This is a genomic window from Synechococcus sp. 8F6 (assembly GCF_002252665.1).
In the GTDB taxonomy this organism is placed as follows: domain Bacteria; phylum Cyanobacteriota; class Cyanobacteriia; order PCC-6307; family Cyanobiaceae; genus Cyanobium_A.
In genome coordinates this window covers 1-44,984 of sequence record NZ_NQKZ01000015.1, presented here as the reverse complement: position 1 = coordinate 44,984, position 44,984 = coordinate 1, and the positions used below count along the sequence as shown (strand labels likewise).

Below are 44,984 nucleotides of genomic sequence, written 5' to 3'. Positions count from 1 at the left end.
GTGCCAATGAGGCGGCTTCCAGGAAGCCCCAACGGGGCAAAACGCCTGAAATCTGGCGTTCTGAACCGCTGAATCAGCGAAATCCAGCCCGAACAGCAAGTAATCAGATCGCGAGAGGGAGGAACGCGGCGTTTCTGACGGTTTTTCCGCAAACTCTTAGCGTTCCAGAGGTTCATGCGCACCGGCATGTCAGTGATGCGCACTGTTTCGATGTTGCTGCCGATCTTGTGGCGATAGAGGGTGGCGTCGCCCTCCTGGATTACTTCAACGACGCAGTTTTGTGGCTTGCCTTGCTTGACGCTGCAATGGGTGTCGAGTTTGTAGAGCGTCGTTGATGCGGCGGTCTGCGCCAGAGATGGTGCCGATGCAAAGGTGCATGCGGCTGCGGTCACCAGTCCGAGCCTGCTGCAGAGAGTCTTGCGGTTCAACATGAAAAGAAATCCCCAGCGATGGTGGGACGCCTTGTCATCGTGATCACGATCACCATGCTTGTCTGCAGGCTGTTGCGCATGGCTACAAAACGCACATTTGCGGCACTGTGCTGTTGCAATTGAGGAAATAATCGTCGAAAAACGAAATTATTGGTGGCCGATGGGCCGCTCTGCTGTTGTCTTCGGTTTTTCTCTGCCTCGGGGCTTGCGGCTGTACGGGGGGCGGCAGGGTCTGATCCAGCCAGTGGCTGGCAGGGCGGTGATCAGGCTGTCGCGGCTGCCCCTCCGCCTTGCAATTGACAGTTGTTATTGAGAATCGCTTGCAAAAGGCGGCGATCTTGTTTAGGTTGCGAGTCATTCGCAATAAGTCCGCGCGGCGGCCATGAGTTTTCGCTTCCTCTCCGACGACCCCGTCTCTGCAGTGCGCATGCCCGTCGGGCAAACCGTGCTGCTCGATCCAGCCCTGCGCCCCAGTGGCAGCTGCATCGAGGTGCTCGATGGCGTGGCCCGTGTGTACTGCCCCTGTGAGGAGACCGAAGGGATGACCCTCGCCTTTCTGCAGGCAGGGGATCAGCTGTGTGTTGATCGCCTCTGCAGCGAGGGCGTCTGCGTCGAGGCCCTCACGCCCCTCAGCTTCCGCAGCGATGCAACTCCCCGTCAGGGCGAGGGATTTGATGCGGTCAACGAGTGGACCCTGCAGCTGTTGCGCATTCGCCATCTCGGCAGTGCCGAACAGCGCCTGCATGCCCTGCTGGGATTGTTGGTGCGTCGGCTGGGCCGCCGCTGCGGCAGTTGGTGTGATCTGCCCTTCCGGCTCACCCATGAGCGGATCGGTGAACTGATCGGCACCACCCGCGTCACCACCACCCGTTTGATCTCCCGCATTCGCCAGGCCCAGTTGATCGAAGCCCCCGTTGGCGAGCCCGGCATGCGCTTGGCGCCGGTGTTGATCGAAACCGCTCCCCTGGCTGCTGCCTGAGCCCTGCGATGACCAACCGTTCCCCCCACCTCAGCGCCCAGCCATCGGCCAGCCTGGTGGCCAGCCTTTGCCACGAAATGGACCAGCTGCGTTGCCGCGGTGCGCAGGTGATGGCCGATCTGGGCCGTTGCCGTGAGGAGCGACTGCTGCAGCGTCTGACGAGGGAGCTCCAGCAACTGCAGAGCCGCCGCCAGGAGCTGCAGGCCTGTGCCAGCCAGCTGCGCCGCAGCGTTGGACTGCGTGACAGTCTCGCCGTGGCGTTTCTGGAAGAACTGACCCGCCGGCCCCTGCCTTGCTAGGGGGTTACAACGCCAGTGATTCAGGGGCGTGCTTGCCCTGGCTGAGCTCCCCATCGATCACCAGCATGGCGGCGGGGTTGGCCTGGGCGAAGCGGATCCGCCCCAGCAGATGGGCGGCCTCGTTTTCGGAGTCGATCTGTCCCTGCACGATCGGATCGAGGAACACGGTGGTGCGCACATCGCCGGCCCGCTCCGCCATGGCATACAGCTGTTGCAAGGAGCTGGTCACCTCCGCCTCCATCTGGAAGACGGCGGAGAAAACCTCTTCGGCGCCTTGCCAGTGCTGGCGCGGCGGAGCCACAGCTTCGAGCAGCACGGTCTGGCCGCGGGCGACCAGGTAGTCGGCCACCAGTCCGGCGTGGTGTTGCTCGTTGCTCGCCTCGCCCTTGAGGTAGCTGCAGAAGCCCCGCAGCTCCCGCTCGCCAAACCAGATCGCCATGGCCCAATAGGTCGCACTGGCCTGGCGTTCCATCGTCAGGTGCTGCTGCAGGCCCTCCAGTAGGGAGGCCTCCATCGGCTGGGCCATCGCCCGTCCTGCGGGCCCGGTGGCCACGGGGCTGGTGGTGTTGGTGCTGGTGGTGGACTGCACCATGGTGTGGCTCGATTCGCTGTTTGCACCGTAGCCACAGTCGTCCCAAAGGAAACGTGTTGCAAATGGCACAACCGCCGGTAATCCGGCGTCAAATCTGCGCAGAGGCCGTCATTGGCAGGCCTGAACCTTCATAGGCTGATTCAAGAGTTCGACCTCACGACAGAGGTTGTCGCCATGGCCAAGCCCATCGGCCCCAGCAACGACGCCCGTTCGCCCCTTGGCCAGCGCGGCCCCAGCGTGGACAAGAAAAAGGGTTGCAAGCAGAGCAAGTGTTCCCACTGGAAGGGCGGCAAGTGCCGCTGCGGCCGCGACTAATCGCGCGATTAGTCGTGTTGTTCGAGGGTTGGTATCAGTGCAAAAGCCGCAATCAGACCAAAAATCATAATTAAAAGTGCCGGCGCCATGGCTGCTCCCACTCGCTCATCACTGGCGTATTGGAACACCCGCACCGCCAGGGTGTCGAAATCGAACGGGCGCAAGGCCAGAGTGATCGGTAGCTCTTTCACCACGTCCACAAACACCAGCAGCGAGCCCACCAGTAGGGGCCCCCTGAGCAGCGGCAGGTGAATGCGGCGCAGCACCCCCAGCCAATCGCAACCCAGGCTGGTGGCCGTTTCGTCGATGCTCGGAGGGATGCGCTCCAGCGCCGCATCAAGCCCTTGTTTGGACACGGCGATGAAGCGATCGCCATAGCCCCAAAGCAAGAGCAGCACTGGGCTGAACCCCAGGGGGCCCCCCAGGATGATCAGACCAAGCGCCAGCACGCTGCCGGGAATGGCATAGCCCAGCCCGGCCAGGAAACTCAGCTGTCGCACCAAGGGTTGGGGGCTCCAGCGCCGGGAGATGGCCAGTAGCAGAGCCGCCAGGCCGGTGACAGCGGTGGCCAGCAGGGCCAGTCCCAGGCTGCGGCTGGCCAGTTGGCCTAGTTCGGCGATGGATTCGGCTTCCAGACCCTGCCAGCCCTCTTGGATCCAGAGCACTGGAATCGCCACGGCTCCCAGTGGTGGGAGGGCACAGAGGAGTTGAGCGAGCGCTGAGCGCCAGCCCGTCAAGGGCCAGACGTGCCCGCCTCCTCGGCTGCCCTCCAGATTCCAGCGGCGGCTGCGTTGGCGGAGCAGGCGCTCGGTGGCGATCAGCACGGCCACAATCCCCAGCGCCACCAGCGACAGCAGGGCTGCTCCCTGGGGATCCCCATCCACTTGCCAGCGGTCCAGGATTCCAGCCGAGAGGCTGGGCACCCCCAGCAGGCGTACGGCGCCCAACTCATTGACCACCTCCATGGCGCTGAGGGCAACGCCGGCTCCGATCGACGGCAAGGCGATCGGCAGGGCCACCCGAAAGAAGCTGCTCCAAGGGCCCACGCCAAGGCTGCGGCTGGCCTCCAGCAGTCGCCGGCCACTCACCGAGAAACTTTCGGTGCTCAGCAGAAACACGTAGCTGTAATTGGCCAGGGTGAGGAGCACCACCGCCCAGCCCAGGCCGTGAATGCGCATGCCGCGATGGCTGCCCCAATCGATCAGGCTCGCGGCCAGCAGGTAGGCCGGAAACGCCATGGGCACCAGCTGAGCAATGCGCAGCCAGCGGCGGCCCGGGAAGCGGCAGACCGCCGTGAGCCAGCCGATCGCCGTGCCCAAAACCGCACCCAGGAGGCCTTCACCGGAAACCAACAGCAGCGTGCCCTTCACCTGGCTGGCCCCGTCGAATCCGAGCTCCAATGGCGTGTCGCCGCCACCGATCAGGGCATCCTTCAGCAGGGTCAGCAGCGGCAGCAAGGCGAGCCCGCACGCCACCAGGACGCCCACAAGAAGCCCGGTCCGGCTGCTGGAGCCGACCGGGCCATGGGATGTGGCGTCTTGGGTCGTGGAGGGCGTCAACGCTTTGCGCGCTCGTTACTCCCAGCCAGCCTCGGTCATCAGTTGCACCGCCTCGCGGTTGCGCTGACCCAGCTGCTCCATGGACACCGCAGAGGCCTTGAAGGTGCCGAAGGCCTTGAGGGTGGGATTGTTGCCCCAGCCTTTCAGGGGGTACTCGTTGTTGGCGGCGGCATAGCCCTCCCCGGAGGTGGGAGAAGCCAGGAATTCCAGCAGGCGTCGGGCTGCTTCCGGGTTGCGGGAGCTGCGGGTCACCCCTCCTGCGGTCACGTTGACGTGGGTGGGGTTGGGCCACACCACGCGCACCTTTTTGGCGGTGGCGCGGTCGGCTGTGTTGTCGCCGCTGAGCAGGCGGGCCAGGTAGTACTGGTTGGCGATGGAGGCGCCGCACTGCCCCTGGCCGACGGCCCGCACCATGGTGGTGTCGGAGGTGAAGAAGGGTTCTTTCATGTTGGCAACCACGCCTCGGACCCATTGCCGTGTTGCCGTTGCCCCGCGACGCACCAGTTCATCGGCCACAAGCGACTGGCTGTAGACGCTGGCCCGGTTGCGAAGACAGAGCTTGCCCTTGAACTCGGGCTTGGCGAGATCGGCGTAGGTGCGGATCGACTTGGGGTTCACCATTGCTGTGTTGACCATCACCGGGCGGGCGCGACGGGTGAGGGCATACCAGCGCCCCCCGGGATCCCGCAGGTTGGCCGGAACGTCCTTGTTGAGCTCAGGTGAGGAGATCGAGCGGAACAGGTTGTCCTGCTGGGCTCGATAGAGACGGGCCGCATCCACCAGCACGAGCAGGTCGGCCTTGCTCTTGTTGCCTTCGCTCTTGAGGCGCTGAATCAGTTCGTCATCTTTTCCTTCCAGCAAGTTCACCTTGATGCCAGTGCGGCGGGTGAATTCGGCGTAAAGCTGTTTGTCGGTGTTGTAGTGGCGGCCCGAGTAGACATTCACGTCCTGGGGCCGGTTCTGGGCCATGCTGGCCACACCGATGGCGCTAGCCAGGGTGGTGGCTGCCAGCGCTGTGGTGGCCAGGGCTGTGGTGGGGATGGCCGTGAGCTTGAAACGCATAACAACGAATGCCAGGTGGGGTGAATCGGGACGTTCTGGAATCCTGTCGGATGTCGTCGGCTGGTCCCGTAATGAATGCAAGGGGCCGGCGTAGCAATTGCTACGCCGGCTGCGTCATGCCGCGATCAGAAGCGGAACTGGGTTTGGATCACGCCGCCCCAGAGGTCCTGGCTGCCTACCTGGTTGGAGCTGTTGGTGATGTAGAAGAGCCCAGGCGTGATCGAGATGTTGTCGGTCACCTGGAACTTGTAGAACAGCTCCAGCGACAGCGGATCATCGACGCCGGCACCAGCGCTGGGGTTCTGGCCGATGGCGATGCCGGCCGCGTTGCCCTTGGCGAAGGCGTCATCCCACTGCAGGCCCACATACCAGGAGTCGGAATTGGCGGCCGACCCGGTTCCACTGATGTCGGTGAAGCCGTAGCCGGCGCTGATCGAGGGGATGATGCCCGTGTCAAGCGGCTGCCAGTAGCCAGCTACCGAGACGTTGTTGGAGGTTTGACCCGAGCTCAGGCTGCTGTAGGCCGAGCCGTTGGCGTTGATGGTGCGGGTGCCGAAGGTGCCGTTGCGATAGGCCACCGCTGCACCCCAGTTGCTGCCCTTGTAGCCAATCTGGGCCGTGGTGTTCAGGCTGCCGTCGCTGTCGAAGATCCCCTCATTGGAGATTTCGCCGTCTTGAGCGATGAAGTTCAGCGAGGCATTCCAGAAACCTTTGCCCTTGGCCACGTTCTGCTTCCAGACGGCACCAAAACCCTGACCCGTGGCTTTGTTGTAGACCCCAGGACTGCCGGCCGTGGTGAAGAAGTCGAGCAGTTGGGAGCGGTAAGCCGTGGGGATGAAGGCCAGGATCTCTGTGTTGCGCACCAGGGCTCCTGCTGTGAGGGTGAACTCCTTGCCCACCGGGAACTGGTAGAAGAGGCGGTCGATCGTGACCGTGTCGAGACCGCCAACGCCGCCGGTGCCAGCATTGGTGCTGGAGGCCTTGTCCAGCTTGAACAGGCTGTCGCCGGCGTTGAAGGGGCTGGCTGCGCTGAAGTTGGCTGAGCGCAGCCGGGTTTTCAGCAGATCTTTGCCGGTGAAGCTGGTGTCGAGATTGAGGCGGATGTCGTAGTTGAAGGTGGTGCGATCTTGGTTAACTGTGGTTCTCCCGTCGTAGTCGGGCACACCTCCCAGGATGAAGTTCACCTCACCTTTAAGCTTGGTGGTGGTGGAAAACTGCTGAGCTTCCAGTTCGCCCACCTGGGCTTCGAGGCCATCAACGCGGCCCTTGAGTACGGCGAGTTCTTTCTTGAACTCGTCCATCAGGCGTTGGAGCTCGTCGGTCACCTCAGTGACGCGGTCGAGGCAGGCGTTGAGCAGGGCCGCCGCTTCGTAGCGGGTCATGGCCTGGCCACCCTTGTAGGTGCCGTTGGGATAGCCGGCCACGCAGCCATACTTCTCCACCAGGTTGGTCAGGGCCTGATAGGCCCAGTCGGTGGGCCGTATATCGGAAAACTGGTTGACGCTGGTGACCTGGTTTTTGGATCGCCAGGCCTTGAGCTCGTCGATTTCTTGCTGCTCCATGTAGTCGTTGATGGCCTCGCGGCCATTCAGCGACGCCAGTTCACCCGCGGCTGCGGTTTCAGGGGCGATGACGGCAGGCAGCACCAAGCCAAGGGCGGCAGGTGCCAGCAGCATGCGCTGGAACGGATTCATGAACTCCTCACAACAGAAGTAGGTGGATTCCCAATGAATGGGAATCAACTGCGCCTACTTCTATTGGATGAAAGGAGCTTGATCGCCCCGTTCTGATTCAAGTCAGGGTATCAAATGTCACGTGAGCTGGTGTGGAGTGCCGTTGTTGGTGAGCATTGCCTTTTTAGCCCTTCGCGTACTTGCATCATGGGATTGCGCTGTTGGAACGCAGACGCCCTGCCATGGATGTGTTGTGCAGATCAACGTCGGTCAATCGGTGCTGTTGTCCACAGACACGTCGGGCAGCTGGCTGCAACTTTCCATCACCAGTGGTTTTGGCCGGTTGTCCGATTCAGAACTCACATTGGCCTTTGTTGGCCCTGGCGATGTGCAGTTGATTCGGATCCCCGCCGGTTGCGCAGGCTGTCTGGAGGCGCTGACGGATCTCTCGGTGGTCTGGCGTGATCTGCCAGATGGTCTCGGGTTCGGCGACGATTTGATCAGCGATTGGATGCTGAGGCTGTTACGGCTACGCAGTCAACCCCAGGCAGATCGGCGTCTACAGGTTCTATTTCAGGCGCTGATCTGGCACCACGGGCGCAGGATTGGCCAAGGGTATTGGCTGCCGTTTTGCCTATCCCATGGGCGATTGGCCGAGTTGATCGGTTCAACGCGCCCAACAGCAACGCGAGCGCTGCAACAACTGCGCCAATATGGGCATTTGCGGGATCACCCCGATCAGCCTGGCTGGTTGTTTCAACCCGATTTTCTGACGCTGGTCTAGCGGCTGCGCCGGACACGCACGGGCACCAGCACCGGCTGCATCAACCCACCGCCGCCGTTGTCGTCATCGGAGACGGTGGTGAGCCAGAAGGCCAGGCCGAACAGAGCGAGGACGCCCGTGAAGAGGATGATTTCGGCCATGGCGTTCGGATTGGCTCGAGTAATCGTAGCCAGGCTGGCAAGGGGGTGCTGTAGCGATGGTGTCTGGTTTCGGGGCGGTTTCTACACCAGCGGAGCCAGGGCGAGCAGCCCGCCGCCAAGGGTGAGGCCTGCGGCCAGGGCCAGGCCCCAGGCGGGCTTGCTCTTGCGCAGCACAGCAAAAGTAGTGCCTACAACGGCGGTGGAGGCCAGGGCCGCCCCGATCCACCAGCCGAGCAGCTCGGAGGCGCTGCCGCCGGCTTCCTGGCCGTGCAGCATGGCGTGGACGGCCACGCCAACCGCCAGCACCACGGTCAGTACCCCCTGGCCGTCCAACTGGTGGCTGCGCTGGCGTGCCAGCAGGGCGAGCCCTAGCCCCGACACCGTGAGGGCGGCCAGCACTTCCGCAGCGGGCAGGCTGCCGCCGAAGGCGCCGAACAGGGATCCGACCACCGCTGCAGCCAGGGAGACCAGCAGCAGAGAGGGGCCCGCCAGGGCGGCGGCACCACCCACGCCCACCAGTAGCAACAGGTGGTCGACGCCCAGCAGGGGGTGGCTGGCTCCGGCGACCAGACCGCCAGAGGCGAGGCCATGGCCCCCCGCGGGTAGGGCGGAAAGCAGGCTCAAGGCCAGGCCGGCAGCGGCGGCGGGAGCCAGTTGGCGGAGGGAGGAGGGGGGCATGGCGATGGCGAAGGCCTCAGATTCAGTATCCCGCTCAGGCGAGGCCCTTGCCGGAATCTTTGGCAACGCACACCTGGAGCTGGCGGCGCAGCGCGTCGTGGTTGAGGTTTTTGCCGATCAGCACGATCTGGTTTTTGCGGGTGGCGTCGGGCCAGTCGGAGTCGTCGATCGAGAAGCGCTTGCCGGCCAGGTGGAACACATGCCGCCGCTCGCTCTCGTTGAACCAGAGGATGCCCTTGGCCCGAAACACTTCCGCCGGCAATTGGTTGTCGAGGAAGTTCTGGAATTTGCGCAGGGCAAAGGGGCCTTCCGCCGCAAACGACAGGGAGGTGAAGCCCTCGATCGCGGCGTGGTCGGGATGGTCGGCGTGGCTGTGATCGTGATCGTGGTTGTGCGCGTGGCTGTGAGCGTGTTCGTGCTCGTGTTCGCAGTGGCCGTGCTCGTGGTCGCAGGCGCTGTGGTCTTCTTGCGCCGTGCGTTGCTGCTCGGCAACGATTTTGTCGCTCTCGAACAGGCCCACGCTCAGCAATAGCGGCAGGGGCACCTCACCGTTCACCGACCGCAGGATGCGGGCGTCGGTTTTGATGCTGCGCAGCTGCTCTTCCAGGGCGTTCAGCCGCTCTTCGGCCACCAGGTCGCACTTGTTGAGCAGCAGCATGTCGCTGTACACGATCTGGGCCCGGGCCACCTCGCCCTCCAGCAGCTCGTCGCTGAAGTTCTCCGCATCCACCAGGGTGATGATCGAGTCGAGCCGGGTGGCATCGCGCAGGTCGCTGCCCAGGAAGGTCATGGCCACCGGCAGCGGGTCAGCCAGGCCGGTGGTCTCCACCACCAGGTAGTCGACCGGCTCGGGGCGATCCAGGATCCGATACACCGCTTCGAGCAACTCGCCGTTGATCGAGCAGCAGATGCAGCCGTTGCTCAGCTCCACCATGTCGTCGCCAGTGGCGACGATCAGGTCGTTGTCGATGCCGATTTCCCCGAATTCATTCACCAGCACCGCCGTTTTCAGGCCCTGCTGGTTGCTGAGGATGTGGTTCAGCAAGGTGGTTTTCCCAGCTCCCAGAAAGCCGGTGAGGATCGTTACCGGCAAGCCCGTGGGACTGGCCGTGGGGGCGGGGCTGGCGCTGGCGGTCATCGAATCGGGAGCTGCCGAGAGAATTGGACCTTAGGAAGGGCAGGATCGCCCCTGGCTCAGAACTGGAAGCTGGTTTTGATCAGGGCACCGACCTGATTACCGCCCCCCTGATTTCCGCCCGGGTTGTTGAGGTAGAAGATCGCCGGGGTCACTGAGATGGCATCGGTCACCTGCCACTGGTACCACCATTCCCAGGCCCAGACGCCCTTCTCCGTGTCGGCCCCGTTGCGGGTGGCTGTGGCAAAGGCCGGCTGGCCCACACCCATGCCAAAGCTGTTGCCTTCCGCCAGCACATCGCTCCATTGCAGGCCCACCATCCACGACTGGCTGGTGCGCAGATTCGTGCCTGAGCTGCGGTTGAGGCCGTAGCCGGCGCTGATCGACGGGATCCAGCCACCCTCGGCCGGCTGCCAGAAGCCGCTGATGCCGAAGGCATTGGTGCTGGCCCCGAACCCTTCAATCTCGGCGGTGATAAAGGGTGTGGCGCCGGGCACACCCACGCCGCCATTGAGATAGGAGTAAATCGCCGCAAGGCCCCAGTTCTCCTGGCCATAGCCCAGCTGCACGGTGCTGGTGCCGGCTGAGGTGCTGGTGAACAGGCCCTGGCTGGAATCGGCTGCGTTGGCGGCGACGTAATTAACGCTCACGCTCAAGCCGTTGTCTTGCCACCAGAGACCCAAGCCGGGGCCGAGGTTTTTGTTGTAAGCCAGGGGTGCACCGTTGAGGGTGAGGGCGTTGAGGATCGTGTCGCTGGGATAGGCGCTGGGCCAGAGGGCGAGCATGTCTTCCTGGCCCACCCGGCCGCCGAAGGTGGCGGTGAACTGGCTGCCGATTGGGAATTGGTAGAAGAGCTTGTCGATGCCCAGCACATCGGGGCCACCCTCCTCTTGGAATGCGATCTCCAAGGTGGAGAGCCCGCCACCGAAGGCATTGCGTTCTCCATCGAAGTTGCCGGCCCGCAGCACCGTGCGCAGCAGATCCTTGCCGGTGAAGCTGGTGTCGAGGTTGAGCTGCACGTCGTAGTTGAACGTGACCTGCTCACCGGCGGGGTTGTTGCTCACCCCACCCACCACAAAGGTGGCCAGGCCAGAAAGTTTGGTGGTGGTGGAAAATTGGGTGGCCTCGAGTTCGCCCGCTTTGGCTTCCAGGCCATCGACGCGGCCCTTGAGCACGGCCAGTTCCTTCTCGAACTCGGCCATCAGGCGCTTGAGATCGTCGGTGACGTCCGTGATGCGATCGAGGCAGGCGTTGAGCAGGGCGGCGGCCTCGAAGCGGGTCATGGAACGGCCTCCGCGGAACGTGCCATCGGGGTAGCCGGCTACGCAGCCATAGCGCTCGATCAAGTTGCTGAGGGCCTGGTACGCCCAGTCGGTGGGGCGCAGATCGGAGAACTGGCCAATGCTGGTGACCTGCTCCTGGCTGCGCGCGTAATGGTTGACGCGCTCAAGGTTGAGCTCGGTTGCTGCAGCCGCGACGGGTGTCAGCAGGCCCAGGACTGCCGTTGCAGTCAGACCTTGTCGGATCGATGCCATTTGCTTGGTCACCAAGGGTTGCGGATTGCAGCCCAGCAGAGTTGCCCGAGGATGATAACGATTCTCATTCCTGCCTGATTCCGGCCTTGCTTCAGCGAATCGCCTGCCAGCTTTCGATCAGAGCCTCTTGGCTGGCTCGGTCGCAGCGACCTCCGAGGCCATTCACGATCAGGCAGGTGTTGGCGCTGAGGGTGGCCACCAGGCTGGTGGCGGAGCCATCGCCTGCCAGAGCCAGGCCGTCGGCCACCAAGGGCTCGGCCAATAGGGGAACGCCGCTGAGGGCGCTGATGCGTTGCAGCGCTTTGCTGGGCGGCAGTTGTTCGCTGAACAGCATCGGAACCTGCTCCTGTTTGAGCTGCTTCACCACGGCCTGGAAGGCCTGGGGCCGGAGGTTGTCGCTGCTGCTCATCGAGTCGACCAGGGGCAGCTCCTGGAGCCCGTAGGCCCGCCCCAGGCTGGCGAAGGCGCGGTGCCCGCTGGCCTGGGGCCGGGGGGCGGGGATTGTGTCCAGCTGCTGGCGGTTCCAGCGGTCGAGCTGGCCGAGCACGGCCGTCATCGCCCGTGCCCGGGCGGCGATGCGGGGGCGGGCCGCAGGTTTGAGCTGCTCGAGCTGCTGGGCCACCAGCTGCACCATGGCGCTGGCCTGGCTGGGGTCGTGCCACACATGGGGATCCCGATCGCCGTGATCGTGCCCTCCTTCCTCATGGTGGTCGCCGTGGCTGTCCTGCAGCGCTTTGAGCTCGGGGCTCCCCGGGACGGCCCGCTCGGCCACCGCCACCGCCTTGCTCTGGCCGGCTAAGGAGGGGGTGAGGCCATACCCATTGATCAGCACCAGCTGGGCCTGGCTGAGTTCGCGGCTCTGCTGTGGTGTCAGTCGGAACTGGTGGGGGTCGTCACTCGGTTGCAGCAGGCAGCTCACCCGCAGGTCGTCTGCGGCCAGGCGCTGGGTGATGTCACAGAGCACGCCATCGCCGGCAATCACTTCGGCAGGCGGAGGGGCTCCGCAGCCGGCAAGGGCGAGGGCCATGTCAGCTCCAGCCCCAGCCGCTGTTGCCCCCGCCAAAGCTGGGCGTGCAGTGCGTGGATGCACGGGCGCTTCTTGAGGCTTGATCGGCATGACGTGGCAGCGCTGACCGGCCGCAACAGCAAACTTGAACGTAATGGTTCTCAGTGCGGCCGGGTCGGGGCGTCTCGTTAGCGTTGGGGACCCTGTGGCGATTCGGTGTCCCTAGAGGTGAGCCAGCTGCAGGTGCGCCGCGGCGGCGAGCTGGCCCTCGATGGGGTGAGCTTTGCCCTCGAGCGCGGCACCCTCACGGCCCTGGTGGGCCCCAATGGAGCCGGTAAGAGCACCCTGCTGCAGGCCCTGGAGGGGCAACTGCCGATCGCGGCCGGCACCATTCGGCTGGACGGAGCGGCTCTGACGCCCGCCCTGGTGCGGCAGCAGTTGGCCCTGATGCCCCAGCGCGGCGAAATCGCCTGGCATTTCCCGATCACCGTGCGCGAGCTGGTGGCCCTGGGGCGGATGGCGGCCCAGCGGCCCGGCTGTTGCGATGTGGAGGCGGCCCTGCAGCGGGTGGGCCTGGCGGGCTTGGCAGGCCGGCGCCTGGATCAGCTATCGGGTGGCCAGCAGCAGCGGGCTCTGCTGGCCCGCACGCTGGTGCAGCCAGCCCGGGTGCTGTTGCTCGATGAGCCCTGCGCCGCCATCGATCCCCCCTCCCGCACGGAGCTGCTGAAGGTGATGGGGCAGCTGCGCGATGCCGGCCTCACCCTGCTGGTGAGCAGTCACGACTGGGGCCTCGACCTCGACGCCTACGACCGGGTGCTGGTGCTCGATCGCGGCCTGCTCGCCGACGGCACCCCCCAGCAGGTGCGCCATGCCCTGGGCGATCTGCAGGTGGGCAACCACTGCTGCGGCTGAGCCACCCAGCTGCGGTTAGGCCAGTGCTGCGGCTAGGCGCTCTGGCGTTCCTGGCAGGCGCGGCAGAGCCCAAAGAATTCCAGGGTATGGAACAGCAGCTGGAAGCCGGCGGCCTGCTCGCCCTTCAGCGACACGTTGTGCATGGGGCACTGCTCCAACACCACGCTGGTGCCGCAATCGACGCAGGTGAGGTGGTGCTCATCGCGCTCGGTGGGTGCGAACAGGGCCTCGCCGCTGGGCAGGTGGCGACAGCGAATCAGGCCCCGCTGCTGCAACTGGCGCAGGTGCCGGTACACCGTCGCCAGGCCCATCGGTTGGGGACCCTGGCGCAGCAGGGCGTGCAGGTCCTGGCCGGAGAGCTCCCGGCTGGCCTGGCGCAATGCGGTCAACAAGAGCTGCTGGCGGTCGCTTGGGGCGGCAACCTGGGTGGACATGGCCGGACAGGCTGCGGCGGAGTGCGCTGATCCTATGGAGACTCTCTGGTGGCTGCTGCCTCTGTTGCTGGCCCTGGTGATCGGCGCCCTCTGTCCCCTGGCCGGCACCCTGCTGTTGGTGCAGCGGCGGCTGTTTCTGGCCAACCTCGTGTCCCACGCGGTGCTGCCGGGCCTGGCCCTGGCGGTGGCCCTGCGGCTCGATCCCGGCCTGGGCGGGGTGATCAGCGGCGTGACCGGCGCCCTGTTGGCGGAGCGCCTGAGCCGCCGGGATCGCCCGGGCCAGGCCGGCGATGAGGCCGTGCTCAACACGGTGCTGGCTGGCTTTCTGGGGCTGGGGGTGCTGTTGATTCCCCTGTTGCACATCCGGGTGGATCTGGAGGCGGTGCTGTTCGGCGACCTGCTGGCGGCCGGGCCGATCGATCTGCTGCGCAGCCTGCTGGCCCTGGCCGCGGTGCTCCTGCTTCTGGCCTGGCGCTACCACCACTACGTGTATCTCGGGGTCGATCCTCTCGGTGCCGCCAGCGCTGGCCTGCCGGTGCAGCGGCTGCGGCTGCTGCTCACCCTGGTGACCGCCTTCACGGTGGTGAGTGCCATGACGGCGGTGGGGGTGGTGCTCGTGATTGCCCTCATGGGCGCCCCGGCCCTGGTGGCCCTCGCTGGGGCCACCAGCCTGCGCCAGGCCCTGGGGCGCTCGGCCCTGGTGGGGTTGGTCCTCAGTGGCGCAGGATTTCTGTTGGCGATCCAGCCGGCGATCAACCTGCCGCCGGGCCCCCTGATCGGCGTGCTCTGCATGGGGCTGTTGCCGATCGCAGCCCTGCAGGCCCAGTGGCTTTCAGCCCGCGGGTAGCCACTGGGCCAGTCGAACCGGCTTAGCCTGCGGGCGCAGCTCCAGCGTGGTCGCCTCGATCAGCACGGGCTGGGCCGCCTCAGTGGCCCGGGCCCTGGAGCGCAGGGTGAGCAGCAGCTGTTGACTGCTGGGATCAAACAGCAACGGGGCACCGGGCTCCACCTCCCAGCCCGTCAGCGGGCGTTGCTGCAGCAGCTGGCCGCGGCGATCCAGGGCCAATAGCTGGGGGTGCGATCCCCGGGCCCAGTCGCTGACCACCAGCCACACCCGCTCGCCGCCCCGGTCGCAGGCACTGGCCAGCACGGCTTCCCCGCCGATCCAGAGTTGCCGCGGCGGCTGGCCGGGTTCCACCAGCTCCAAGGAGCGCCGGTAGTCGGGCCAGTGGCGCACCAGCAGGGCGCGGCCGCTCACGGGGCAGAAGCTGCTGAGTTCCCGGCTCCCCGGCAGCACCTGGCGCCGGCTGGGCTGCCCCGGCAGGTTGTGGAGGGTCAGTCCCTCCAGTTCGGGCACCACCAGCCCTCCCCCCTCCGGCAGCAGCTGCATGGGCCCGGTGGCGCTTTGGGGGATGGCAACCTCTCCCCCCTGCACGCGGCGCAGCACAGTGCTGCCTGGATCCAATGCTGCGGTGGCCGACTGCACCAGCAGATCGCCCCGCTGGTTGCTGCTCAGGTGGGCAAACAGCAGGGGGGCGCTGCTGAGCGGCTGGAGTTGGCCGGGCCGGGGTTCGGAGAGCGTCTGGGGTGCCCGCACCAGATTGCGTTGCTGCAGCGGCAGCAGCCACAGCTGATGGGAGCCCTGGTCGTTGCCGCTGAGCAGGGCCACCCCGGAGCCGTTGCCGAGCGGCATCACCTGGGCCAGCTGGGGCCACACCGGCGTCAGCGGCTGCCAGCTTCCATCGCGCCGTTGCAGCTGCAACTGCTCGCCGCCGGGCACCGGCACCACCGCCAGCAGCCGCGGCCGGGGGTCCCAGCGCCAGCGCTGCCGTGGCAGGGGCAGGTTGCGGCGGTCGACGCCGGCCAGCAGGAGCGTTAGGGGCCCGGGGATCGTTTGACCCGGCCGCAGCAGCAGGCGCAGGGGGTTGCCCTCCCCCAGCCAGCGCCAGGCCAGCGGTGGTTTGAGGGCACTGTCGCGCTCGAGGCTGGCGCGCAGCATCGGCCGGCTGAAGCGCAGATCCAGGGCCGCCGGCCCCGAACTGGCGCTGAAGGCTTGGAGCTCCAGCAGCCGGGGTGGGCGCCGCAGCAGCAGTTGTTGCTGCAGGGCTGCCAGGCCGAGCCCGCCCGCCAACAGCAGCAGCACCCGTTTCGTGGCCTGGTTCATGGCTCCAGCGGCCGGCGGGGCCGGGGGATCGGCCTGATCTGCTCGGCCACCACCACGCTGCGGGTTTGGCCGTTGTGCTCCTCCATCGCCATGGTTCCCTGCACCGCCAGCCATTGATCGGCCCTGGGCTTCTGGCCCGCCGGCCAGCGCATGGGCAGCCCCACCGGCGTGGCATCGGCCAGGCAGCAGCGCACGAGCAGCCGGGCCAGCTGGGGTTGGTCGTTGTCCTGGGGCCACACAAATCCGCTGATGCGCACCGGATCCCCCGCGTAGAGGCTGGGATCGGGCTGGCTGCGCAGCAGCCGCACCCAATCGGTGAGGGTGCGCTGGGCCGGCGGCAGCACGAAGCTCAGCTCCGCCTCCTCGCCCAGCTCGGCCGGGCGGTTGGCGGCCAGATCGCTGAAGGAGGGGTTGGGTGGGATCGCCAGCACCAGCAGGGCGACGGCGATGCTCAGCCCCAAGGCCAGCTGGGTGGCCCGCGGCGTGGACAGCCGCCGACCCGGACCCATGGCCAGGTCGCGGTCGGCCTTCAGCACCAACCCGGCGAACACCAGCAGGGCTACGCCGCTCAGGCCCACCAGCGGGTGGAAGACGCCGTTGAGCAGCAGATCCAGCCGCCCGCTGAGGGTGCTCCCCAGCAGCACCGCTCCCCACAGGGCCAGGGCGAGGGCGCGCATCACAGCAGCACCAGGTTGACCCACTGGCCCAGCACCAGCACGGCCACGGTGGCGGCCGCGGCGGTGATGGCGATGGCCCTGGGCTGGAGCAGCACCCGGAACAGGCCCAGCAGCTTCAGATCCACCACGGGCCCCAGCACCAGAAAGGCCAGCAGGGCCCCGGGGGTGATCTGGGCGGCAAAGCCCAGGGCCAGGAAGGCATCCACGCTGGAGCACACCGACACCACCACCGCCAGCAGCATCAGGCTCAGCACCGACAGGGTCGGGGCTCCCCCCACCGCCAGCAACCAGCTGCGGGGCAGCAGGGTCTGCACCGTGGCGGCGATGACGCAGCCCAGCACCAGCAGCGCCGCCAGATCCAGAAACTCGCGGCTGCCTTGCTGCAGCACCTCCTGCAGCGGCGGGCGGGTCGGCTTGGCCGGCAGCGGCGGCGGGCTTACGGCGCCCACCAGGCCGGTGCGACGCTCCAGCAGTCCCACCTCCGCCAGCGGTTGGCTCAGCCGCCGTTCCTCCAGCAGCACCGGATCGAGCAGGGCCGTTTCGGGCAGCAGCCGCAGCACGCTCGCCAGCAGCAGGGCCAGGAGCAGGGCACCGGCGGGCCGGGCTGCCAGCAGCCAGGGTTGGTTGGGGAAAGCGGCCCAGGTGCTGGCCAGCACGATCGGGTTCAGCACCGGAGCGGCGAATAGAAAGCCCAGGGCCGTGCCCAGGGGGGCACCGCCGGCGAGCAGCCGCCGCGCCACCGGCACGTTGCCGCACTCACAGGCCGGCAGGGCAAAACCCAGGGCGGCGCCAGTGAGCGGACCCAGCAGGGGATCGCGCGGCAGCTTGCGCAGCCAGGCGCCACCGGGGGCGAGCCAGCGGGCCAGGCTGGCGATGCCCACCCCGATCAGCAGAAACGGCAGGGCCTCAATCAGCAGCCCCTGAAAAATGGCCCAGGCGGTGGCCAGTCGCTCCAAGGTTGGCTTGGGGAAGGCCCGCTGACCCTGGCATAGATGCGGCGGATCTGCCTTGCCGGCCGGCTCAGCCGCCTGGAGTGGCCCCGAACCACTCCGGCACCGCCGTGTAGCAGGCGGCGTTTTTCTCGTTTTCGCGGCACTCCACCTTCCAGCAGCAGGTGCGTCCCCCATCCCGGGCCTGCAGCAAGGCGTTGGCCCAGCTCCACACCAGCTGGGCACTGGCTTCCATGCCCACGTTGTCCATCACCCGCAGGTCGAGGGCGCCCTGGTCGTGCAGGGCCTGCCACTGCTCCAGCAGTGGGTCGTCGGCATTCACCAGAAAGGTGTGGTCGAATTGCTCGGCCAGCTGGGCCTGCAGGGAGCTGAGGCTGGAGAAATCCACCACGAAGCCGTGGGCATCGAGGGCGGTGGCTTTAAACCAGCAGGTGAAGCTGCGGCTGTAGCCATGCACGAAGCGGCAGTGGCCCGGGTGGCGCCACTGGCGGTGGCAGCAGGGATACCCACTGAAGGTCTTCGAGCAGGTGAAGGCGGCGGTCATCCCCTGGGACAGCGAGTGGTGCGGGAGAATCGGGATCGATGGATTGGCAGCCCGTGAAGGCATCATTTCAGGCCCCGGATCCCGGATCCACAGCCGCACTGCTCGCGAGCCTGCAGTTCAACGAGGCCGGCCTGATCCCCGCCGTGGCCCAGGACTGGCTCGATGGTGCCGTGCTGATGGTGGCCTGGATGAACCGCGAGGCGATCGAGCGCACCCTGGCCAGCGGTGAGGTGCACTACTGGAGCCGCTCGCGGCAGGAGCTGTGGCACAAGGGCGCCACCAGCGGCCACTTTCAAAGCCTCAAAGGTCTGCGCTACGACTGCGACGCCGATGTGCTGCTGCTCACCATTGAGCAGCGCGGCGATGTGGCCTGCCACACCGGTGCCCGCAGCTGCTTCTACGACGACGGCCCCGCGCCCACAGCCGGAGGCCCAGCGGCTGCGCCGCCGCCGGCCGATGTGTGCACCGAGCTGATGCGTGTGATCGAGGGGCGCCGCGACCATCCCGAGCCCGGCAGCTACACCAACAAGCTCCTGGAGGGGGGCGACAACCGCATCCTTAAAAAGATCGGCGAGGAGAGCGCCGAATTCGTGATGGCCTGCAAGGACGCCAACGCCGCCGAGATCGCCGGTGAAGCGGCCGACATCGTCTTCCACCTGCAGGTGGCCCTGGCCCACCACGGCGTCAGTTGGCGCCAGGTGCAGCAGGTGTTGGCAGCCCGCCGCGGCGCCCCCCGGCGGGGCTGAGGACCGCCTTAGCCTGTGCTGAGCATGGCCGCAGCAATCCAGATCACCAGGCCGGTGAGCACGAAGCCTCCGGTAGCCACGGTGTATTGCCAGATAGCTTGAACCTTTGGTGTGGGCTGGCCTTCCAGCCAGGCTGGGCGGGCCCAGCCGCCGCCGTCTGTCCAGGGGTTTAATCCTCCGGTGGGTGCGCGCCTGGCCATCGCCTCACGCCAGTAGAAGTCGTAGCGGGGGGCTTGCTGGTTGAAGGGCATGGTGCCTACGGCCTGGCCGGGAAGTACCCGCGAGCGCTGAAAAGGCACCAGGCTGTCGCCGAAGTTGTCGCGGTATTCGTCGGAATTCAGTAAGGCGTCAACAAACTTGGGCAGCCCCTGCTCGGCGATCACGATCGACCAGGCGATCTCTTCGGCTTTTCCATGCACCTGGCGGCCGAGCACCCGGCCCACCACCTGCTCCACCACCCGGTAGTTGCTGTTGCACCGGTAGAAATCTCGCTGGAATTTCTCCGAGAGCAGCAGTTGGCGGATGAAGTCGCGGGTGCTGATCTGGCCGGAACGCAACTGGGATTCCAGCACCTCATCCCGATCCACCTTGAAGGCATGGAAAAAGATCTGGCGGTAGGCCTGCTCGATCAGTGCGTCGGTGGCGGCCCGATCTCGCTGCAAGCAAGTGGTGTCGCTCTGGCGCGGGGTCTCCTCACCGGGGGCCAGAAAGCTGCTCACCCGGGCGTTGTTGGTGAGCGGTTTGGTGGCTAAAATTGGCAAGGGCATCGGACAGGGATTGCTGTGAGCGCGAAACGTATGTGAGTCCGTGGCGCGCTTTCGCCCAATCGAGCCGAATCACAAACAACGTTACGCCGCGCAATAGAACGCAACCTGAGAGGTGATCCCCAGCGTTTAGCGCGAGGCATCAGGGGGCAGCGCTGTTCCTGGTGAGCTGCCCTTGAGCCCGGGTTGGGCCTGCAGCCAGCGCAAGGTCGCCCGGTCGCGGGGGCTGAGCTCCAGCACCGGCTGGCTGCCGGGGATGGCGGCGAGGGCATCGCCGGGCTGATCGCTGTGGCCCCAGAGCCCGAAGGCGTGGCCGAGCTCGTGCAGGGCCGTGGCTTGCATGGCCTGCACGCCCTGGCCGGGGCTGAGTTGCACGGTCACCTGGGGTTCGAGCTGCCATAGGCCGGCGAGTTGTCCCGGCGCGCCCCGTTGCACCTCTACCAGCGTCAAGGTGGCGCGGCCGTGACTGGCCCGCTGGTTCTGCACGCGCGGTCTGCGCCGGAGGAGCTGCACCTGGGCGCGGGCGGGGTCGGCCACCACCGTGATCGGCAGGATCTGCTGCCAGCTGGCTAGGGCCCCATCCACCGCCTGGCGCCAGCGGTTATCCCACAGGGCTGCCGGGCCCTCGCTGGCGCCGGGCTCGATCCAGACGCACCAATGGTTCAAGCGCGGCCAGCCCAGGGGTGTGGGCTTGATGAGGTGGCGGTAGTCGGCGGGGCTGGGGGGCGGCACAGCGGGTGGCATCGGCCGCGACTCAGTGAGGTCCACGGCACGTTGCGCCTGCAGCGGTGGGCAGGGATCGGGCAGCGCAGGGGCCGACCAGGCAGCGCGGACCAGGCCGCAGAGCAGCCCGGCCAGGAGTGGAAGGGCACGACGGCCCCCCATCAGGCGGCCGGGAGCCCCACACCGCGGGCCATCAGGGTGGCCAGTAGGGGCACGAGGGCAAAGCCCACCAGTTCGATGTTGAGGATCCAGCCCAGGCGATTCGCCAGGGCTTCGCTCACCTGGGGTAGTTCGCCCTTGCGCAGGGGAATGGCCCAGAGGATGTAGGTGATCGTGGGGTAGAGCGACAGCCCGCCCACGCTCAGATAGAGACCCACCTTCCACCAGAACAGCGGGTTTTGGGTATAGAACTCAGAACCCTGGCCGTAGTACAGGACCCGCAGGATGCCGCTACCCAGCAAGGCCAGGGCCGCCAGTCCGTACACCACATCGGTGATCACCATCAAGGTGGCGTCGGCTTTGCTGGGGCTGGGCTTGATCAGCCGCCGCTCCAACACCAGGGCGCCGAAGCAGAGCATGAAGCTCAGGTAGTGCACGTAGGCCACGCCCGCCCGGGAGAGCACATCAGGGGGGATCGCGGCAAAGCCGAACATGGGGTAGAGGCAATGGCCTGCAACCGTAACTGCCGGCTCTGCTCCCCTGCTGTGGCCCATGGGGCGTGATCGATGCAGCAGTCTTTGCTGGCATGGAGAAATCCGCAGCCTTTGTGAAAACCGCACAAGGCATGAAATTGGGAAGGAAGGTTGAAAGTTGGAAGCTTTTCTGCTGGTCGGTTTCTGGTTGCACATTGCCCTTAGGTTCAATTCACTGCATGCGTGAACCATGGCGAGCTCTTTGAGCGCCTTTCTCGGTGAGATCGGCCGGCATCAGTTGCTGACCCCGGAGCAGGAACTCACCTTGGGCCGAAAGGTGCAGGCGATGGCGGAGTTGCAGGAGCGCTGCCGCGACGCCGGAGGATCCGGCCCCGCCTGCGATTTCGACGAGTTGGAGCGCCGCACTCTCAAAACGGGCGAACGGGCTAAAAATCAGATGATCACGGCCAATCTGCGGCTGGTGGTCAACCTGGCCAAGCGCTATCAAAACAAGGGCCTGGATCTGTTGGATCTGATTCAGGAAGGCACCTTGGGCCTCACCCGAGCCGTGGAGAAATACGACCCCACCCGCGGCCACCGATTCAGCACCTACGCCTATTGGTGGATTCGTCAGGGGCTCAACCGTGCCCTATCCACCCAGAGCCGCACCATTCGCATTCCCGTGAATTTGAATGAAAAACTGACCAAATTGCGGGCGGCCAAAGCCCGCTATCTCCAGGCCAATGGCACGGCTCCCCGGCCGTCTCAACTGGCCCAGATCCTGCAGTTGCCCTTGGCCGAGGTGGAGGATCTGCTGGGCTGCGAGCTGCGCAGCATCACCGTCAGTCTGCAGGGGGTGGTGAAGTCGAAGTCGGACCCCTCCGAATTGGTGGACGTGTTGCCCAGCCCGGAGCTGCCGCCGATGGAGCGAGCCGAGCTGGCAGAGCGCACGGCTACGGTGTGGACCCTGCTGGATCGCGCCAACCTCACCCCCAAGGAGCGCACCGTGGTGATGCTGCGCTTCGGCCTCGATGGCAGCCATGAATGGCGCACCCTGGCTGAGGTGGCCCGCCAGCTGGAGTGCAGCCGTGAACATTGCCGTCAAGTGGTGCAGCGGGCGCTGCGCAAGTTGCGGACAACCGGCATCGACAGCGGTTTGGTGGAGGTTGTTTAGCCCCCGTTGGAGCGTTGAATGGAAGGGTTGGCTGCTGTGCTGCCCGTGACGGATTCCGTGAATGCCGCTTCCGTGGATCCCGCTTCTGTGGATGCTCAGGTGCTGGAAAGCACCGTGGTGGATGAGGCGGTGTTGCTCAAATTGCTGCGACGAGCCGGTCGCACCCTGGCCCGTCCAGCCCTGGAATGTCTGGAGCTGCTGCTCGATCCCCAAACGCCGGCCTCGGCCAAGCTCACGGTGTTGGCGGCCCTCACCTATCTGTTGGTGCCCCTCGATCTGATTCCCGACTTCATCCCCGCTGTGGGCTTCAGTGATGATCTGGTGGCGCTTACGGCCCTGCTTGGCCTCTGCACCCGCCACCGCACCGATGCCATTCGGTTGCGGGCCCAGCGCAGACTGGACCGTTGGTTCCCCCTGGATCGCTGACGGCGATGTCCACCCTCACCAGCAACGAGCTCGAGGATCTGCAGACCTTCCTCAAGGATTGGCTGCGGCACACGGGGCGCACCCAGGCGGATCTGCGGCGCGCCCTGCAGGCGGGCTCGATCCGGATGCCGGTGTTGCTGGAGGTGCTGCAGCGCACCTACAGCCGCGATGGGCTGCCGGGGCTGGCCGACCAGCTGTGCCGGGTGGAAGAGCTGTGGCAGAGCGAGGACGACGCCGGTGGGTCGGATGACGCTGGGCTGCCCGGGCTTGAGGCTTCCCTGGGCCAGTTGGATCTGCTGTTGCAGGAAATCCGTCAAGACCAACAACCTTGAGGTTTCCAGGTCAAAGTGGGGTGATGTCCTTTTTCCCCGCGATGCCGCGCACCACCGCTTTCTGGTCGTCCCTGGCGGCCTGCGGTTCGATCAGCCTGGCCTGCGGCCTTGGAGTGTCCCCTGCCTGGGCCCAGGTCGAGAGTTTCTTGGTAGGACCTGGCAGTTCCGTGGGGCCTTCCACCAAGGTGAAGCCCAAAAACTGCGTCACCGGCCCGGATGGATCGATCACCTGTGACACCCAACTGGAAAACTCACCCAGCGACACCCAGGCGCGTCCTATTTACGAGCAGTTCAAGAACTAGTTGCCTTCGGGGATGATCAAATTGCGCAGGCTGCTGCAGGACGCCAATTACCTCTACCTGATCGACCGCAGCGAGCAGCTCCTGGCCAAGGTTCTCGGGGTTGTGCTGCTGGTGGTGATGGTGGCCGGCACCATGCAGTTGATCGGTGTGGTGGCCCTGGCGGTTGTGCAGCCAGACACCCCTTGGCTCGGCGGCAAACTCAACACAGTGCTGGGGGATCTGCTCACCCTGTTGATCGCCCTGGAGGTGCTGCAGAACATCACCTCCTACCTGCGCCGCCACGTGGTGCAGATCGAGCTGGTGTTGCTCACCGCCATGACCGCCGTGGCACGGAAGGTGATCGTGCTGCCCCCCGGTGCCGAGAGCAAGCCCCAGCTGCTCGCTGGCCTCGGGTTGGCTGTGCTGGCTCTGGCTGGTGCCTTTTGGCTGGTGCGCAGCCTCAGCCTCCGCAAGCCTCCTTCCAGAACAGGGCCAGCCATACGGATCCGGGAGAAGGATCGGTAGCGGCCACCCGATGGCGTTGGTGGGCAGGAATCAGCAGGCTGTCGCCGCGGCAGAGCTCCCGCTGGTGTTCTTCGCCGTCGAACGCCAACCTGGCGCTGCCCTGGAGCAACACCACCCACTCGTGTTCGCTCTGGTCGTACCAGAAGCCCGGCGGGCTTGACGCCTGACAGGAATGGATGCGCTCCAGCCGCCAGGTGGGCTGCTCGACCAGCACGGTGATGGATTCTTCTCCCGCCGGCGGGCAGCCTGCGGCCAGCAGGTTGTCGCCCGCGGCAGCAGGGGGATCGGTTTCTCCCCAGCGCCGGCCGATTTCGAAGCCCCGGCTGCGGGCCAGGGCCACCACGGCGTGGTGATCGCTGCAATCTCTCAGCGCCTCGCGCAGGATCGGATCGGCCTCGCTGAGGGCCACAAAGGCATTCAGCTGGCGCACCTTGTCCAGAAATTGCTGCAGCTGGGCTTCAGCCACCGGGGGTCTTCACCGCGTTAGGTCCCGTCCAGCCGGGGGATGGGCTCAGGGTCTTGATCATCCGCCATCGCTGGAAGGACTCGCCAGCAAAAATCACAGTTTCCTCCGCATCGATGCACCAGCCGAGGCGCAGCAGCAACGGTTTCGACAATTGACTGGCTTCGGTGCGCCACTGGCGACAACCCTGTTGCCTGGCATAGAGCTCAAGGGCCCGCAGAATGGCGCTGCTGCGGCCTTGCCGGCAGGAGCGTGCGCGGCAGTACAGCAACGACAGTCGATCGACGGGATCGAGTAGTCCAAAGGCTTCAATGACTGCTGGGCTGGTCTGGCCGGTGGCCTGGCCGTGTTGGCCGACTTGGCTGCAACTGGCCAGGCCGTACCCACGCTGCAGCGCTTCTTTGATGGCGTTGCTGGTAGTCGCGTGGTTGGACCAGGCTGCAATCTGAACAGGGGTGTAGAGGCCTTGGGCCTGGCTGATCACCGCATCGCGATACACAGCAGTCACCTGATCAAGATCGCCCGGACGCAGCACACGCAGGCTCTCCATCCATCTCACCACCTCGGTGTGCTTTCTATCACTGCTCCCCGCTGCGCCATTGGAAGTGGGCTGAATCTTCTGGCGTTGATTTGAACGGTAAAGCTTGGCAGCTGCTGTTAATGCTGTACATTCTGGATGTAATCACCTTGGGAAGTCCCCTCCCATCCCACCCAACCCCTAAATCGATGCTCACTGGATCAGAACTGTTGGCCAAGGTCAAAGAGCTTGGCGATGTGGGCAAGTCGGAGATCGTCCGGGCTTGCGGGTATGTCTCTAGTAAGAAAGACGGCGGCGAGCGCCTCAATTTCACGGCCTTCTACGAGGCTCTGCTGGAAGCCAAGGGTGTTGAGCTTGGCGGCACTGGCAAGGTTGGCAAGGGCGGTCGCAAGCTCAGCTATGTGGCCACCGTCCAAGGCAACGGCAACCTGTTGATCGGTAAGGCCTACACGGCCCTTCTCGATCTCAAGCCCGGTGATGAATTTGAGATCAAGCTTGGTCGCAAACAAATTCGTCTGATCCCCGCCGGCGCCACCGACGAAGACGAAGAGTGAGCATTGGCTTCGGCCGATAGGCCTACTGCCAGATGTCTGAAGACAGTTCACCCCGGCTTACCCGGGGTTTTTTGTTGGGCTGGTCTTGCCGCCGTGGGCGCACACTGGGACCAGCAATGACGGAATGGACGTGGTGGAGCAGAGCGGGTGGGATGGCTCGGCTTTGTGGCGGACCGTGTTTCGGGCCGTGCTGCCGGCGCTGCTGGCGGCAATGCTGCTCATGGGGGCGACGCCGGCCCGGGCGAACCTTGCGGGCCCCGATGGGGGCCAGCTGTTTGCGAATCACTGCGCCGGTTGCCATGTGAACGGCGGCAACATCATTCGCCGCGGCAAAACCCTGCGGCTGGCCGCCCTGGAGCGCAATGGCATTCACGATGCCCAGCGGATTGCCGCCATCGCCGCCGTTGGGCTCGGACAGATGTCGGGCTATGGGGCCGTGCTCGGAGACGGCGGACCGGAGGCGGTGGCCGACTACGTGTGGCAGCAGGCCCAGTTGGACTGGCCGCGGGCTTGAAACCTGTTTAAAAGGCCTGAATCCAGGGGTACACCTTCACTTCGGTCCAGATGCCCTGGCGCCAGTAGATGTCACCTTTCACCAGGGTTTCCACCTGGTCCAGGCTGTCGGCTTCGTAGATGCCGAACACGTGGGTGCTGCCCTCGGTGGGGCCGAGGGTGATCAGGGTGCCGGCATCTTTAAGCTTTTGCAGCCCAGCTTTATGCTCTTCCCGGTAAGGGGTGCGCCTCTCGAGCGCGTTGTCGCAGTAGGTGCCCCAGAGCACGAAGCGCATGGTGGTGGTGATCGGTCGCGCCTGAGGCTACGGGTGCCACGCCACAGGTGTCTTGCAGTGGCGTTACGTTTGAGAAATGGCTTTCTGGATGTTCATGCGCCGCCGCTCCCTGGGCCTTGGTGTTGTGTTGATGGTCGCAGGCTTCGGTCTCGCTTCCGCTGGCGCCCTGGCTGGAGACAACATGATGGATCAGATGGTTCGCAAGTACTGCCTCAAGGCGGTCAACGATGAGGTGAAGGCATCCGGCAAGCCCGCTCCCGAAGGGATGCAGGATTTCACCTGCGATTGCGTGGTGCAGCAGATGAAGAAGCGTCAGTCGATTGACGTGGCTAAGACCACCTGCAAAAACCAGGCAGCGACCAAATACCACCTCTGACCGCCTCTGGTCGGATGGAGCGGGGGCTACCGGCTGCTCAGCCTGGTGATCCCCAGCGCCCCATGAACGGCCAGCGCACCGTCAGCGGTGCCGTGCCCGCGTCGGGCCAGAGGACGGCCAGCTCTGCCTGCAGGGCGGGCAGAGGATCGATCCCGGCTTCCCGGCTGCGCTGCACCGCCGACCAGGTGCCGATGTGGGCCATCAGCTCGCTCAGGGTCCAGTGGCGTTCGATCCAGAGTCCGGTCGGAAAGGGCCACTCCTCGCCGGGGAAGACGAGGCCGGCGTAGGACTGCTCCACCCATTTCCGCTCGGCCGGCCACCAGGGTGCCAGGGTGCTGTTGTGGAAGGCATCCAGTGGGGCCTGGAGCCGTGCCTCGGGCAACAGCAACGGCAGGTAGCCGATCCAGGCCATCACGGCTCCTGGTTTGCAGACACGCCGCACTTCCGAGTTGAAGGGCTCGCCGGCGAACCAGTGCACGGCCGCGGCCACCAGCACTCCATCGAGGCTGGCATCGCCCAGGCCGCTGGCGGTGGCATCGGCCTGCTGATAACGGATGCGGGGGTGGGGGCCGGCCGCCGCCAGCTGGGCGGCGCTGGCATCGGTGGCGATCACCCGGGCACCAGCCTCGGCAAGATCCACCGAGGCCTGGCCGCTGCCGCAGCCGCAATCCCACACCAGGGGATTGGCGGGGAGGCGGGCCAGGAAGGCGGCGTAGAAGGCTGCTGGGTAGGTGATCCGGTGGCGGGCATAGGCAGCGGCCACGGCGCCAAACCAGTTGCTGACGTCACTCATCACCGCTGCAGCACCAGGATCCGGTTGTTGGCGGGCATGGCCACATCGGCCAGGGCCGCGAGGCCGAGGCCCTGGGCCTGTTCCACCAGCTCCAGGGCGTCACGCACCCCCATGGCCGGATCGAGGCTGCGCAGGCGTTGGTCGAAGGCGGCATTGCTGGCGGCGGTGTGCACGCCCCCGTCGTGGAAGGGGCCGTAGAGCAGCAGCACCCCGCCTGGTCGCAGCACCCGGGCCGCGCCGGCCAGCAGTAGGGGCACGGCCGTCGCCGGCATGATGTGTGCGGTGTTGGCCGTGAACACCGCATCGAAGCTCTGGCGGGGCCACTGCCCTGCGTCCGTCACATCAAGGGCGATGGCAGGCGGCAGGCCTGGGCTCAGGGCCGCCAGCTGGGCCTGCAGAGCTGCCAGGTTGTCCTGGCGCTCACTGGCCTGCCAGGTGAGGCCGGCGATCTGCTGGCAGAAGAACGCGGCGTGTTGGCCGCTGCCCGAGCCGATTTCCAGCACCTGGGCACCGGCAGGGAGCCAGTCTTGGAGCACCGCCAGGATCGGGCCCTGGTTGCGTTCGCAGGCGGGGGAAAACAGCACGCGCTGGCCTGTCAGGCGTCGAGGCCCGCGCGCAGCTCCGCGCAGAAGCGCCCGGCCGCGGCGGCTACGTCGGCCTGCTGCCCGTGGGCTTCGGCCATCACCTTCACCAGGGCACTGCCCACGATGGCCCCATCGGCTCCCCAGTCGCGCACCTGGCGGGCTTGCTCGGAGCCGGAAATGCCAAAGCCCACGGCCACCGGCGTGTCGCCCTGGGCCTTGAGTTGGCCCACCAGGGTGCCCACCCGCGATTCCAGGTTGGTGCGCACGCCCGTCACGCCGGTGACGCTCACCAGATAGGTGAAGCCGCGGCTGGCGTGATGGATCCTGCCCAACCGTTCAGCAGGGGTGGTGGGGGCTACCAGCAGGACCAGATCCAGGCCCGCAGCGGCCGCGATCGCCGAGAGCTTCTCCGCTTCCTCCAGGGGCAGGTCGGGCACCACCAGCCCGGCGGCTCCCGCGGCGGCAGCAGCGGTGCAGAAGGCCTCCATGCCCCGGTTGAGCAGGGGATTGCTGTAGGTGAACAGCACAACCGGCACGGTGAGCTCACCCTTGAGGGAGCGGAGCATCTCCAGCACCCCGGCTGGGGTGGTGCCGGCCTTGAGGGCACGGCTGGCGGCGGCCTGGATCACCGGCCCGTCGGCCAGGGGGTCGCTGTAGGGGATGCCCAGCTCGACCAGGTCGGCACCGTGGGCCTGCAGCGCCAGCAGGCTGGCCCGGGTGCTGGTCAGATCAGGATCCCCCGCCATCAGAAAGGGCATCAGGGCGCAGCGGCCCTGTTGCCGCAGGGCCGTGAAACGCTGCTGAATTGGGGTGGGGGCGGCAGTCACAGCAGCAGCAGTCACGGCAGCGAAAGGGGCTTCGGCCTGTGAGCCTATGCCTCGCCCTGGGGGGCTTCCTCCAGTTGACCCGTTTCCCGCAGCAGGCGCTCCTGCTCTTCGGGGCTGAGGGCCTCAAACTTGCGTTGCAGCTCTTCGGTGGTGAAGGCGTCGTAGGCCTCGCGGTACTGCTGGCGTTGCTGGATGAACGTCATCTGACCGGTGACCACCCGAAACAGATAGCTGCCGGTCCAGGCGAGCACCAGCACCATCAATAGGGCTGAGGCGGCGATGCCAGCCGAGAAGCCCTCAAACCCGCCGAACTGAAACAGCACATAACCCAGGCCCCCCAGAACGAAGACCCCCAGGGCGAGAAGCAGGGCCTTGCCGTTGGTCATGGGTTCAAACCTCGCCCTGGCCTGCCATGCGCAGATTGATGAACGGGGCAAACAGGATCAGGCCTGGGAAAAACAGGAACACCAATCCGTAGACGCCGAGGCGCTCCAGCTTGCCCATCACGGTCCAGCGCTTGATCATCCAGGCGTAGAGCAGCAGAGGGACGGCCACCAGGTAGCTGCCGCCCAGCACGACGTAGGCCGCCAGCACCAGCAGCGTGTCCGGGGAGATGGAAGAGAGCAATCCGGGCAGCGACACAGCGGGACTGTGGAGTGAATTGAATTTAAGATGCCCAGGCCGGGGGCATGGCGGAATTGGTAGACGCAGCGGACTTAAAATCCGCAGACGGCAACGTTGTGGGGGTTCAAGTCCCCCTGCCCCCATATTCCTGCTGCTTGGGCTGGAATTCGGTCTAAGATCACGACATCCGGCAGAAGCCGGCGGGCTTCAGAGCCCGCGCAGGCCGGAACCAGCACCATTCATCCCCTGCGCTTCCTGGGGATTGCCGACCAAGACAGGCCCACGCGTCAGATTGTTCAGCCAGACCGCCTTGTGTGATTCCCTGCGGGGGATGGCGGTCTTCCGGTGCGAGATCCATATCCGTTCATTTCATTTGTGATGTTTTCTTCGATTTCCTTCTCAACTCGCTCCAAATCCAGTCGATCCAACCGGGTCAGCTACCCCAGCTGCCCCATCCACCAGCGTCCCCAGGGACGGCCCATGGCCCAGCCCCTGACTTGGGAAGAGCTGTTGGGTCAGCGCTAGGCCCCGAGAAGGCGCTCCCGTTGCAGATAAACGCGAATTAATTTTTCGTCCATCAGCCTCTGGCGTGCCAGGGGGCTAGGTCGGGCGTTTCGACGCCCGATCTTTTGGTGGTTGACCCTTCAGAATCACGCCACGTTGTTCCCCCGCTGGCCCTGGCGTGATGACCCTTGTGCCCAGTGCCATTGAGATCGTTGTGGGGATCCTGCTGCTGTTCGGCGGCGGCGAGCTGTTTGTGGGCGGGTCAACCGCTGTGGCCCTGTTGCTGGGCATCCCCCAGATCGTGATCGGCCTGACGGTGGTGTCGCTCGGCACCAGCGCACCGGAATTGTTCGTGAGCCTGATCTCCACGATCCAGGGCGGCGATGCGATCGCGGTGAGCAACGTGGTGGGCAGCAACATCTTCAACGTGTTGGTGGTGCTGGGCCTGAGTGCCCTGGTGGTGCCGCTGCGGGTTCAGAGCCGGCTGGTGAGGCGCGATGTGCCCCTCTTATTAGGGGTGTCGATGGCGGTGTGGGGGATGGCCTCCGGGGGACGGCTCACCTGGCAGGCCGGCCTAGCCCTGCTGGTGGTGCTGGTTATCAACCTGGTTTGGGAGATGCGCACCGCTGGAGAGCATCCCGATGAGGTAGACGACATCGACGACAGCGATCGCGCTACTCCTGCCGTGGCCGCTACCAAGCTGGCGGCCGGCCTGGTGCTGCTCGTGGTGGGATCCCAGGTGCTGGTGAAGGGAGCCACCACCGCTGCTGTTGCTCTGGGCGTTAGCCAGACGGTGATTGGTCTGACGATTGTGGCCACAGGCACCTCCATGCCCGAGCTGGTGACCTCCCTGGTGGCGGCTTACCGCGGCAAGGCCGATCTGGCGATCGGCAATGTGGTGGGCAGCAACTTGCTCAACCAGTTGTTGATCCTTGGTCTGTGTGGGGTCGCCTCTGGCGCCCAGGGACTGGAGGTGGATCCGGTGTTGGTTAGCCGCGATCTGCCGATAATGGTGCTCACCACCATGGCCTGTCTGCCGATCTTCTGGACCGACGGCGCGATCACCCGTCTTGAGGGGGCAATCTTGGTGGCCCTCTATGGCCTTTATCTGCTGGAGCAGGTGCTCTCCAACACGTTTACCTCGGCCCTGGATGAATTCCGCTTTGTGGCCCTGCTGATTGTGCTGCCCGTGGTGCTGGTGTTCCTGGTGTGGCAGACGTTGCGTTGGCGTCGGGATCGGCTTGCGTGAGGTGTTGGATCGGCAACCGCTTATAGGGTCTGCGATCGCTATTGCGCATTGTTCTGCCACACTTCACAAAAAATTTTTCCGCCCATGTTGCGCAGACTTGCCACAGCCCTTCCCCTGATTGGCGCCCTTGCTCTTGTGGGCTGCGCCAGTGATGGCGGCGGGATCCAGAGCCAGAAGATGGCGGCGATCAAGAGCCGGGGCAACCTGATCTGCGGTGTGGACGGCAAGCTGCCTGGCTTCAGTTTTGTGGCTCCCGACGGCAGTTACAGCGGTTTGGATGTGGATTTCTGCAAGGCAACAGCGGCCGCGTTGCTCGGTGATCCCGCCAAGGTGACCTACCGCGACCTCAGCAGCTCGGAGCGCTTCGCGGCCCTTGGCAGCGGTGAGGTGGATCTGCTCTCCCGCAACACCACCATGACCCTCAGCCGCGATGCGCCTGGGGGCAACGCCCTTGCCTTTGCCCCCACCACCTTTTACGACGGTCAGGCCGTGATGGTGCCGGCCAGCAGCGGTATTCAATCCCTCAAGGATGTGGCTGGCAAACCGATCTGCGTGGAAACAGGCACCTCCACCGAGCTCAACCTGGCCGACCGGATGCGGGAGCTCAATGCCGCCTATACCCCCCTGAAGTTTCAATCGGGCGATCAGACCTACGCGGCCTACCTGCAGGGCCGCTGCGTTGCCGTGACCTCTGACCGCTCCCAGCTGGCGGCAAAGCGAACCGGCTTCCCAAACCCTGCAGGCCACATCCTCTTGCCCGATGTACTGAGCAAGGAGCCCCTCAACCCGGCCACCGTGAATAGCGATCCGGCCTGGGCTGATGCCGTGCGCTGGGTGGTTTACAGCCTGATTGAGGCCGAAGAGATTGGCATCACCGCCGCCAATATCGACGCCAAGCTGGCCGAGGCCGAAGCCAACAAGAACCTCGCCCAGCTGCGGCGCTTCTTCGGAGTGGAGGGAGATCTCGGCAAACAGTTGGGCCTGCCGGCCGATTTCGTTGTTAAAGCGGTAAAGGCCGTTGGCAATTACGGCGAGGTGTTTGAGCGCAATGTGGGCACGGGCTCTCCCCTCAAGCTCGAGCGCGGTGTGAACCAGCAATGGCGCCAGGGTGGCCTGATGTATTCACCGCCCTTCCTGTGAGCAGCAGGATCTCCGCTCTGCAGCCATGACCAGCCGAGCTGAAGATCCGCCCTGGTGGCGCAATCGTCGCCTGCTGCCCTGGCTGGTGCAGGGCGTGGCGGCCCTTGTGGTGGCAGTGGTGGTGGCCTTCCTGCTCAGCAATCTGCTGATCAACCTCACGGCCCGCGGCCTGCTGCTGAGCTGGAGCTGGCTGGGCAATCCCGCCGGCTTCGACATCTCCGAAACCCTACTGCCCTTCGACGCCAGCCTTCCCTATTGGCGGGCGTTGCTGGCGGGGCTGGTGAACACCCTGCGGGTGGTGTTGGCGGGCCTGGTGGGGGCAACGGTGCTCGGCACCCTGGTGGGCACGGCCTCCTTCAGCTCCAACGGCTTGCTCAAGCGCCTGGCGCGGATCTATGTGGAACTGATCCGCAACATCCCGCTGCTGCTGCAGCTGGTGTTCTGGTATTTCGTGGTGTTCCTCGCCCTGCCCAAGGGCTCGGCTGCAATTCAGCTGCCGGGCGTGGTGTTGGCCCAGTCGGGCCTGTTCCTGGGCTCGCCTGAACTGGTGAATGGGGTCTGGAGGGCTCCCCTGAGTTTCACTGTGGAGTTCGGGGCCCTGCTCACGGGACTGGTGGTTTACTCAGCCGCCTTTATTGCCGAGGTGGTGCGCGGTGGTGTGGCCTCGGTTGCCCGCGGACAGTGGGAGGCGGCCAGCTCCCTGGGCTTCAGCTCCCTGCAGACTCTGCGGCGCATCGTGATGCCCCAGGCCCTGCGGGTAATCGTGCCCGGGCTCAATAGCCAGTACATATCCCTGGCCAAGAACTCCTCGCTAGCGGTGGCCTGCGGCTACAGCGATCTTTATTCGGTGGCCGAAACCACCCTCAACCAGAGCGGCCGGGCCGTGGAGGTGGTGCTGATTCTGCTGGGTTCCTATCTGGTGATAGACCTGCTGATCTCGGCCCTGATGAATGGCCTCAATGGCCTGGTGCAGTTGAAGGAGCGCTGAGATGGCCAGCACGCCTCCGATGATTGTTCGCCCCAGCCGCCTCGAGCAGCTGCGGCAGGAACTGTTCTCAAGTCGCCTCAATGGCCTGATCTCGATCGCCCTGATCGCCTTCCTGGTGACCGCCGCCCTCGGCCTGGCCAAGTGGGCCCTGTTCCAGGCCCAGTGGGCGGTGATCCGCGCCAACAGCACCCTGTTTGCTCTGGGGCGCTACCCGCTTGAGCAGCAGTGGCGCCTCTGGCTGCTCACCGCCCTTCTTGCCCTGGCCACGGGACTGAGCTGGGGGCTATTGCGGGCCATTCTCCGTTCTGGTCCTCCGGTGACCCTCTGGCCCCGCAACGATCGCTGGGCCCTGGCGGTGCTCGTGCTGCTGAGCCTCTGGCTGCCGATGGCTCTGAGGCTCAGCCTGGCCATCCAGATGCGCTGGTGGGGAATCACCCTGCTGTTGCTGGTGGTTCGCTGGGCGCTGGGGCGCTGGGGCTCCGCTATTCCCGCCACGGCCCGCCGGCTGATCCCCCTGATCTGGCCCCTGCTCTATCTGCTGGGCATGGTGCTGATCAGTGGCGGATTGGGTCTGGTGCAGGTCGCCCCGTCGGAATGGGGAGGGCTGCTGCTCACCTTGCTGATGTCGAGCTTCGCGATCCTGCTTTGTTTCCCGCTGGGGATCCTGCTGGCCCTGGGGCGCCGCAGTGCGCTGCCGCTGCTGCGTTGGGGTTCGGTGCTCTACATCGAATTCATCCGCGGCGCACCGCTGATCACCCTGTTGTTCCTCGGCCAGAACATCCTGGGCTTCCTGCTGCCCGGCGGCATGGCCCCCGATCGGGTCTGGCGGGCGGCCTGGGTGCTCACCTTCTTTGCCGCGGCCTACGTAGCCGAAGCGGTGCGCTCAGGTTTGGCGGCCCTGCCGGCTGGCCAGCTGGAGGCGGCCCGCTCCCTGGGCCTGCCGATGCCCCAGGCACTGATCCATGTGGTGCTGCCCCAGGCCCTGCGGGTGGCCCTGCCGGCCACGGTGGGCCAGTTCATCTCCCTGCTGCAGGACACCACCTTGCTTTCCTTGATCGGCCTGCTCGATCTGCTCGGCACCGCTCGCACGGTGATGGCCAATCCAGCTTTTCTGGGCCAGAGCGCCGAGGTGTATCTGGTGCTAGCTGTGCTCTTCTGGTGCTGCTGCGCTGCCCTGGGGCTTGGCAGCCGTGCCCTAGAGGAGCGCCTCAACCCCCATTCCCGCTCCTCAGCCAATCTCTCCCCATCCCAGGCATGACCAGCTCCAACGCCGTGATGATTGAGGCCCGTGGGGTCGAGAAGTGGTACCCCAACGGCTTTCACGCCCTGCGGGGGGTAGACCTGAGCGTGCACCAGGGCGAGGTGGTGGTGATCATGGGGCCCTCGGGCTCGGGCAAGAGCACCTTTCTGCGCACCTTCAACGCCCTGGAGGATTTTCAGCAGGGCTCGATCGTGGTGGATGGCATTGCCCTCAACGACGACCTGCGTCAGATCGACGCCGTGCGCCGCGAGGTGGGGATGGTGTTCCAGCAGTTCAACCTGTTCCCGCACCTGAGCGTGCTGGAGAACCTCACCCTGGCGCCGGTGCTGGTGCGCAAGCTCTCCAAACAGGCGGTGCAGCGCCGCGCCCTCGAGCTGCTCGATCGGGTGGGCATCGCCGAGCAGGCCCACAAATATCCCGGCCAGCTCTCCGGCGGCCAGCAGCAGCGGGTGGCGATCGCCCGCTCGCTCTGCATGGAGCCGCGCATCATGCTCTTCGATGAGCCCACCAGCGCCCTCGATCCCGAGATGGTGCAGGAGGTGCTCGAGGTGATGCAGGGGCTGGCCCAGGACGGCATGACCATGGTGGTGGTGAGCCACGAGGTGCGCTTCGCGCGCAAAGTGGCCCACCGGGTGGTGTTGATGGATGCCGGGGTGGTGGTGGAAGTTGCGCCGCCGGAGCAGTTCTTCAGCAACCCCCAGCACGAGCGAAGCCGTCAGTTCCTCAGCCAGATCAGCTGAGCCCGAAGTGAAGGCACAGCAGCAGGGGCACCAGCAGGGTCATCACCACGGTTAGGGGAAACCCGTAGCGGGCCACATCCAGGAAGCGGTAGCGACCGGGGCCGAACACCATCAGGTTGGTCTGATACCCCACCGGGCTGAGAAAGCTCTGGCTGGCCCCGAACAGCACGGCGTAGATGAAGGCCATCGGCGGCTGGTTTAGGCCTTGGGCGAGTTGACCGGCAATCGGAATCAACATGGCCACGGTGGCGGCATTGCTCATCACCTCGGTGAGCAACGTGGTGAACAGAAACACCACCACCAGCGCGGCGTACACCGGCCAGCTCTGCAGGCCGTTCAGCAAGGCTTGAGCCAGGGCCGCAGCCAGACCGGTTTTTTCCAGCGCCACGCTGAAACTGGCCAGCGATCCGAGCAGCAGGATCACATCGAGGCGGATCGCCCGCTGCAATTCCCCCGCCCGCAGGCAGCCCGTGGCCACCATCGCCACCGTGCCCAACAGCACCGCTGCCACCAGGGGAATGACATTCAGGGCTGTCAGCAGGATCACCAGAGCGGCGATCACCAGGGCCACCCGCTTGCGACTCACGGTCGGCAAGTCTTTTTCCAGTTGCTCGAGTACCACCAGATCGTTGTTGGCCTGAAGGCCGCGAATCGCATCCTTCGGCCCTTGCAGCAGCAGCACATCCCCTTCGCGCAGCTGGGCCCGGCCCAGGCGTTCGCGCAGCACGGCGTTGCCGCGCCGCAGGGCGAGCACGGTCACGTTGTAGCGCTGGCGGAAGCGCAGATCCCGCAGGCAGTCGCCGGCCAGGGAGGAGCCGGAGGGCAGCAGCACCTCCACCATTCGCTGGTTGTTCTGCTGGTCTGGGCGGATTGCTTCTTCGGGGGTCGGGGCTAACACCACCGTGTGGTCCTGCTGCAGCCGCAGCAAGTCTTCGCGGCTGCAGCGCAGCAGCAGGCGATCACCCAGCATCAGGGTGCGGTCCGCCAGGGGGGGCAGGAAGCGCTCGTTGGCGCGGTGCAACTCGAGCACGTCCACGTCGAAGCGGCGTTGCAAGCGGCTGCCGTGCAGCGACTCGCCGATCAGCTCGGAGTCGGCGGGGATCTTCACCTCCGTGAGGTAGCCGCTGCTGGCAAGACTGGCGACCAGATCGTCGTCGTTGCTGCCGCGGTCGGGCAGAAAGCGATCGGCCAGCAGCACCATCACCAAACCGCCCACCAGCCACACACCCAGCCCGATCGGTGTGAGGCTGAACAGGCCGAAGGCGCCGTAGCCCAGTTTGCTGCTCACCTCGCTGGCCAGCAGGTTGACCGAACTGCCCAGTAGGGACAGTGTGCCGCCGAGCACCGTGGCAAAGGACAGCGGTAGCAGCACCTTGGAGGGGGAGATGCGGCGGCGCTGGCACCAGCCCTCGATCACCGGCAGCAGACTGGCCACGATTGGAGTGTTGGGCACAAAGGCCGACACCGGCCCCACGGCTGCCACCATCAGGGTGATCATCCGCTTGGGGCTGCGCACGGCGTCGGAGCCGATCAGGGCCCGCAGCCGATCGAGGCCGCCGCTGCGGAACAGCCCGGCCGAGAGGGCAAATAGGCCCATCAGGGTGATCAGGGCGGGGCTGCCGAAGCCCTCCAGCGCCTCTGTGGGGTTGAGCACTCCCGTGACGATCAGGAGCGCGGCAGCGAGCAGGCCTGTGACCTCCGGTGCCAGCCAGCCGCTGATGAACAGCACCACCGATCCAGCCAGCACCAGCAGGGTGGTGAGCGCCCCGGGCTGAAGCAGGGCGACGGAGAGCTCAGACATGGCCGATCGCGCGGACTGTTGACAATAACCCGGTAAGTCGATCGAGAATGTGCAACGCCTCGATGTCTACGCCCCGGGCAGCTCCGCCAGGGCGTCGCTGGCGCCCATCACCACCAGCAGCTCGCCGGCCTGGAGCACGTGGGAGGCGGGTGGATTGACGGTGAGCTGGTTGTCGGGTCCGGCGGCCAGCACGCTGACGTTGAAGTTCTTGCGCAGATTGATGTCGCGCAGCGACTGGCCGATGAAGGCCTGGGGCACGCGAATCTCCTCGATGCTGTTGCGGTCGTCGAGGCGCAGGCGCTCCAGAAGGTTGGGCCGCACCAGCTCCATGCCGAGCCGGTGCCCCTGCATCTTCGAGGGGAACACCACCCGATCGGCCCCCACCCGCTGCAGCATCTTCATGTGCAGATCGCTGGTGGCCCTGGCGATCACCTGTTTCACCCGGCTGCCGGCACCGTCCTTGACGATCAAGGTGGCGGTCACGCTGGCTTCGATCGGATCACTCATGGCCACCACCACCGTGGTCATGTCGAGCACGCCGGCGGCCCTTAGGGCCTCTTCGTCGGTGCAATCCACCACCCGCGCTTCGATGGCGGGGTCCATCTGGCGCAGCTCATCGATGGCCCGCTGGCTGGCATCGATCGCCAGCACCTCGGCCCCGGCCTTGCTCAGTTCGCTGCACACGGCGGAGCCGAAGCGTCCCACGCCGATCACCGCAAACCCTCCCTTGATGGCGCCTTCCGAAGGGTTCCAGTGCCACCAGTTCGTCATGGGTTTGGGAGTTCAGATGTAGAGCTCTTCGCGGGGATAGCCCACGCGCGGTTGGGGCCGGCTGCCATAGATCGCTGAGAGCAGTAGCAGGATGCCCAGTCTGCCCACGAACATGCCCACCATCAGCACCAGCTGGCCCCAGCGGTTGAGCTGGGCGGTCACGCCCAGGTCAAAACCCACGGTGCCGAAGGCCGACACGCAGGTGAACAGCTTTTCCAGGAAGTTGAAGCTGATGCTGGTCGGCTCTCCAGTGGTGGTTGGCCCGAGCCCCAGCAGCAGGGCCATCAGGATCACGAAGATCGCCGACGCCAGGGTTACACCCACGGCGCGCAGCACCACGGTGTCGGGGATCTGGCGCCGGTGGATCACCACTTCTTCCCGGCCCTGGAGGGTGGAGCGGGTGGCTCCCATCAGGGTGGCGAAGGTGGTGGTTTTGATGCCGCCGCCGGTGCCGCCGGGGCTGGCGCCGATGAACATCAGCACGATCAACAGCAGCAAGCCGGCGTCGGAGAAGGTCTGGATCGACAGGGGCACGGTGTTGAAGCCTGCCGTGCGGGCGGTGATCGATTGGAACAGCGTCACCTGGATCCGCTGCCACCAGTGGAGATTTTCCATCACGCCGCCGGCGGCGAAGTGCTCGGTGAACAGCAGGCCTAGGGCGCCAAAGCCGATCAGCAGCACCGTGCTGCGCAGCACAAGACGGGTGTGCAGGCTGAGCCGGCGCATCCGTTGCAGTCGGGCCCGGTTGCTCCATAGGTCGTTGATCACCCGCCAGCCGATGCCGCCCACCACGACCATGGTGGCGATGACCCCATTCACCACGGGGTTGTCTCGGTAGTGCACCAGGTTGTCGCTCCAGAGGCCGAAGCCGGCGTTGTTGTAGGCGCTGATGCAGTGAAACAGCGCAGCCCAGAGGCGCTCGAGCGGATTGTTGATGTCGGTGAAACCGAAGACGTAGAGCACCACGGTGCCCAGGCCCATCACGCAGAAGCCCGTCATCAGGATGCTGTTGAAGGTGGGGCCGATGCCGCCCACGCCGAAGTCGTCGAGGGCCCGGCCCCTGTCGAGCCGGTGGCGCAGGCCCGAGTGGCCCTGCACGAAACCCTGCAGGAAAGTGGTGATCGCCATCAGGCCCAGGCCGCCCGTGATGATCAGGCCCGCCAGGGCCACCTGGCCAAAGGCGGTGAGGTCGCGGCTGATGTCGATGATCGACAGCCCCGTCACCGTGATCGCTGAGGTCACGGTGAACAGTGCCTCCCACAGGCCCACCGCGTCGGTGGAGCAGAGCGGGCTGGCCAGGATCACGGTGCCGAAGGCGATCACCAGGGCACCGGTCACCACCGTGAACTGCGGCACGGTGAGTTGCTGCCGCCACGTTTTGACCGCGTTCCAGGGGGTGGCGGCGGTCAGGTTGGGGGCAGTGGCAGGGCTTGGGGCAGATCGCCGCATCGGAGCCTGGGGCGATGCCAAAGCGATGTCTACCCTAATCACCCCGGACACCAGGGTTTTCCCTTGACGCTGCCCTCAGTCGACGGTTTGTCCAACCTGATCGGCTCGGCGGTGGAGGCCAACCCGCTGCTGGGCTATGGCGCCATCGCCCTGGTGATGTTGCTGGAAAACCTCATCCCACCCATCCCCTCGGAGGTGGTGATGCCCTATGGGGGGTATCTGGTCTACCAGGGGCGTTTGGAGTTGCTCCCCACCGTGTTGGCCGGGCTGGTGGGCACCGTGCTGGGGGCCTGGTTTTGGTATGGCATCGGCCGGTTGATCAGCGAGGAGCGAATCGGCCAGTGGCTGGAGCGACGGGGCAAGTGGCTGGGCATCCAGGTCGGCGATCTGGCCCGCAGTCGCCGCTGGTTCAAGCGGCATGGGGCGGCCGTGGTGTTCTGGGGGCGGCTGATTCCTGGCCTGCGCACCCTGGTGTCGGTGCCGGCGGGCATCGAGACGATGCCTCAACCCGCTTTTCTGGCCTGGACGACCGCTGGCAGCCTGATCTGGACCCTGCTACTCACCCTGGCGGGCCAGGCGATGGGCAAGGGCTATGCGCAGGTGGAGGGATGGTTGGCTCCCTGGTCCCAGATGATTCAGCTGCTGGCCTGGATTGCCTTGGGGGCGGGCGTGGTGGCGCTGCTGGTGAAGGTCGTTCTGGCGCGCCGTCGGGCTGGTTGAGCCCTGTGCTGACGATCGCCTGCGCTGCGGGTTAGTTGGAACCTTTGGCTTCGCTCGGAGCTGGGGCCTCGTTCGATCGGTCTAGGCGGCTCGGTTCGCCCAAGGGGATGTCGCCTTGCATCAGGCTGTCGGAGAGGAGCGACAGCGCCAGCGCCACCCCGGCCACGGCCCAGGCGGCAGCCGCACTTGGTGCAGGCCATCACGGCGAGACGACTGGGCTGATCATGGCCAGGCCGGCAGCAGGGCGGTGTGCCTCGGAGTGATCAGGGTTGCTGTTGAGGCGAATCGGGCATTCCTTTGTTTTCCCCGCCCAACGGCATTGAATGCTTCTTAAAGTTGCTGACCTCTGGCCGATTCGGGCCCGTCTGAATGCCTCAAGTGTTGTGATTTCCACTGCTTGGTTGACATTGTGACCGTCTTTCTGCTTCAGACGGCCTGGCTTGTGCCCCTGTACCCCCTGGTCGCAGCTCTGGCCTCCCTGGCGTGGTCGCCAGGCGTGATCTCCCGCACGGGCCCCCGCCCCTGCGGCTACCTCAATCTGGCGATGGTGGCTGTGGCCTTCGCCCATAGCGTCTGCGCCCTATCAGCCCTGCACACCAATGCCCGCGCCGGCGCTGAGGCTCTGCATCGGCCGATCAGTTTCAACTGGACCTGGCTCGACACCGCCGGCTTGCGGGTCGGCTTTGACGGACTGGTGACCGAGCCCGCCCTGGTGGCGATGGCGGTGATCACGGGCCTGCACCTGCTGGTGCAGATCTATGCGATCGGCTACCTGGAGATGGACTGGGGCTGGCCGCGGTTTTTCGGCTCGCTCAGCTTCTTCGAGGCGGGTCTGTGCGCCCTGGTGCTCACCGATTCGGTGTTCTTCAGCTACGTGATCCTGGAGCTGCTCACCCTCGGCACCTACCTGATCGTGGGCACCTGGTACAACCAGCCCCTGGTGGTGAAGGGGGCTCGCGACGCCTTTCTCACCAAACGCCTTGGCGACCTGATCCTGTTGGCCGGAGTGATTGCCCTGCTGCCGGTTGCCGGCACCTGGAATTTTCATGGCCTTCAGGCCTGGGCTGCCGACCTCAGCAATAACGGCCAGAGCCTTCCAGCGGGATTTCAGCTGATCTTGCTGGCCCTGATCGCTGGTCCGATGGGGAAGTGCGCCCAGATCCCCCTGCACCTCTGGCTCGACGAGGCGATGGAGAGTCCGCTGCCCTCCACGATCCTGCGCAATGCGGTGGTGGTGGTGGGTGGCGCCTGGGTTCTGTTGCGCCTAGAGCCGCTGCTGGAGCTCAGCCCCTTCGTGCAGAGCGTGCTGGTGGTGGTGGGGGGCTCCACCGCCGTGGTGGCCTCGCTGATTGCCTTGGCCCAGATCGATGTCAAGCGGGCGCTGAGTTTCCTGGTGAGCAGTTGGCTGGGGCTGCTGTTTGTGGCGGTCGGTCTGGGCGGCAGCGCCGTGGCCGACCATCTGCTGCTGGTGTATCCGCTGCCGATGGCCTTGCTGTTGATGGCGATCGGCACGATCGTGATCAGCAACGTCACCCAGGACCTCACCCAACTGGGGGGCTCTGGAGCCGGCGGCCGCTGATGGGCCTGGCCTTCCTGGCCGGTGCCGCCGGTCTCATGGGCCTGCCCCCCTTCGCCGGCTTCGCGGCCCTGCGGGAGTTGCTGGCCCTCACGGCCAGCAGCGGCCACCCCTGGCTGCTGGGTGGGGTGGTGTTGCTCAGCAATGCCCTGATCAGCGCTGGCTTGATCCGTGTGTTCGGCCAGATCTGGGGCGGGCGTCCCACCCCCTTCACCCACCGCTCGGCAGAGGTGCTGTGGCTGATGGTGCTGCCCACCACCGTGCTGATGGGGCTGGTGCTGCACCTGCCCCAGCTGCTGGTGCGCAACGGCGTCTATGCCCTGCCCCCCGGCACGGTGCAGACCCTGGTGGACAACCCACCTCAGCTGGCGCGGATCCTGAAGTATCACGTGATCGCTGGTGCCCACACCCGGGAGGCCCTGGTGGCGCAGCCGGAGTTGCCGAGCCTGGAAGGCGCCCCGATCCCGATCCGCCGCGCCGATCCCTTCGAGGTGAAAAACGCCACCGTGGTGACGGCCGACATCGCCTGCGACAACGGCGTGGTGCACGTGATCGATCGCGTGATCCTGCCGGGTTAAGCCAGGGCGTCGACGGCTGAACGCAGAGCGCCGTAGCACTGCTCAAGCTGGGGGGTGCTGATCCCCAGGGGCGGCAGCAGATACACCACGTTGCCCAGCGGGCGCAGGTACACGCCCTGTTCTAGGCAGTGGCGCTGGATCTGTTTGCCCACGGGATTGAGGTAGCTGGCCTCGCCAGCTTCCACATCAAAGGCCGCCATGGTGCCGACGCAGCGCGGCCGCCGCACCAAGGGGTGCTGGGCCAGCTCCTCGAGCAGGGGCGTGTGGCGCAGCTCGAACTGCTGGAAGCGCTCGGGGTGGGCCTGGAGCAGATCCAAGCTGGCCAGCGCCGCGGCACAGCCCAGGGGGTTGGCGGTGAAGCTGTGGCCGTGGAAGAAGGTGGCTTCGGGCCGCTCGCTGATGAAGCCCTGGTAGAGCCGCTCGCTGGCCATCGTCACCCCCATCGGCAGGAAGCCTCCGGTGAGGCCTTTGGAGAGGGCCATCAGGTCGGGTTGAATGCCGGCCCGGCGGCAGGCGAACAGGTCGCCCGTGCGACTGAAGCCCGTGAATACCTCATCGGCGATCAGCAGGGCGCCGGCGGCTTTCACCCGCTCGGCCACGGCCCGCAGGAAGGCCGGCCGCACCACCCGCATGCCGCTGGCCCCCTGGATCAGGGGTTCGAGGATCACGGCGGCGGTGGGCGTCTCCAGGGCCCGCTCGAGCTGGCGCAGGGCGTGGTGTTCCCGTTGCTCCACCGCGTCGTCGCCCCAGTGGCTGTGGGGCCAGGCCACACGGGCCACGGCAAACAACAGGGGCTCATAGGGGTCGGTAAACAGCGAGCGCTCCCCCAGCGCCATCGCGCCGAAGGTGTCGCCGTGGTACGCCCCCTCGAAGGCAATCACCTGCCGGCGCAGTCCCGCCGCGTCGCCACTGCCCTGGTTGCGCCACCACTGCCAGGCGATCTTGAGCGCCACTTCCACGGCGGTGGAGCCGTTGTCGGAGAAGAACAGCCGCTCGAGGCCCGTCAGGGCGCTGATCCGGGTGGCCAGCTGTTCGGCGGGGGCGTGGCTGAAGTTGGCGAAGATCACCTGCTCCAGCTGCTGGGCCTGGCGGGCAATCGCCGCCGCAATGGCGGGCTCGGCGTGGCCATGGAGGGTCACCCACCAGCTGCTGATCGCATCGATCAGGCGGCGACCATCGGCGAGCACCAGCTCACTGCCGCGGGCGGAGCGCACCTGCAGCGGCTCGGGGCTCGTGGCCACCTGGGTGGTGGGGTGCCAGAGGTGGGGGTGCCAGCTCATGGTGTCAGCTCGCGGTGTCAGCCATGCCGGCCGCCGCTCAGCATGCACCGCTCTTGGTCCCATTCACATGGCATTGGGCCGTAGTTCAGCTCATGCGGGCTGCGGAGAGATTGCGGACGGCGCATGGGCATCAGGCTTCCAGATAGTCGATCACCCGTTGCGACAGGCGCCGGATCGCTGCGTGGGCGCGGCGTTCAACCCCCCGGGCCTGGTCGCGGCTGATGCCCATCTGCCGGGCGATGGCGCTGAGGTTGAGGGGTGCGGGTTGGTCGATGCCGTAGCGCAACCGCAGCAACTCGACTTCATGGGCAGGCAGCTCCTCGAGCAGTGCCCCCAGGTCGCTCTGCAACAGATGGGCCGTGAGCATGTCCTGGGGCAGCTGGGCCTGGCAGCGCAGCGTGTCGAGCAGGCGCAGCTTCTCTTCCGAACCGTGGCCGCTGTCGAGGCTGAGCGGTTCCTGAGCGCGGAACAGTGCTTCCCGGATGTCCAGCGGTTTGAGTTCGGTGGCGTCCGCCAGCTCCTCGAGGCTGGCTTCGCGGCCGAGCATCTGGCGCAGTTCCTGCTGACAGCGCCGCAGACGCTGCAGGCGGTCTTGCATGTGGGCCGGCAGTCGGATGCTGCGGCCCTGCTGCTGCAGGGCCCGGCCCAGGCCTTCGCGAACCCACCAGGTGGCATAGGTGGAAAACCGATAGCCCCGGCTTGGGTCGTAGCGCTGGACAGCGCGGATCAGGCCGAGGGTCCCCTACTGGATTAGGTCGTCGAGTTCCAGGCGCCCACGGCTGTAGCGCCGCGCCATGCTCACCACCAGCCGCAAGTTGGCGGTCACCATCCGCTCGCGGGCGCGCTCCGCCTGCCGCAGTTGGCGCTGCAATTGACGGGGTGTCAGGCCCAGCTCCAGGGCCCAGGCCTGCAGGCAGGGCTCCTGGCCGCCGCAGCGCAGCTTCATTTCTTCCGCTGTCTCCAGCAGTTTTTGGCCGTTTTGCACGGCCCGCCCCAGGCTGATTTCCTCCTCAGGCGTGAGCAGGGGCACCCGACCGATGGCACGCAAGTGCCGGCTGATCGCGTCGCAGTCTCCGCGGCGGAGCTTCTGTGGCGCAGGCATCGGGTGGATATCCGCTGTGAGTCGCGAAACCTTAATCACTGTGGCGCCTATTTGGAGGCGTTTTGCTGCATGAAAAGCAACCTCAATCATGGTGATCAGGAGCACTCATCATTGATGGGATCCTCTGGGAGGCAGCTGATTTGGACGAATCAAGCCCGTCAACGCTGTCGTTGCGGGGGGAACGTCTGTGGAGATGGCTGGGGGGAGGTCTGGGATCTCGCTGCATTTACGAATCAGGGCCCAGGTTGGGTATCACAGTGCAAAGATCAATGCTGGATTCACATCAACAGCTCTGATCGTTTGGCGATCTCCTCTCCCAGAATTGGGGCCAAACCAAAAAAGCACCCTGCAACGGATGCCCCTGCAAGAGCACTGGCTTGGACGAGCTGCTGCTGGGCTCAGCCGAAAGTAGCTGCCGCAAGGGTTTCCAGCGATCAGAGCGAACCGCCTACGTAATTGACGCGGGCGCCATGGCCGTCACGATCAACGACACCACCACCCCAACTCACCAAAACCAAGGCGGCGACACGAAAACTGGACCACCGGCCTTGAGATTGACGCCGGAACCACAACTTGATTGACGCGTCGCGACAGCCCTGGTCACGATCACGATCCCAACAGGGTTCTCACCCATCAGGAGGCATTGAAAGAACCGCGTCAACCGGTCAACCAGATTGACGCCACCTTTCAACCTGATTGACATCTGACAGACATCGACATCCAGGTGCATGCCTTCTTGAACCGGCCCCTGCAGGAGAGCGGCTACGCCTACGTCTTCCTCGATGCCACCTACCTCCACGGCCGGC

53 protein-coding genes, 1 tRNA gene and 3 pseudogenes are annotated in these 44,984 nt (G+C 65.8%); 25 read left to right on the top strand and 32 right to left on the bottom strand.

Going from position 1 to position 44,984, the window contains the following annotated elements; translation table 11 throughout:
- A pseudogene (locus CJZ78_RS13810) lies at nucleotides 1-392 on the bottom strand (hypothetical protein); the annotation flags it as partial.
- Between the two features lie 421 nt (nucleotides 393-813).
- Between CJZ78_RS13810 and CJZ78_RS10780 the strand changes: the two are divergent.
- Together CJZ78_RS10780 and CJZ78_RS10775 are read left to right on the top strand one after the other, a co-directional pair.
- Nucleotides 814-1,410, top strand: a complete 597-nt coding sequence (locus tag CJZ78_RS10780; protein WP_094561324.1) for a helix-turn-helix domain-containing protein — start codon at nucleotides 814-816, stop codon at nucleotides 1,408-1,410.
- Between the two features lie 8 nt (nucleotides 1,411-1,418).
- Nucleotides 1,419-1,709, top strand: a complete 291-nt coding sequence (locus CJZ78_RS10775) for a hypothetical protein (protein WP_094561323.1) — start codon at nucleotides 1,419-1,421, stop codon at nucleotides 1,707-1,709.
- Between the two features lie 4 nt (nucleotides 1,710-1,713).
- Here CJZ78_RS10775 and CJZ78_RS10770 read toward each other — a convergent pair whose 3' ends face one another.
- Nucleotides 1,714-2,301, bottom strand: coding sequence for a ferritin (locus CJZ78_RS10770; protein WP_261355960.1), 588 nt, complete (start codon nucleotides 2,299-2,301; stop codon nucleotides 1,714-1,716).
- Between the two features lie 174 nt (nucleotides 2,302-2,475).
- Here CJZ78_RS10770 and CJZ78_RS14220 point away from each other — a divergent pair, with 174 nt between their 5' ends.
- Nucleotides 2,476-2,616 (top strand): hypothetical protein, encoded by a 141-nt coding sequence (locus tag CJZ78_RS14220; RefSeq protein WP_198953885.1) that lies wholly within the window; start codon nucleotides 2,476-2,478, stop codon nucleotides 2,614-2,616.
- An 8-nt stretch (nucleotides 2,617-2,624) separates the two neighbouring features.
- Here the strand turns inward: CJZ78_RS14220 and CJZ78_RS10765 are convergent, their stop codons facing one another.
- From CJZ78_RS10765 to CJZ78_RS10755, 3 genes are all read right to left on the bottom strand, one after another.
- Complete coding sequence (locus tag CJZ78_RS10765) at nucleotides 2,625-4,091, bottom strand: ABC transporter permease (protein ID WP_369802054.1); 1,467 nt, start codon at nucleotides 4,089-4,091, stop codon at nucleotides 2,625-2,627.
- A 99-nt stretch (nucleotides 4,092-4,190) separates the two neighbouring features.
- Nucleotides 4,191-5,237, bottom strand: coding sequence for an extracellular solute-binding protein (locus CJZ78_RS10760; protein WP_094561321.1), 1,047 nt, complete (start codon nucleotides 5,235-5,237; stop codon nucleotides 4,191-4,193).
- 125 nt (nucleotides 5,238-5,362) lie between these two features.
- Complete coding sequence (locus tag CJZ78_RS10755) at nucleotides 5,363-6,931, bottom strand: iron uptake porin (protein ID WP_094561331.1); 1,569 nt, start codon at nucleotides 6,929-6,931, stop codon at nucleotides 5,363-5,365.
- Nucleotides 6,932-7,163: 232 nt separating this feature from the next.
- On the opposite strand from CJZ78_RS10755, the gene CJZ78_RS10750 reads away from it, so the two are divergent.
- On the top strand, nucleotides 7,164-7,694 hold the full coding sequence (locus CJZ78_RS10750; protein WP_094561320.1) for a helix-turn-helix domain-containing protein: 531 nt from the start codon (nucleotides 7,164-7,166) through the stop codon (nucleotides 7,692-7,694).
- Here CJZ78_RS10750 and CJZ78_RS14215 read toward each other — a convergent pair.
- From CJZ78_RS14215 to CJZ78_RS10730, 5 genes are all read right to left on the bottom strand, one after another.
- Complete coding sequence (locus CJZ78_RS14215; protein WP_198953883.1) at nucleotides 7,691-7,834, bottom strand: hypothetical protein; 144 nt, start codon at nucleotides 7,832-7,834, stop codon at nucleotides 7,691-7,693. The two genes, CJZ78_RS10750 and CJZ78_RS14215, sit on opposite strands and share 4 nt — an antisense overlap.
- An 81-nt stretch (nucleotides 7,835-7,915) precedes the next feature.
- The gene (locus tag CJZ78_RS10745; RefSeq protein ID WP_094561319.1) at nucleotides 7,916-8,512 is read right to left on the bottom strand and encodes a HupE/UreJ family protein; all 597 of its coding nucleotides are present in this window, start codon (nucleotides 8,510-8,512) and stop codon (nucleotides 7,916-7,918) included.
- 34 nt (nucleotides 8,513-8,546) lie between these two features.
- Nucleotides 8,547-9,650: a GTP-binding protein gene (locus CJZ78_RS10740; RefSeq protein WP_094561318.1), complete on the bottom strand. Its 1,104-nt coding sequence runs from the start codon at nucleotides 9,648-9,650 to the stop codon at nucleotides 8,547-8,549.
- 56 nt (nucleotides 9,651-9,706) lie between these two features.
- Nucleotides 9,707-11,182 (bottom strand): iron uptake porin, encoded by a 1,476-nt coding sequence (locus CJZ78_RS10735; protein WP_094561330.1) that lies wholly within the window; start codon nucleotides 11,180-11,182, stop codon nucleotides 9,707-9,709.
- 91 nt (nucleotides 11,183-11,273) lie between these two features.
- On the bottom strand, nucleotides 11,274-12,209 hold the full coding sequence (locus CJZ78_RS10730) for a metal ABC transporter substrate-binding protein (RefSeq protein ID WP_158217071.1): 936 nt from the start codon (nucleotides 12,207-12,209) through the stop codon (nucleotides 11,274-11,276).
- A 207-nt stretch (nucleotides 12,210-12,416) separates the two neighbouring features.
- Here CJZ78_RS10730 and CJZ78_RS10725 point away from each other — a divergent pair, with 207 nt between their 5' ends.
- On the top strand, nucleotides 12,417-13,100 hold the full coding sequence (locus tag CJZ78_RS10725) for a metal ABC transporter ATP-binding protein (protein WP_233128698.1): 684 nt from the start codon (nucleotides 12,417-12,419) through the stop codon (nucleotides 13,098-13,100).
- Nucleotides 13,101-13,132: 32 nt separating this feature from the next.
- On the opposite strand, the gene CJZ78_RS10720 is transcribed toward CJZ78_RS10725, so the two are convergent.
- On the bottom strand, nucleotides 13,133-13,534 hold the full coding sequence (locus CJZ78_RS10720; RefSeq protein ID WP_094561315.1) for a Fur family transcriptional regulator: 402 nt from the start codon (nucleotides 13,532-13,534) through the stop codon (nucleotides 13,133-13,135).
- Between the two features lie 34 nt (nucleotides 13,535-13,568).
- Between CJZ78_RS10720 and CJZ78_RS10715 the strand changes: the two genes are divergently transcribed.
- Nucleotides 13,569-14,381 carry a metal ABC transporter permease gene (locus CJZ78_RS10715; protein WP_094561314.1) on the top strand — a complete coding sequence of 271 codons (813 nt, stop codon included), beginning with the start codon at nucleotides 13,569-13,571 and terminating at the stop codon, nucleotides 14,379-14,381.
- Here CJZ78_RS10715 and CJZ78_RS10710 read toward each other — a convergent pair.
- From CJZ78_RS10710 to CJZ78_RS10695, 4 genes are all read right to left on the bottom strand, one after another.
- Nucleotides 14,367-15,698, bottom strand: coding sequence for a hypothetical protein (locus tag CJZ78_RS10710; protein WP_094561313.1), 1,332 nt, complete (start codon nucleotides 15,696-15,698; stop codon nucleotides 14,367-14,369). The genes CJZ78_RS10715 and CJZ78_RS10710 overlap by 15 nt on opposite strands.
- On the bottom strand, nucleotides 15,695-16,375 hold the full coding sequence (locus CJZ78_RS10705; RefSeq protein ID WP_094561312.1) for a TIGR03943 family protein: 681 nt from the start codon (nucleotides 16,373-16,375) through the stop codon (nucleotides 15,695-15,697). Before CJZ78_RS10705 ends, CJZ78_RS10710 begins: the two co-directional genes overlap by 4 nt.
- Nucleotides 16,375-17,331: a permease gene (locus tag CJZ78_RS10700; RefSeq protein ID WP_094561311.1), complete on the bottom strand. Its 957-nt coding sequence runs from the start codon at nucleotides 17,329-17,331 to the stop codon at nucleotides 16,375-16,377. The genes CJZ78_RS10705 and CJZ78_RS10700 overlap by 1 nt, the downstream gene beginning before the upstream one ends.
- A 64-nt stretch (nucleotides 17,332-17,395) precedes the next feature.
- A complete protein-coding gene (locus tag CJZ78_RS10695; RefSeq protein ID WP_094561310.1) occupies nucleotides 17,396-17,869 on the bottom strand; it encodes a 6-carboxytetrahydropterin synthase in 474 nt (157 codons plus the stop codon).
- Between the two features lie 38 nt (nucleotides 17,870-17,907).
- Between CJZ78_RS10695 and hisIE the strand changes: the two genes are divergently transcribed.
- Entirely contained in the window at nucleotides 17,908-18,615 is a 708-nt protein-coding gene (gene hisIE / locus CJZ78_RS10690) for a bifunctional phosphoribosyl-AMP cyclohydrolase/phosphoribosyl-ATP diphosphatase HisIE (protein ID WP_094561309.1), read from the top strand.
- Nucleotides 18,616-18,623: 8 nt separating this feature from the next.
- Here hisIE and CJZ78_RS10685 read toward each other — a convergent pair whose 3' ends face one another.
- The 3 genes from CJZ78_RS10685 to CJZ78_RS10675 all read right to left on the bottom strand — a co-directional run bounded on the left by CJZ78_RS10685 (nucleotide 18,624) and on the right by CJZ78_RS10675 (nucleotide 20,755).
- Nucleotides 18,624-19,382, bottom strand: a complete 759-nt coding sequence (locus tag CJZ78_RS10685; RefSeq protein ID WP_094561308.1) for a phycobilisome rod-core linker polypeptide — start codon at nucleotides 19,380-19,382, stop codon at nucleotides 18,624-18,626.
- Nucleotides 19,383-19,508: 126 nt separating this feature from the next.
- Nucleotides 19,509-20,264 carry a peptidase gene (locus CJZ78_RS10680; protein ID WP_233128696.1) on the bottom strand — a complete coding sequence of 252 codons (756 nt, stop codon included), beginning with the start codon at nucleotides 20,262-20,264 and terminating at the stop codon, nucleotides 19,509-19,511.
- Entirely contained in the window at nucleotides 20,264-20,755 is a 492-nt protein-coding gene (locus CJZ78_RS10675) for a DUF2214 family protein (protein ID WP_094561307.1), read from the bottom strand. The genes CJZ78_RS10680 and CJZ78_RS10675 overlap by 1 nt, the downstream gene beginning before the upstream one ends.
- 229 nt (nucleotides 20,756-20,984) lie before the next feature.
- Between CJZ78_RS10675 and CJZ78_RS10670 the strand changes: the two genes are divergently transcribed.
- From CJZ78_RS10670 to CJZ78_RS10650, 5 genes are read left to right on the top strand one after another with little or no spacing between them, the layout of a single operon-like run.
- A complete protein-coding gene (locus tag CJZ78_RS10670) occupies nucleotides 20,985-21,908 on the top strand; it encodes a sigma-70 family RNA polymerase sigma factor (RefSeq protein WP_094561306.1) in 924 nt (307 codons plus the stop codon).
- A 45-nt stretch (nucleotides 21,909-21,953) separates the two neighbouring features.
- Entirely contained in the window at nucleotides 21,954-22,334 is a 381-nt protein-coding gene (locus CJZ78_RS10665; RefSeq protein WP_233128694.1) for a YkvA family protein, read from the top strand.
- Nucleotides 22,335-22,339: 5 nt separating this feature from the next.
- Nucleotides 22,340-22,666 carry a hypothetical protein gene (locus CJZ78_RS10660; RefSeq protein WP_094561304.1) on the top strand — a complete coding sequence of 109 codons (327 nt, stop codon included), beginning with the start codon at nucleotides 22,340-22,342 and terminating at the stop codon, nucleotides 22,664-22,666.
- 41 nt (nucleotides 22,667-22,707) lie between these two features.
- Nucleotides 22,708-22,968: a hypothetical protein gene (locus tag CJZ78_RS10655; RefSeq protein WP_233128692.1), complete on the top strand. Its 261-nt coding sequence runs from the start codon at nucleotides 22,708-22,710 to the stop codon at nucleotides 22,966-22,968.
- A 12-nt stretch (nucleotides 22,969-22,980) separates the two neighbouring features.
- The gene (locus CJZ78_RS10650) at nucleotides 22,981-23,472 is read left to right on the top strand and encodes a phosphate-starvation-inducible PsiE family protein (protein ID WP_094561303.1); all 492 of its coding nucleotides are present in this window, start codon (nucleotides 22,981-22,983) and stop codon (nucleotides 23,470-23,472) included.
- Here the strand turns inward: CJZ78_RS10650 and CJZ78_RS10645 are convergent.
- Together CJZ78_RS10645 and CJZ78_RS10640 are read right to left on the bottom strand one after the other, a co-directional pair.
- Nucleotides 23,408-23,938, bottom strand: a complete 531-nt coding sequence (locus tag CJZ78_RS10645) for a Nif11 domain/cupin domain-containing protein (RefSeq protein ID WP_094561302.1) — start codon at nucleotides 23,936-23,938, stop codon at nucleotides 23,408-23,410. The two genes, CJZ78_RS10650 and CJZ78_RS10645, sit on opposite strands and share 65 nt — an antisense overlap.
- The gene (locus tag CJZ78_RS10640) at nucleotides 23,931-24,485 is read right to left on the bottom strand and encodes a hypothetical protein (RefSeq protein WP_094561301.1); all 555 of its coding nucleotides are present in this window, start codon (nucleotides 24,483-24,485) and stop codon (nucleotides 23,931-23,933) included. Before CJZ78_RS10640 ends, CJZ78_RS10645 begins: the two co-directional genes overlap by 8 nt.
- Before the next feature lie 176 nt (nucleotides 24,486-24,661).
- Between CJZ78_RS10640 and CJZ78_RS10635 the strand changes: the two genes are divergently transcribed.
- A complete protein-coding gene (locus tag CJZ78_RS10635) occupies nucleotides 24,662-25,027 on the top strand; it encodes an AbrB family transcriptional regulator (RefSeq protein ID WP_094561300.1) in 366 nt (121 codons plus the stop codon).
- A 124-nt stretch (nucleotides 25,028-25,151) separates the two neighbouring features.
- Nucleotides 25,152-25,541 (top strand): c-type cytochrome, encoded by a 390-nt coding sequence (locus CJZ78_RS10630; protein WP_094561299.1) that lies wholly within the window; start codon nucleotides 25,152-25,154, stop codon nucleotides 25,539-25,541.
- 7 nt (nucleotides 25,542-25,548) lie between these two features.
- Here CJZ78_RS10630 and CJZ78_RS10625 read toward each other — a convergent pair whose 3' ends face one another.
- Complete coding sequence (locus tag CJZ78_RS10625) at nucleotides 25,549-25,815, bottom strand: YciI family protein (protein WP_094561298.1); 267 nt, start codon at nucleotides 25,813-25,815, stop codon at nucleotides 25,549-25,551.
- A 76-nt stretch (nucleotides 25,816-25,891) separates the two neighbouring features.
- Between CJZ78_RS10625 and CJZ78_RS10620 the strand changes: the two genes are divergently transcribed.
- Nucleotides 25,892-26,191, top strand: coding sequence for a hypothetical protein (locus CJZ78_RS10620; RefSeq protein WP_094561297.1), 300 nt, complete (start codon nucleotides 25,892-25,894; stop codon nucleotides 26,189-26,191).
- Between the two features lie 37 nt (nucleotides 26,192-26,228).
- Here the strand turns inward: CJZ78_RS10620 and CJZ78_RS10615 are convergent, their stop codons facing one another.
- From CJZ78_RS10615 to CJZ78_RS10595, 5 genes are read right to left on the bottom strand one after another with little or no spacing between them, the layout of a single operon-like run.
- Nucleotides 26,229-26,984 carry a class I SAM-dependent methyltransferase gene (locus tag CJZ78_RS10615; RefSeq protein WP_094561296.1) on the bottom strand — a complete coding sequence of 252 codons (756 nt, stop codon included), beginning with the start codon at nucleotides 26,982-26,984 and terminating at the stop codon, nucleotides 26,229-26,231.
- Nucleotides 26,984-27,568 (bottom strand): DUF938 domain-containing protein, encoded by a 585-nt coding sequence (locus tag CJZ78_RS10610; protein ID WP_094561295.1) that lies wholly within the window; start codon nucleotides 27,566-27,568, stop codon nucleotides 26,984-26,986. The genes CJZ78_RS10615 and CJZ78_RS10610 overlap by 1 nt, the downstream gene beginning before the upstream one ends.
- Nucleotides 27,569-27,579: 11 nt before the next feature.
- A complete protein-coding gene (gene trpA / locus CJZ78_RS10605; RefSeq protein ID WP_198953882.1) occupies nucleotides 27,580-28,410 on the bottom strand; it encodes a tryptophan synthase subunit alpha in 831 nt (276 codons plus the stop codon).
- Nucleotides 28,411-28,439: 29 nt separating this feature from the next.
- The gene (locus CJZ78_RS10600) at nucleotides 28,440-28,781 is read right to left on the bottom strand and encodes a DUF3007 family protein (protein WP_094561293.1); all 342 of its coding nucleotides are present in this window, start codon (nucleotides 28,779-28,781) and stop codon (nucleotides 28,440-28,442) included.
- A 4-nt stretch (nucleotides 28,782-28,785) separates the two neighbouring features.
- Entirely contained in the window at nucleotides 28,786-29,037 is a 252-nt protein-coding gene (locus CJZ78_RS10595; RefSeq protein WP_094561292.1) for an NAD(P)H-quinone oxidoreductase subunit L, read from the bottom strand.
- A gap of 41 nt (nucleotides 29,038-29,078) precedes the next feature.
- Here CJZ78_RS10595 and CJZ78_RS10590 point away from each other — a divergent pair.
- The 6 genes from CJZ78_RS10590 to CJZ78_RS10565 all read left to right on the top strand — a co-directional run bounded on the left by CJZ78_RS10590 (nucleotide 29,079) and on the right by CJZ78_RS10565 (nucleotide 34,901).
- Nucleotides 29,079-29,162 (top strand) — tRNA-Leu (locus CJZ78_RS10590).
- Nucleotides 29,163-29,704: 542 nt separating this feature from the next.
- Nucleotides 29,705-30,772, top strand: a complete 1,068-nt coding sequence (locus tag CJZ78_RS10585) for a calcium/sodium antiporter (RefSeq protein WP_094561291.1) — start codon at nucleotides 29,705-29,707, stop codon at nucleotides 30,770-30,772.
- 84 nt (nucleotides 30,773-30,856) lie between these two features.
- Nucleotides 30,857-31,912, top strand: coding sequence for an amino acid ABC transporter substrate-binding protein (locus tag CJZ78_RS10580; protein WP_094561290.1), 1,056 nt, complete (start codon nucleotides 30,857-30,859; stop codon nucleotides 31,910-31,912).
- Between the two features lie 25 nt (nucleotides 31,913-31,937).
- Nucleotides 31,938-32,900, top strand: a complete 963-nt coding sequence (locus CJZ78_RS10575; protein WP_094561289.1) for an ABC transporter permease subunit — start codon at nucleotides 31,938-31,940, stop codon at nucleotides 32,898-32,900.
- A gap of 19 nt (nucleotides 32,901-32,919) precedes the next feature.
- Entirely contained in the window at nucleotides 32,920-34,158 is a 1,239-nt protein-coding gene (locus CJZ78_RS10570) for an amino acid ABC transporter permease (protein ID WP_094561327.1), read from the top strand.
- Nucleotides 34,155-34,901 carry an amino acid ABC transporter ATP-binding protein gene (locus CJZ78_RS10565; protein WP_094561288.1) on the top strand — a complete coding sequence of 249 codons (747 nt, stop codon included), beginning with the start codon at nucleotides 34,155-34,157 and terminating at the stop codon, nucleotides 34,899-34,901. Before CJZ78_RS10570 ends, CJZ78_RS10565 begins: the two co-directional genes overlap by 4 nt.
- Here the strand turns inward: CJZ78_RS10565 and CJZ78_RS10560 are convergent.
- The 3 genes from CJZ78_RS10560 to CJZ78_RS10550 all read right to left on the bottom strand — a co-directional run bounded on the left by CJZ78_RS10560 (nucleotide 34,894) and on the right by CJZ78_RS10550 (nucleotide 38,922).
- Nucleotides 34,894-36,702, bottom strand: a complete 1,809-nt coding sequence (locus CJZ78_RS10560; RefSeq protein ID WP_094561287.1) for an SLC13 family permease — start codon at nucleotides 36,700-36,702, stop codon at nucleotides 34,894-34,896. The two genes, CJZ78_RS10565 and CJZ78_RS10560, sit on opposite strands and share 8 nt — an antisense overlap.
- A 66-nt stretch (nucleotides 36,703-36,768) precedes the next feature.
- Nucleotides 36,769-37,473: a TrkA family potassium uptake protein gene (locus CJZ78_RS10555; RefSeq protein ID WP_094561286.1), complete on the bottom strand. Its 705-nt coding sequence runs from the start codon at nucleotides 37,471-37,473 to the stop codon at nucleotides 36,769-36,771.
- A gap of 12 nt (nucleotides 37,474-37,485) precedes the next feature.
- Nucleotides 37,486-38,922, bottom strand: a complete 1,437-nt coding sequence (locus CJZ78_RS10550) for a TrkH family potassium uptake protein (protein WP_094561285.1) — start codon at nucleotides 38,920-38,922, stop codon at nucleotides 37,486-37,488.
- Nucleotides 38,923-38,985: 63 nt separating this feature from the next.
- On the opposite strand from CJZ78_RS10550, the gene CJZ78_RS10545 reads away from it, so the two are divergent.
- The 3 genes and pseudogenes from CJZ78_RS10545 to CJZ78_RS10535 form a co-directional block, all read left to right on the top strand.
- The gene (locus tag CJZ78_RS10545) at nucleotides 38,986-39,642 is read left to right on the top strand and encodes a DedA family protein (RefSeq protein WP_233128690.1); all 657 of its coding nucleotides are present in this window, start codon (nucleotides 38,986-38,988) and stop codon (nucleotides 39,640-39,642) included.
- 544 nt (nucleotides 39,643-40,186) lie between these two features.
- A pseudogene (locus CJZ78_RS10540) lies at nucleotides 40,187-41,286 on the top strand (proton-conducting transporter membrane subunit); the annotation flags it as partial.
- A 249-nt stretch (nucleotides 41,287-41,535) separates the two neighbouring features.
- Nucleotides 41,536-41,796 (top strand): annotated as a pseudogene (locus tag CJZ78_RS10535) (fasciclin domain-containing protein); the annotation flags it as partial.
- Here CJZ78_RS10535 and bioA read toward each other — a convergent pair.
- The 3 genes from bioA to CJZ78_RS10520 form a co-directional block, all read right to left on the bottom strand.
- Nucleotides 41,793-43,076: an adenosylmethionine--8-amino-7-oxononanoate transaminase gene (bioA, locus tag CJZ78_RS10530; RefSeq protein WP_094561283.1), complete on the bottom strand. Its 1,284-nt coding sequence runs from the start codon at nucleotides 43,074-43,076 to the stop codon at nucleotides 41,793-41,795. The pseudogene CJZ78_RS10535 and the gene bioA sit on opposite strands and share 4 nt — an antisense overlap.
- A 130-nt stretch (nucleotides 43,077-43,206) precedes the next feature.
- Nucleotides 43,207-43,806: a sigma-70 family RNA polymerase sigma factor gene (locus CJZ78_RS10525; protein WP_094561282.1), complete on the bottom strand. Its 600-nt coding sequence runs from the start codon at nucleotides 43,804-43,806 to the stop codon at nucleotides 43,207-43,209.
- 12 nt (nucleotides 43,807-43,818) lie between these two features.
- Nucleotides 43,819-44,178, bottom strand: a complete 360-nt coding sequence (locus tag CJZ78_RS10520; RefSeq protein ID WP_158217070.1) for a sigma-70 factor domain-containing protein — start codon at nucleotides 44,176-44,178, stop codon at nucleotides 43,819-43,821.
- A 724-nt stretch (nucleotides 44,179-44,902) separates the two neighbouring features.
- Here CJZ78_RS10520 and CJZ78_RS13800 point away from each other — a divergent pair.
- The coding region (locus CJZ78_RS13800; protein ID WP_233128700.1) for a transposase at nucleotides 44,903-44,984 on the top strand (82 nt) is incomplete at its 3' end.

Coding starts and splice junctions, on each gene's coding strand:
- CJZ78_RS10780 (WP_094561324.1), top strand. CDS start 814: ATGAGTTTTCGCTTCCTCTCCGACGACCCCGTCTCTGCAGTGCGCATG.
- CJZ78_RS10775 (WP_094561323.1), top strand. CDS start 1,419: ATGACCAACCGTTCCCCCCACCTCAGCGCCCAGCCATCGGCCAGCCTG.
- CJZ78_RS10770 (WP_261355960.1), bottom strand. CDS start 2,301: ATGGTGCAGTCCACCACCAGCACCAACACCACCAGCCCCGTGGCCACC.
- CJZ78_RS14220 (WP_198953885.1), top strand. CDS start 2,476: ATGGCCAAGCCCATCGGCCCCAGCAACGACGCCCGTTCGCCCCTTGGC.
- CJZ78_RS10760 (WP_094561321.1), bottom strand. CDS start 5,237: ATGCGTTTCAAGCTCACGGCCATCCCCACCACAGCCCTGGCCACCACA.
- CJZ78_RS10755 (WP_094561331.1), bottom strand. CDS start 6,931: ATGAATCCGTTCCAGCGCATGCTGCTGGCACCTGCCGCCCTTGGCTTG.
- CJZ78_RS14215 (WP_198953883.1), bottom strand. CDS start 7,834: ATGGCCGAAATCATCCTCTTCACGGGCGTCCTCGCTCTGTTCGGCCTG.
- CJZ78_RS10745 (WP_094561319.1), bottom strand. CDS start 8,512: ATGCCCCCCTCCTCCCTCCGCCAACTGGCTCCCGCCGCCGCTGCCGGC.
- CJZ78_RS10740 (WP_094561318.1), bottom strand. CDS start 9,650: ATGACCGCCAGCGCCAGCCCCGCCCCCACGGCCAGTCCCACGGGCTTG.
- CJZ78_RS10735 (WP_094561330.1), bottom strand. CDS start 11,182: ATGGCATCGATCCGACAAGGTCTGACTGCAACGGCAGTCCTGGGCCTG.
- CJZ78_RS10730 (WP_158217071.1), bottom strand. CDS start 12,209: ATGGCCCTCGCCCTTGCCGGCTGCGGAGCCCCTCCGCCTGCCGAAGTG.
- CJZ78_RS10720 (WP_094561315.1), bottom strand. CDS start 13,534: ATGTCCACCCAGGTTGCCGCCCCAAGCGACCGCCAGCAGCTCTTGTTG.
- CJZ78_RS10715 (WP_094561314.1), top strand. CDS start 13,569: ATGGAGACTCTCTGGTGGCTGCTGCCTCTGTTGCTGGCCCTGGTGATC.
- CJZ78_RS10710 (WP_094561313.1), bottom strand. CDS start 15,698: ATGAACCAGGCCACGAAACGGGTGCTGCTGCTGTTGGCGGGCGGGCTC.
- CJZ78_RS10705 (WP_094561312.1), bottom strand. CDS start 16,375: ATGCGCGCCCTCGCCCTGGCCCTGTGGGGAGCGGTGCTGCTGGGGAGC.
- CJZ78_RS10695 (WP_094561310.1), bottom strand. CDS start 17,869: ATGACCGCCGCCTTCACCTGCTCGAAGACCTTCAGTGGGTATCCCTGC.
- hisIE (WP_094561309.1), top strand. CDS start 17,908: ATGGATTGGCAGCCCGTGAAGGCATCATTTCAGGCCCCGGATCCCGGA.
- CJZ78_RS10685 (WP_094561308.1), bottom strand. CDS start 19,382: ATGCCCTTGCCAATTTTAGCCACCAAACCGCTCACCAACAACGCCCGG.
- CJZ78_RS10680 (WP_233128696.1), bottom strand. CDS start 20,264: ATGGGGGGCCGTCGTGCCCTTCCACTCCTGGCCGGGCTGCTCTGCGGC.
- CJZ78_RS10675 (WP_094561307.1), bottom strand. CDS start 20,755: ATGTTCGGCTTTGCCGCGATCCCCCCTGATGTGCTCTCCCGGGCGGGC.
- CJZ78_RS10670 (WP_094561306.1), top strand. CDS start 20,985: ATGGCGAGCTCTTTGAGCGCCTTTCTCGGTGAGATCGGCCGGCATCAG.
- CJZ78_RS10660 (WP_094561304.1), top strand. CDS start 22,340: ATGTCCACCCTCACCAGCAACGAGCTCGAGGATCTGCAGACCTTCCTC.
- CJZ78_RS10655 (WP_233128692.1), top strand. CDS start 22,708: ATGCCGCGCACCACCGCTTTCTGGTCGTCCCTGGCGGCCTGCGGTTCG.
- CJZ78_RS10650 (WP_094561303.1), top strand. CDS start 22,981: ATGATCAAATTGCGCAGGCTGCTGCAGGACGCCAATTACCTCTACCTG.
- CJZ78_RS10640 (WP_094561301.1), bottom strand. CDS start 24,485: ATGGAGAGCCTGCGTGTGCTGCGTCCGGGCGATCTTGATCAGGTGACT.
- CJZ78_RS10635 (WP_094561300.1), top strand. CDS start 24,662: ATGCTCACTGGATCAGAACTGTTGGCCAAGGTCAAAGAGCTTGGCGAT.
- CJZ78_RS10630 (WP_094561299.1), top strand. CDS start 25,152: ATGGACGTGGTGGAGCAGAGCGGGTGGGATGGCTCGGCTTTGTGGCGG.
- CJZ78_RS10625 (WP_094561298.1), bottom strand. CDS start 25,815: ATGCGCTTCGTGCTCTGGGGCACCTACTGCGACAACGCGCTCGAGAGG.
- CJZ78_RS10620 (WP_094561297.1), top strand. CDS start 25,892: ATGGCTTTCTGGATGTTCATGCGCCGCCGCTCCCTGGGCCTTGGTGTT.
- CJZ78_RS10615 (WP_094561296.1), bottom strand. CDS start 26,984: ATGAGTGACGTCAGCAACTGGTTTGGCGCCGTGGCCGCTGCCTATGCC.
- CJZ78_RS10600 (WP_094561293.1), bottom strand. CDS start 28,781: ATGACCAACGGCAAGGCCCTGCTTCTCGCCCTGGGGGTCTTCGTTCTG.
- CJZ78_RS10585 (WP_094561291.1), top strand. CDS start 29,705: ATGACCCTTGTGCCCAGTGCCATTGAGATCGTTGTGGGGATCCTGCTG.
- CJZ78_RS10580 (WP_094561290.1), top strand. CDS start 30,857: ATGTTGCGCAGACTTGCCACAGCCCTTCCCCTGATTGGCGCCCTTGCT.
- CJZ78_RS10575 (WP_094561289.1), top strand. CDS start 31,938: ATGACCAGCCGAGCTGAAGATCCGCCCTGGTGGCGCAATCGTCGCCTG.
- CJZ78_RS10570 (WP_094561327.1), top strand. CDS start 32,920: ATGATTGTTCGCCCCAGCCGCCTCGAGCAGCTGCGGCAGGAACTGTTC.
- CJZ78_RS10565 (WP_094561288.1), top strand. CDS start 34,155: ATGACCAGCTCCAACGCCGTGATGATTGAGGCCCGTGGGGTCGAGAAG.
- CJZ78_RS10560 (WP_094561287.1), bottom strand. CDS start 36,702: ATGTCTGAGCTCTCCGTCGCCCTGCTTCAGCCCGGGGCGCTCACCACC.
- CJZ78_RS10555 (WP_094561286.1), bottom strand. CDS start 37,473: ATGACGAACTGGTGGCACTGGAACCCTTCGGAAGGCGCCATCAAGGGA.
- CJZ78_RS10550 (WP_094561285.1), bottom strand. CDS start 38,922: ATGCGGCGATCTGCCCCAAGCCCTGCCACTGCCCCCAACCTGACCGCC.
- bioA (WP_094561283.1), bottom strand. CDS start 43,076: ATGAGCTGGCACCCCCACCTCTGGCACCCCACCACCCAGGTGGCCACG.
- CJZ78_RS10520 (WP_158217070.1), bottom strand. CDS start 44,178: ATGCCTGCGCCACAGAAGCTCCGCCGCGGAGACTGCGACGCGATCAGC.